This is a genomic window from Clostridium sp. AF23-6LB, from assembly GCF_003461085.1.
Lineage (GTDB): Bacteria > Bacillota > Clostridia > Lachnospirales > Lachnospiraceae > Coprococcus > Coprococcus ammoniilyticus.
Window position 1 is genome coordinate 288,357 of the sequence record NZ_QTWK01000003.1, and the last position, 57,671, is coordinate 346,027.

General features: G+C 40.9%; 49 protein-coding genes and 2 tRNA genes (2 of these 51 cut by a window edge). 7 read left to right on the forward strand and 44 right to left on the reverse strand.

The window, feature by feature from the left end; translation table 11 throughout:
- Positions 1 to 703: the 3' portion of a nucleotidyltransferase family protein gene (locus DWY07_RS08375; RefSeq protein ID WP_173783594.1), read on the forward strand. Its footprint begins 545 nt before the window's first position; the window shows 703 of its 1,248 coding nt (coding positions 546-1,248); its start codon lies beyond the left edge, outside the window; it ends in the stop codon at positions 701 to 703.
- A gap of 7 nt (positions 704 to 710) precedes the next feature.
- Here the strand turns inward: DWY07_RS08375 and eno are convergent, their stop codons facing one another.
- The 8 genes from eno to gap form a co-directional block, all read right to left on the reverse strand.
- Positions 711 to 2,000: a phosphopyruvate hydratase gene (eno, locus tag DWY07_RS08380; protein WP_021943787.1), complete on the reverse strand. Its 1,290-nt coding sequence runs from the start codon at positions 1,998 to 2,000 to the stop codon at positions 711 to 713.
- A gap of 208 nt (positions 2,001 to 2,208) precedes the next feature.
- Positions 2,209 to 2,634 carry a large conductance mechanosensitive channel protein MscL gene (gene mscL / locus DWY07_RS08385; RefSeq protein WP_021943786.1) on the reverse strand — a complete coding sequence of 142 codons (426 nt, stop codon included), beginning with the start codon at positions 2,632 to 2,634 and terminating at the stop codon, positions 2,209 to 2,211.
- Between the two features lie 18 nt (positions 2,635 to 2,652).
- Positions 2,653 to 4,197: a 2,3-bisphosphoglycerate-independent phosphoglycerate mutase gene (gene gpmI, locus DWY07_RS08390; RefSeq protein ID WP_117822679.1), complete on the reverse strand. Its 1,545-nt coding sequence runs from the start codon at positions 4,195 to 4,197 to the stop codon at positions 2,653 to 2,655.
- 17 nt (positions 4,198 to 4,214) lie between these two features.
- Entirely contained in the window at positions 4,215 to 5,048 is an 834-nt protein-coding gene (locus DWY07_RS08395) for an ABC transporter ATP-binding protein (RefSeq protein WP_117807624.1), read from the reverse strand.
- A 10-nt stretch (positions 5,049 to 5,058) separates the two neighbouring features.
- Complete coding sequence (locus tag DWY07_RS08400) at positions 5,059 to 5,832, reverse strand: ABC transporter permease (RefSeq protein WP_117807625.1); 774 nt, start codon at positions 5,830 to 5,832, stop codon at positions 5,059 to 5,061.
- A gap of 259 nt (positions 5,833 to 6,091) precedes the next feature.
- Positions 6,092 to 6,844: a triose-phosphate isomerase gene (gene tpiA, locus DWY07_RS13380; protein WP_021943782.1), complete on the reverse strand. Its 753-nt coding sequence runs from the start codon at positions 6,842 to 6,844 to the stop codon at positions 6,092 to 6,094.
- Positions 6,845 to 6,922: 78 nt separating this feature from the next.
- Positions 6,923 to 8,134 (reverse strand): phosphoglycerate kinase, encoded by a 1,212-nt coding sequence (locus tag DWY07_RS13385; protein ID WP_117807626.1) that lies wholly within the window; start codon positions 8,132 to 8,134, stop codon positions 6,923 to 6,925.
- 146 nt (positions 8,135 to 8,280) lie between these two features.
- A complete protein-coding gene (gene gap, locus DWY07_RS08415) occupies positions 8,281 to 9,318 on the reverse strand; it encodes a type I glyceraldehyde-3-phosphate dehydrogenase (protein ID WP_021943780.1) in 1,038 nt (345 codons plus the stop codon).
- Between the two features lie 416 nt (positions 9,319 to 9,734).
- Between gap and DWY07_RS08420 the strand changes: the two genes are divergently transcribed.
- Positions 9,735 to 10,550 (forward strand): histidinol-phosphatase HisJ family protein, encoded by an 816-nt coding sequence (locus tag DWY07_RS08420; protein ID WP_117822681.1) that lies wholly within the window; start codon positions 9,735 to 9,737, stop codon positions 10,548 to 10,550.
- Positions 10,551 to 10,740: 190 nt separating this feature from the next.
- Here the strand turns inward: DWY07_RS08420 and mnmA are convergent, their stop codons facing one another.
- The 17 genes from mnmA to thyA all read right to left on the reverse strand — a co-directional run bounded on the left by mnmA (position 10,741) and on the right by thyA (position 34,401).
- Positions 10,741 to 11,829, reverse strand: a complete 1,089-nt coding sequence (gene mnmA / locus DWY07_RS08425) for a tRNA 2-thiouridine(34) synthase MnmA (RefSeq protein WP_117822862.1) — start codon at positions 11,827 to 11,829, stop codon at positions 10,741 to 10,743.
- 75 nt (positions 11,830 to 11,904) lie between these two features.
- Positions 11,905 to 12,345, reverse strand: coding sequence for a Fe-S cluster assembly scaffold protein NifU (gene nifU / locus DWY07_RS08430; RefSeq protein WP_117822683.1), 441 nt, complete (start codon positions 12,343 to 12,345; stop codon positions 11,905 to 11,907).
- A gap of 99 nt (positions 12,346 to 12,444) precedes the next feature.
- Positions 12,445 to 13,632 carry a cysteine desulfurase NifS gene (nifS, locus tag DWY07_RS08435; protein ID WP_117822685.1) on the reverse strand — a complete coding sequence of 396 codons (1,188 nt, stop codon included), beginning with the start codon at positions 13,630 to 13,632 and terminating at the stop codon, positions 12,445 to 12,447.
- Between the two features lie 130 nt (positions 13,633 to 13,762).
- A complete protein-coding gene (locus DWY07_RS08440; RefSeq protein WP_117822688.1) occupies positions 13,763 to 15,286 on the reverse strand; it encodes an MATE family efflux transporter in 1,524 nt (507 codons plus the stop codon).
- Positions 15,287 to 15,531: 245 nt separating this feature from the next.
- The gene (locus DWY07_RS08445; RefSeq protein WP_117807630.1) at positions 15,532 to 16,593 is read right to left on the reverse strand and encodes an electron transfer flavoprotein subunit alpha/FixB family protein; all 1,062 of its coding nucleotides are present in this window, start codon (positions 16,591 to 16,593) and stop codon (positions 15,532 to 15,534) included.
- A 27-nt stretch (positions 16,594 to 16,620) separates the two neighbouring features.
- The gene (locus DWY07_RS08450) at positions 16,621 to 17,406 is read right to left on the reverse strand and encodes an electron transfer flavoprotein subunit beta/FixA family protein (protein WP_008400713.1); all 786 of its coding nucleotides are present in this window, start codon (positions 17,404 to 17,406) and stop codon (positions 16,621 to 16,623) included.
- A 16-nt stretch (positions 17,407 to 17,422) separates the two neighbouring features.
- Complete coding sequence (locus tag DWY07_RS08455) at positions 17,423 to 18,589, reverse strand: acyl-CoA dehydrogenase (protein WP_008400712.1); 1,167 nt, start codon at positions 18,587 to 18,589, stop codon at positions 17,423 to 17,425.
- Between the two features lie 36 nt (positions 18,590 to 18,625).
- Positions 18,626 to 19,498 (reverse strand): 3-hydroxyacyl-CoA dehydrogenase NAD-binding domain-containing protein, encoded by an 873-nt coding sequence (locus tag DWY07_RS08460; protein WP_117822690.1) that lies wholly within the window; start codon positions 19,496 to 19,498, stop codon positions 18,626 to 18,628.
- Between the two features lie 151 nt (positions 19,499 to 19,649).
- Complete coding sequence (locus DWY07_RS08465) at positions 19,650 to 20,441, reverse strand: enoyl-CoA hydratase-related protein (protein ID WP_008400710.1); 792 nt, start codon at positions 20,439 to 20,441, stop codon at positions 19,650 to 19,652.
- Positions 20,442 to 20,490: 49 nt separating this feature from the next.
- On the reverse strand, positions 20,491 to 21,675 hold the full coding sequence (locus DWY07_RS08470; protein WP_008400709.1) for an acetyl-CoA C-acetyltransferase: 1,185 nt from the start codon (positions 21,673 to 21,675) through the stop codon (positions 20,491 to 20,493).
- 217 nt (positions 21,676 to 21,892) lie between these two features.
- Positions 21,893 to 23,926, reverse strand: a complete 2,034-nt coding sequence (locus DWY07_RS08475) for a YgiQ family radical SAM protein (RefSeq protein ID WP_117807632.1) — start codon at positions 23,924 to 23,926, stop codon at positions 21,893 to 21,895.
- Between the two features lie 17 nt (positions 23,927 to 23,943).
- On the reverse strand, positions 23,944 to 24,930 hold the full coding sequence (locus DWY07_RS08480) for a rod shape-determining protein (protein ID WP_021943771.1): 987 nt from the start codon (positions 24,928 to 24,930) through the stop codon (positions 23,944 to 23,946).
- 226 nt (positions 24,931 to 25,156) lie between these two features.
- Positions 25,157 to 28,699 carry a hypothetical protein gene (locus tag DWY07_RS08485; protein ID WP_226801004.1) on the reverse strand — a complete coding sequence of 1,181 codons (3,543 nt, stop codon included), beginning with the start codon at positions 28,697 to 28,699 and terminating at the stop codon, positions 25,157 to 25,159.
- A gap of 57 nt (positions 28,700 to 28,756) precedes the next feature.
- Positions 28,757 to 31,264, reverse strand: coding sequence for a hypothetical protein (locus DWY07_RS08490; protein WP_117822692.1), 2,508 nt, complete (start codon positions 31,262 to 31,264; stop codon positions 28,757 to 28,759).
- A 40-nt stretch (positions 31,265 to 31,304) separates the two neighbouring features.
- The gene (locus DWY07_RS08495; protein WP_117807636.1) at positions 31,305 to 32,327 is read right to left on the reverse strand and encodes a rhomboid family intramembrane serine protease; all 1,023 of its coding nucleotides are present in this window, start codon (positions 32,325 to 32,327) and stop codon (positions 31,305 to 31,307) included.
- Positions 32,328 to 32,329: 2 nt separating this feature from the next.
- Positions 32,330 to 33,439: a heavy metal-binding domain-containing protein gene (locus tag DWY07_RS08500; RefSeq protein WP_117807637.1), complete on the reverse strand. Its 1,110-nt coding sequence runs from the start codon at positions 33,437 to 33,439 to the stop codon at positions 32,330 to 32,332.
- A gap of 131 nt (positions 33,440 to 33,570) precedes the next feature.
- Complete coding sequence (thyA, locus tag DWY07_RS08505; protein ID WP_117822694.1) at positions 33,571 to 34,401, reverse strand: thymidylate synthase; 831 nt, start codon at positions 34,399 to 34,401, stop codon at positions 33,571 to 33,573.
- Positions 34,402 to 34,581: 180 nt separating this feature from the next.
- Between thyA and DWY07_RS08510 the strand changes: the two genes are divergently transcribed.
- Together DWY07_RS08510 and DWY07_RS08515 are read left to right on the forward strand one after the other, a co-directional pair.
- Positions 34,582 to 34,998, forward strand: coding sequence for a helix-turn-helix transcriptional regulator (locus tag DWY07_RS08510; protein WP_117822695.1), 417 nt, complete (start codon positions 34,582 to 34,584; stop codon positions 34,996 to 34,998).
- A 1-nt stretch (position 34,999) separates the two neighbouring features.
- Positions 35,000 to 35,392, forward strand: a complete 393-nt coding sequence (locus DWY07_RS08515) for a helix-turn-helix transcriptional regulator (RefSeq protein WP_021943764.1) — start codon at positions 35,000 to 35,002, stop codon at positions 35,390 to 35,392.
- A 33-nt stretch (positions 35,393 to 35,425) separates the two neighbouring features.
- Here DWY07_RS08515 and DWY07_RS08520 read toward each other — a convergent pair whose 3' ends face one another.
- The 6 genes from DWY07_RS08520 to DWY07_RS08545 all read right to left on the reverse strand — a co-directional run bounded on the left by DWY07_RS08520 (position 35,426) and on the right by DWY07_RS08545 (position 43,931).
- Positions 35,426 to 36,304 (reverse strand): TIGR01212 family radical SAM protein, encoded by an 879-nt coding sequence (locus DWY07_RS08520; RefSeq protein WP_117822696.1) that lies wholly within the window; start codon positions 36,302 to 36,304, stop codon positions 35,426 to 35,428.
- Positions 36,305 to 36,422: 118 nt separating this feature from the next.
- Positions 36,423 to 37,070, reverse strand: coding sequence for an HAD-IIIA family hydrolase (locus DWY07_RS08525; protein ID WP_021943762.1), 648 nt, complete (start codon positions 37,068 to 37,070; stop codon positions 36,423 to 36,425).
- A 26-nt stretch (positions 37,071 to 37,096) separates the two neighbouring features.
- Positions 37,097 to 38,755: a putative manganese-dependent inorganic diphosphatase gene (locus DWY07_RS08530; protein WP_117807641.1), complete on the reverse strand. Its 1,659-nt coding sequence runs from the start codon at positions 38,753 to 38,755 to the stop codon at positions 37,097 to 37,099.
- A gap of 80 nt (positions 38,756 to 38,835) precedes the next feature.
- Positions 38,836 to 42,039 carry a carbamoyl-phosphate synthase large subunit gene (carB, locus tag DWY07_RS08535; protein ID WP_117784906.1) on the reverse strand — a complete coding sequence of 1,068 codons (3,204 nt, stop codon included), beginning with the start codon at positions 42,037 to 42,039 and terminating at the stop codon, positions 38,836 to 38,838.
- Positions 42,039 to 43,112, reverse strand: coding sequence for a carbamoyl phosphate synthase small subunit (locus tag DWY07_RS08540; protein ID WP_021943759.1), 1,074 nt, complete (start codon positions 43,110 to 43,112; stop codon positions 42,039 to 42,041). Before DWY07_RS08540 ends, carB begins: the two co-directional genes overlap by 1 nt.
- A 165-nt stretch (positions 43,113 to 43,277) precedes the next feature.
- Complete coding sequence (locus tag DWY07_RS08545) at positions 43,278 to 43,931, reverse strand: epoxyqueuosine reductase QueH (protein WP_347465383.1); 654 nt, start codon at positions 43,929 to 43,931, stop codon at positions 43,278 to 43,280.
- Between the two features lie 148 nt (positions 43,932 to 44,079).
- Between DWY07_RS08545 and DWY07_RS08550 the strand changes: the two genes are divergently transcribed.
- Positions 44,080 to 44,313, forward strand: coding sequence for a hypothetical protein (locus DWY07_RS08550; RefSeq protein WP_021943757.1), 234 nt, complete (start codon positions 44,080 to 44,082; stop codon positions 44,311 to 44,313).
- Between the two features lie 138 nt (positions 44,314 to 44,451).
- Here DWY07_RS08550 and DWY07_RS08555 read toward each other — a convergent pair whose 3' ends face one another.
- The 8 genes from DWY07_RS08555 to DWY07_RS08590 all read right to left on the reverse strand — a co-directional run bounded on the left by DWY07_RS08555 (position 44,452) and on the right by DWY07_RS08590 (position 49,112).
- Positions 44,452 to 44,868, reverse strand: a complete 417-nt coding sequence (locus DWY07_RS08555) for a hypothetical protein (RefSeq protein ID WP_021943756.1) — start codon at positions 44,866 to 44,868, stop codon at positions 44,452 to 44,454.
- Positions 44,869 to 44,933: 65 nt separating this feature from the next.
- Positions 44,934 to 45,455: a DUF6106 family protein gene (locus DWY07_RS08560; protein WP_117822697.1), complete on the reverse strand. Its 522-nt coding sequence runs from the start codon at positions 45,453 to 45,455 to the stop codon at positions 44,934 to 44,936.
- Positions 45,456 to 45,514: 59 nt separating this feature from the next.
- The gene (locus tag DWY07_RS08565; protein ID WP_117822699.1) at positions 45,515 to 46,441 is read right to left on the reverse strand and encodes a GNAT family N-acetyltransferase; all 927 of its coding nucleotides are present in this window, start codon (positions 46,439 to 46,441) and stop codon (positions 45,515 to 45,517) included.
- A 12-nt stretch (positions 46,442 to 46,453) separates the two neighbouring features.
- Entirely contained in the window at positions 46,454 to 47,002 is a 549-nt protein-coding gene (ispF, locus tag DWY07_RS08570; protein ID WP_117822701.1) for a 2-C-methyl-D-erythritol 2,4-cyclodiphosphate synthase, read from the reverse strand.
- A 145-nt stretch (positions 47,003 to 47,147) separates the two neighbouring features.
- Positions 47,148 to 47,221 (reverse strand) — tRNA-Met (locus tag DWY07_RS08575).
- A 15-nt stretch (positions 47,222 to 47,236) separates the two neighbouring features.
- Positions 47,237 to 47,309, reverse strand: a tRNA-Val gene (locus DWY07_RS08580).
- Positions 47,310 to 47,428: 119 nt separating this feature from the next.
- Complete coding sequence (locus tag DWY07_RS08585; RefSeq protein WP_117785011.1) at positions 47,429 to 47,953, reverse strand: DUF1700 domain-containing protein; 525 nt, start codon at positions 47,951 to 47,953, stop codon at positions 47,429 to 47,431.
- Positions 47,954 to 48,044: 91 nt separating this feature from the next.
- Positions 48,045 to 49,112: a transglutaminase domain-containing protein gene (locus tag DWY07_RS08590; RefSeq protein ID WP_226801002.1), complete on the reverse strand. Its 1,068-nt coding sequence runs from the start codon at positions 49,110 to 49,112 to the stop codon at positions 48,045 to 48,047.
- A gap of 199 nt (positions 49,113 to 49,311) precedes the next feature.
- On the opposite strand from DWY07_RS08590, the gene argH reads away from it, so the two are divergent.
- Together argH and DWY07_RS08600 are read left to right on the forward strand one after the other, a co-directional pair.
- The gene (gene argH / locus DWY07_RS08595) at positions 49,312 to 50,697 is read left to right on the forward strand and encodes an argininosuccinate lyase (RefSeq protein ID WP_117807647.1); all 1,386 of its coding nucleotides are present in this window, start codon (positions 49,312 to 49,314) and stop codon (positions 50,695 to 50,697) included.
- Positions 50,698 to 50,712: 15 nt separating this feature from the next.
- Entirely contained in the window at positions 50,713 to 50,940 is a 228-nt protein-coding gene (locus DWY07_RS08600; protein WP_117822703.1) for a hypothetical protein, read from the forward strand.
- A 292-nt stretch (positions 50,941 to 51,232) separates the two neighbouring features.
- On the opposite strand, the gene sigG is transcribed toward DWY07_RS08600, so the two are convergent.
- The 5 genes from sigG to DWY07_RS08625 all read right to left on the reverse strand — a co-directional run.
- Positions 51,233 to 52,009, reverse strand: coding sequence for an RNA polymerase sporulation sigma factor SigG (sigG, locus tag DWY07_RS08605; protein WP_021943748.1), 777 nt, complete (start codon positions 52,007 to 52,009; stop codon positions 51,233 to 51,235).
- A 101-nt stretch (positions 52,010 to 52,110) separates the two neighbouring features.
- The gene (locus DWY07_RS08610; RefSeq protein WP_117822705.1) at positions 52,111 to 53,709 is read right to left on the reverse strand and encodes a peptide chain release factor 3; all 1,599 of its coding nucleotides are present in this window, start codon (positions 53,707 to 53,709) and stop codon (positions 52,111 to 52,113) included.
- Positions 53,710 to 53,711: 2 nt separating this feature from the next.
- Positions 53,712 to 54,215, reverse strand: a complete 504-nt coding sequence (locus DWY07_RS08615; protein WP_117822707.1) for a helix-turn-helix transcriptional regulator — start codon at positions 54,213 to 54,215, stop codon at positions 53,712 to 53,714.
- 51 nt (positions 54,216 to 54,266) lie between these two features.
- A complete protein-coding gene (locus DWY07_RS08620) occupies positions 54,267 to 54,971 on the reverse strand; it encodes a 4'-phosphopantetheinyl transferase superfamily protein (protein WP_117822709.1) in 705 nt (234 codons plus the stop codon).
- Positions 54,972 to 55,124: 153 nt separating this feature from the next.
- On the reverse strand, positions 55,125 to 57,671 hold the 3' portion of the coding sequence (locus DWY07_RS08625) for a tubulin-like doman-containing protein (protein ID WP_117822711.1). The gene runs 27 nt beyond the window's last position; only the last 2,547 of its 2,574 coding nucleotides appear in the window; its start codon lies beyond the right edge, outside the window; the stop codon is at positions 55,125 to 55,127.

The following is a 57,671-nucleotide window of genomic DNA, read 5'->3' on the forward strand; positions in this document are numbered from 1 at the left end:
ATATGTTATAAAAAGAATCTCTACAGGATATAACAGTAATGATATCACCGGATCAATCTGCTCTGCTTCTGCGATCCGCCATTTATTACAGGAAACCTGTCCAACCCATATCACAGAATCGGATGCATTATTTAAAACCTTTTACCAGGTTCTTCCAACCGCCTCTGCCGACCTGTTAAAGACAGACTATCTGCATACCTATCCGATTTTTGAAGATCACTTAACATCTATTCTGCAGTACTGTCTGATCATGCAGAACGATGCTCCCGATACCGTCGATATGACAGAAGAACTCTATAACAAACTGAAGAAAACAAAACTTCTGCAGTCATATGCTGCAATTGCTGAATCCTTAAAATCCAAAGATCTTACCCAGACAAGGATCAACCGTGCATTGCTCCATTTTATTCTGGACATCCGGAAGAATACTATGTCCATGTATAAAGAAAGCGGCTGGAATCACTATGGACATATCCTTGCGTTGAACCAATCCGGATCCGATGTGATCCGTCAGATTAAGAGAAACAGTGACCTTCCTGTCTTTACAAAGCCGGCAGATGGCATCCGTTTCCTTTCCGATACCGGCCGTTTACTATTTGAACAGGATATCAAAGCAACGCGCTTATATAACGCTGCTGTCTATGCCGTCTATAAAACAGAATTACCGGACGATTTTACCGCCCGGCTTCCTGTTCGTTCTTAATTGGTGATCATTCCATTCCGTATATGGAATTTTTGCCAAGCTCCTCTTCAATCCGGAGAAGCTGGTTGTATTTCGCTGTACGTTCGCTTCTGGCTGGTGCTCCGGTCTTGATCTGTCCGCAATTCATAGCCACAGCCAGATCCGCAATAAATGTATCCTCTGTTTCCCCGGACCGATGGGAAATCACCGACGAATATCCGGCTTTATGAGCCGTTTCCACAGCATCCATTGCCTCTGTCAGAGTTCCGATCTGGTTCACCTTTACCAGGATTGAATTTGCAATTCCATCTTCAATTCCATTTTTCAGCCGTTTTTTATTTGTAACAAAGAGATCATCTCCAACTAACTGGATACGATTTCCAAGCCGGTATGTCAGAACCTTCCAGCCATTCATATCATTCTCATCCAGTCCGTCTTCGATCGAATAGATCGGATATCTTGTCACCAGATCCTCATAGAACTGGACCATCTCCTCTGAATTCCTCCGGATCTCCTTTCCGGTCATCCTGGATTCTCCCGGAAAGATATACCGGTCAGAAGCTACGTCATATAATTCCGATGCTGCCGCATCCATTGCGATCTGTACATCGACTCCCGGATTATACCCGGCTTTTGCGATTGCCTCCACTAACAGATCCAGCACTTCATATGTGGTTGCAAGATTCGGTGCAAATCCACCTTCATCTCCAACTCCTGTGCTCAGATTTCTGACATTCAATTCAATCTTCAGCGTATGATAAATCTCACAGGCGATCTCCATTGCCTCCTTAAAGGATTCTGCCCCTACCGGAGCAATCATAAACTCCTGAAAATCAACAGTATTATCCGCATGCTTTCCACCATTTAATATATTCATCATCGGAACCGGAAGACGCTTTGCATTCACTCCACCAAGATACCTGTAAAGCGGCATTCCAAGTGCCAGCGAAGCCGCCTTGGCACAGGCAAGGGATACACTCAGCATGGCATTTGCACCATATCGTGTCTTATTCTCAGTTCCATCTGCCTCGATCATAATACGGTCAATATCAATCTGTCTTGTTACATCCATTCCGATCAGTTTATCTGCAATTCTGTTATTTACATTATTGCAGGCTCCGTAAACCCCCTGTCCCATGTAACGTTTTTCTTCATCCCGAAGCTCATGCGCTTCGTATTGTCCGGTGGATGCACCGGACGGAACCATTGCCCTACCCTTGCATCCACATGCCAGCGTAACATCGGTCTCAACTGTAGGATTTCCTCTGGAATCAAGTATTTCTCTCGCTTTAATTTCAATAATTTCCAATCTGTTCATGTGATTCTCCATTCTGCCTTTCTATCCGTACAATTATTGGCAAATTTTATTCTTTTATAGTATTCACACTTTTTTCCAAAGTATTCATCTTATAAAAAATACCTGCCGGATAAAGCATCTGTAACTATGCTTCTCCGGCAGGTATTTTTTATTTGTTTTTATATTGTTACTCCGTTCTGTGTCCATATAACACAGAATATCATTCTTTTTATTCTTCTGCTTTTACAGTTGGCTCTACGTCAGATGTACAATACATACATTTTGTAGCCTTAACATCAATGTCACCATAACAATATGGACATTTTCTTGTTAAAGGTGCCGCAACTTCCTCTTTCTTTCCAAGAGATAACAGCTTTTTAATTCCTTTCATCAGAAGGAAAATGATAAATGCCATGATGATGAAGTTGATCACTGCTGTAATGAACGAGCCATAATCAATATACTGGTCTCCCAGCAAATGAATCTTGCCCTGTACTTCGGCACCACCGATACATCCAATGAGTGGATTGATAAAACAGTCTGTCAGTGAAGTTACCAGTCCTGAAAAAGCACCACCGATGATAACACCGATCGCCATATCCAGAACATTTCCCTTTAATGCAAATTCTTTAAACTCCTGAAAAAATTTCTTCATTTGTCTGTCCTTCTTTCATTATTTCTTGATAAGAAGTGATTTACCTGTCATTTCCTTAGGCTGTGGAAGTTCCATGATTTCAAGAAGTGTTGGAGCGATATCTGCAAGACATCCACCTTCTCTTAAACCATAGCCCTCATCATAATTTACAAGTACGAATGGTACCGGATTTGTTGTGTGGGCTGTATGTGGTTCACCAGTTTCATAATTGATCATCTGCTCAGCATTACCGTGGTCTGCACAGATAAATAATACACCATCTGCCTTCTTAACTGCCTCAACTGCCTTTCCTACGCAGGCATCAACAGTCTCAACTGCCTTGATCGCTGCAGGGATCACGCCTGTATGACCTACCATATCAGGATTTGCAAAGTTAATAATGATCACATCGTATTTATCAGAACCGATAGCATCTACCAGCTTCTCACATACTTCCGGAGCACTCATTTCAGGCTGGAGATCATATGTTGCAACCGCAGGGGACTTAACAAGGATTCTGTCTTCGTTCTTATTTGGTTCTTCTACGCCTCCATTAAAGAAGAACGTAACATGTGCATACTTCTCTGTCTCTGCAATACGAACCTGTGTCTTACCATTCGCTGCAAGGTACTCACCAAATGTATTGTTGATTTCTTCTTTCTTGAATGCAACGATCTTGTTTGGTATAGACTCATCATAATCTTTGAAGCATACATATACCAATGGAAATCTTCCGTCTGGTCTGTTGAATCCGTCAAAATCGTCACAGCAGAATGCTCTGGTGATCTCTCTTGCTCTGTCTGGTCTGAAGTTAAAGAAAATAACGGAATCATTTGGCTTTACAAGTGATACCGGCTTACCATTCTCTGTAATAACGGTAGGAAGGATAAACTCATCATATACTTCCTTGTCATAAGATGCCTGTACTGCAGCAACAGGATCTTCTGCCTGTACACCCTCACCTGTTACAAGTGACTTATATGCAAGTTCAACACGATCCCATCTGTTATCACGATCCATAGCATAATAACGACCGGAAAGGGATGCAACCTTACCTACACCAATCTTCTTCATCTCTGCGATCAGTTCCTCTAAGAAGCCCTTTCCTGATGCTGGAGCTGTATCTCTGCCATCGAAGAATGGATGAACATATACATTTTCAAAATTATGTTTCTTACATAACTCAAGAATTGCATACAGATGTGTATTATGGCTGTGTACACCACCACTGGATAATAGTCCCCATACATGAAGATCGGAATTGTTCTTCTTACAGTTCTCGATTGCTTCTAACATCTCTGCATTCTCAAAGAAATCGCCATCCTGAATGGACTTTGTAATTCTTGTTAATTCCTGATATATAATTCTTCCTGCACCGATATTCATATGACCAACTTCTGAGTTACCCATCTGTCCGTCCGGAAGTCCAACTGCAAGACCGGAAGCAGCACCCTTTACATAAGGATATTCAGCCTTAAGCTGATCCATAACAGGTGTATTTGCCAGTGCGATTGCATTGCCTTCTGTCTTGTCACTAATTCCATAACCATCAAGTACCATTAAAACTACAGGTTTTTTACTCATTATTTTTCTCCTTTTAATTATTTTTCTTTCTTATCAGCAGCCTTTTCCTCATCTGCCTTTTTTTCAGAAGCCTTTTTTCCAGCATCTGCTTTTTTCTTCTTTGGCTTAGCAGGAATCGCGATCATTTTCGTATATTCCTCTGATATTGTATCAATATCGCCAATGGATTTCAATGTTCCATGATCCAGGATCATTGCTTTATTACAGATCCGTCGTACCTGTTCCAGAGAATGCGAAACAAATAATACTGTTGTTCCGCCTTCCATAAGCTGCATGATCTTCGCTTCACTCTTCTTCTTAAATCTGGCATCACCCACGGATAATACTTCATCCAGAATCAGAATATCCGGATTTGCAATCGTTGCAATTGAAAATCCCAATTTTGATTTCATACCAGATGAATAATTCTTGATTGGGACATCAATAAAACGACCAAGCTCCGAAAACTCAACGATTTCATCATACTTTTCTTCCAGATAACTCTTGGAATATCCAAGCACTGTACCATACAAAAAAATATTTTCCTTTCCAGTATACTGTGCGTCAAAGCCTGCTCCTAATTCCAGCAACGGAACAACCTTTCCATGCTTGATCACATGTCCTTCTGTTGGCTTATATACACCGGAAATAACCTTTAAAAGGGTACTCTTTCCTGCACCATTTAAGCCGAGGATTCCCAGCCTGTCACCCTTGTCCAATGAAAAGCTGACATGCTTTAATGACCAGAATTCATCATAACTGATCTGTCGTTTTATTGATTTAATTATATACTCTTTAATATTATCAACCTTTTCACTGCTCAGGTTGAACTTCATGCTTACATCATCAACGATCAATGCTTCCTTGCCCATGTCTGTCTCCTTAAATATGAAGAATAAATTCGTCCTGTTTCTTATAGAATGTATATGTTCCGATCAAGATTGCAAAAACAGAGAAAACGAACGCATATAACATATAATTCCAGTTTAACGGATCACCCAGAAAACATGCTCTAAAATTATGGATGACGCAATATAACGGATTATATTTTAACAGCCAGCTAAATCCACTCTTTAATAATCTCTGTGGATAATAGAAAATCGCACATGTATACATAATGATCATCAATACAACATCCCACAAATATTCCATATCACGGAAGAATACCGTAACCGTCGCAAGTACCATGCCTACTCCAAATGTAATCATCAGAAGCAGAATAAGCGGAAGGATAACCAGTAATAATGACCAGGTTGGCTTCACATGACAAAATACCATCAATGGGATCATAACAATCAGCGAAATCAAAAATATAATATAGTTAAATAATACGGAAGACATCGGATACAGATACTTCGGAACATATACTTTCTTGATCATACCTGCATTTGACCGTATCGATTTTGCACAGGCTTTTGTTCCGCTGCTGAAAAATGAATATAACAGACGACCGCTCAAAATATAAACCGGGAAGGTTTTATTGCTGTTATCAAATAACGTTCCAAATACGATCGTCAATACGATCGTTGTCAAAATAGGCTCCAGCAAAGACCATAAGATTCCAAGATATGAACGCCTGTACTTTAACTTAATACCTTTTTTTACCAGTTCCTCAAGCAGATATCTTCTGCTCCAGAATGTCTTTAAATATTCCATAGTCAATTCCTTTTCTGCGTATTTGTTCAAAAATCGTTTGAATTATATCACAGTTATACATAATCGTCAACGAAGTATACTTTTCGTAAATGTACAAAAAAATCCCACAAATCTATTCATTTCGTATGAATAATAGAATAACAAAAAATACCGCGGACACCAGGCAGTCATATTATTGGCCACCCGATCCCTCACGGTATCTTTTTTACCAGATCATTTTCCTGATTTTACAGATTCAATATGAAATCCGGCATTAAAATTACTTATTGTAGTTTACGATCTTTCCAAAGTCAGCCTTCAGTGAAGCACCACCTACAAGTCCACCATCAATGTCAGGCTTTGCAAGAAGCTCTGCTGCATTACCAGCGTTCATAGATCCACCATACTGGATTCTTACAGCTTCTGCTGTGTCTGTATCATATACTTCAGCGATGCAGTCACGGATTGCCTTACATACTTCCTGTGCCTGATCGGATGTAGCAGTCTTGCCTGTTCCGATAGCCCAGATTGGCTCATAGGCGATTACCATGTTCTTAACCTGATCTGCTGTGATATCTTTCAGATCACTCTTGATCTGAAGACGGATGAAGTCAAGTGTGATACCCATTTCTCTCTGCTCTAATGACTCACCACAGCAAAGGATAGGTGTAAGACCTGCTTCAAATGCCTTCTTAACTTTCTTATTTAAGAGACAGTCACACTCTTTGAAGTAGTCACGACGCTCTGAATGTCCGATGATGACATACTTAACACCGGCGTCAACTAACATTTCTGCTGATATCTCACCTGTGTATGCACCCTTTTCTTCGAAGTACATGTTCTCAGCACCAACTTCTACATTTGTGCCTTTAACAGCTTCTACTACAGGTACAATATCAATTGCAGGTACGCAGTATACAACATCTACGTCATCATTTGCAACTAATGGCTTTAACTCTTCACATAATTTTACAGCCTGGCTTGGAGTCATGTTCATCTTCCAGTTACCAGCGATGATTTTCTTTCTTGACATGTCTTTTATCTCCTTGAAAATATTATTTTCATTATCTGTATATTCTTCCATCCGATCCAGATGGAGCATGTACATAATTTATTTGTCGTTTGCAGCAGCAACACCTGGAAGTTCCTTACCCTCTAAGAATTCAAGGGAAGCTCCACCACCTGTTGAGATGTGGCTCATCTTAGAACCATATCCTAACTGGTTAACAGCAGCAGCAGAATCACCACCACCGATGATAGTTGTAGCATCTGTCTCAGCAAGAGCAGCAGCTACAGCCTTTGTACCAGCAGCAAGTGTAGGATTCTCGAATACACCCATAGGTCCATTCCATACAACTGTCTTAGCTGTCTTAACAGCATCTGCATATAATTCGATTGTCTTAGGTCCGATATCACAGCCCTCTTTGTCTGCTGACATCTTGTCTGCATCAAAGATCTCTGTCTCAACCGGAGCATCGATTGGATTAGGGAAATCGTCGATCATAACGGAATCAACCGGAAGTAATAACTTCTTACCAAGTTTCTCAGCCTTTTCCATCATTTCCTTACAGTAGTCGATCTTAGATTCGTCAACTAATGACTTACCGATCTCATATCCCTTTGCCTTTAAGAATGTATACGCCATACCACCACCGATGATCAGTGTATCGCACTTCTCAAGTAAGTTAGAGATAACATTTAACTTGTCTGCAACTTTTGCTCCACCAAGGATAGCTACGAATGGTCTTACCGGATTCTCTACTGCATTTCCAAGGAAGTCGATCTCCTTCTGCATTAAGTATCCAACAACCGCTGTATCAACAAGACCTGCAACACCTACATTTGAGCAGTGAGCTCTGTGAGCTGTACCAAATGCATCATTTACAAATACATCACAGATAGAAGCAAGATCCTTAGAGAATGCTTCACCGTTCTTTGTCTCTTCCGGTCTGAAACGTGTGTTCTCAAGTAAGATAACTTCGCCATCTTTCATAGCTGCTACAGCTTCTCTTACCTTTGGTCCAACAACTTCAGGCTCAGCAACAAACTTAACTTCCTGTCCAAGAAGCTCTGAAAGTCTTACCGCAACCGGTGCAAGAGTCTTTGTCTTCTTATCTTCTTCTGTCTTAACCTTGCCAAGGTGTGAGCAAAGAATAACCTTTCCACCATCAGCAATTAATTTCTTGATTGTAGGAAGTGCTGCTACAAGACGGTTCTCGTCTGTGATCTTACCTTCCTTTAATGGTACATTAAAGTCACATCTGCAAAGGACACGCTGTCCCTTTACATTAATATCATCTACTGATTTTTTGTTTAATGACATTACTATTAAACCTCCTGATTTTTATACTTTTATCTTCATATTTGTTACAGAACGCAAATACATCTCTGTAAAAGAAATATAGGGCCCGGTCCATGAAGACCGGACCCCTTGTAAGGTCAAATTAATTACTACAATTTGTCAGTCAATTATGCTAACTCTGCGAAGTACTTAATTGTTCTAACCATCTGGCTTGTGTATGAGTTCTCATTATCATACCATGATACAACCTGAACCTCATATAAGTCATCAGCGATCTTTGATACCATTGTCTGAGTTGAATCAAATAATGAACCATATCTCATACCGATTACATCTGATGAAACGATAGGATCTGTGTTGTAACCGAATGACTCTGATGCAGCAGCCTTCATTGCAGCGTTGATTCCATCAACTGTTACGTCAGCACCCTTAACAACTGCTGTAAGGATTGTTGTTGAACCTGTTGGAACTGGAACTCTCTGAGCTGATCCGATTAACTTACCATTTAACTCTGGGATAACAAGACCGATAGCCTTAGCAGCACCTGTTGAGTTAGGAACGATATTAGCAGCACCTGCTCTTGCTCTTCTTAAGTCGCCCTTTCTGTGTGGTCCGTCAAGAATCATCTGATCGCCTGTGTAAGCGTGGATTGTTGACATGATACCTGACTGGATTGGAGCATAATCATTAAGAGCTTTAGCCATTGGTGCAAGACAGTTTGTTGTACATGAAGCAGCTGAGATGATCTGATCCTCTGCTGTTAATGTATCCTGGTTAACTGAGAATACGATAGTCTTAAGATCATTTCCTGCTGGAGCTGAGATAACAACCTTCTTAGCACCTGCATTGATATGGGCCATTGACTTTTCCTTTGAGCAGTAGAAACCAGTACACTCAAGAACTACGTCAACACCAATCTTACCCCAAGGAAGATTGTTTGCATCTGCTTCCTTGTAGATTGTAAGTGTCTTACCATCAACTGTGATTGTGTTAGCCTCATCATCAGCTGAAACTGTATGAAGGTTCTCACCAATCTTACCACAGTAACCACCCTGTGCTGTATCGTACTTGAGAAGATCTGCAAGCATTGAAGGCTTTGTTAAATCGTTGATTGCAACAACTTCATATCCTTCTGCTCCGAACATCTGTCTGAATGCGAGACGACCAATACGTCCAAAACCATTGATTGCTACTTTTACTGCCATTTTTTATTCCTCCTAAGTTTTGAATAATAAAAGTATTTATAATATACTGCAAAGCGCAGTAATTAATCGTGCTATTCACACAACAAAATCATACCTAATTTGTGTGTAAATTTCAAGTCTTTCTCAAAAAAAAATTGTCCAATTCACGCAAAAATAAACAAACACTATATTGCAAAATGTACAAAGAATCAACTTTTTATGATATTTTCATATTTATTTCAACCATTTAACCCTTTTTTCGAAATATTTCACACATGATTCTTGTGTTGCCGATATATACTTCTTTTGTAAGATTATTTCTTATCTTCTGTTTTTATTCACTATTTTTTCCGTTCCTGCAGGTGTGTTTTATTTCCTGACGTGCTATAATAATATCAATTTTCACAATGTTAACATCTAACAGGAGGTTTTTACATATGAAGCTTTGCGATCATCATTTACATTCCGAATTTTCCGATGATTCTGAAACAGAACTTACAGATATTGTTGAACAGGCACTGCACCTCGGCATGTCTGAGATCTGTATTACAGATCATCATGATATTGATTATCCAAAAGACGAGGAAGGTCATACCTTTCTGTTAGATACAGACCGGTATATTTCTGCTGTAAGAAAGTTGCAGGAACAGTACAAGGATAAACTTACGATCCGCCTCGGTGTCGAACTCGGCCTGATGTCTCATATCGCAGACAAGATCATTGCCTACACAGATAAATATCATGATTTTGACTTTATTATAGGTTCTTCTCATCTTGTATATGGCAAGGATCCCTACTATCCCGCTTACTATGAAGGACGTTCGGAAAAAGAAGCACTGCTGGAATATTTTGAATCCATTCTTGCAAATGTGCAAACCTTTGATAATTATTCCATATACGGTCATCTGGACTATGCCGTCCGTTATTGTCCATCCGGCGAAGCAGCCTTCCGCTTTTCTGATTATGCAGATGTCTTTGAAGCAATTCTGAAAACAATCATCGAACATGGGAAGGGCATCGAGATCAATACCGGAAGCCTGTATAAAAACATGACTTATGCACATCCTCATCCGTCTATTCTTAAACTCTACAAGGAGTTAGGTGGTGAGATCATCACTGTCGGAAGCGATGCACATATTCCAAAATACATCGGCTATGACTTTGAAACCTATGCCAGAGACATCCTGACCGCCACAGGCTTCCACTATTACTGCACCTTTGAACAGATGAAGCCTGTATTTCATAAATTATAAAAATGAGGTTTATATGACAAAAATGACACCGTTGTAGATTTTACTACATAGAATCACACTGTTCTGTCACATATTCACTATTATGCAGCAAGCCTCGTTCGAGGCCGGTACTTAGCAAGCTGCTATATGGCAGAACCATTAACGATTCTTTAAACAATAAAATCCACAACAGTGTCATTTTTTATAATCCCTATCGTATAATCTCTTTTATTGTACCGCCTCCGACGATATAGTCATTTTCGTAAAAAACAACCGCCTGTCCTTTGGTGGCTGCCCGAACCGGTTCGTCAAATACAACACGAACCCTGTCATCATCCAACATATAAATTCTGCATGGCACACCCTTATGTGCATACCGGATCTTTCCGATCACCTGCATCCCATCTTCCGGGTGCTCGACAGACATAAAATTGGTCTTATCTGCGATCAGTTCTTTTGAAAAAGTATCTGCATTTTCTCCGATCACCACTTCATTTGTCTCTGGGATAATATCCACAACAAATACCGGGTGTCCCATTGCAAGTCCAAGTCCCTTCCGTTGTCCGATTGTATAATGGATTATCCCTTTATGTGTACCAAGGACTTTTCCATTCATATCTACAAAATTTCCCGGTACTGCCTTTAAGCCCTCTTCCCGTTCCAGATATCCGGCATAATCACCATCCAGTACAAAACAGATATCCTGACTGTCCGGTTTATTTGCTACCTGGATACCGATATCTGCGGCAATCTGCCGGATCTGTGTCTTATTATATTCTCCAACCGGCATCAACGTCTTTGATAACTGATCCTGTGTCAGATTATAAAGTGCATAGGTCTGATCCTTCTCGATTCCTTTTGCCACGTGTAAGGTATATCTGCCATTTGGAAGCTGTTCCACTCTTGCATAGTGTCCGGTAGCAATGTAGTCTCCACCGATACTTAACGACCTCCTTAACAGCGACTCCCATTTTACATACCGATTACATGCGATACATGGATTCGGAGTTCTTCCGTTCCGGTATTCATCTACAAAATAGTCAATGACGTATTTTCGGAAATCTTCTTTAAAGTTCATTACATAATAAGGAATCTCAAGCTGTGCAGCTACTCTTCTCGCATCATCTACCGCCGACAAGCCACAGCAACCGCCATGCTCACTGATCTGATCTGCATCCTCATCCTGCCAGATCTGCATGGTCACACCGATCACGTTATATCCCTGTTCTTTTAAAAGATATGCGGCTACAGAAGAATCCACGCCTCCTGACATACCGACACATACTGTCTTTTTATCCATCTTATCTTCCTTCCTGCAATTCCTGCTTGCAGTATAGAACCGGATTTCTCCGGCTGTCAAGTATCCAAATACTGTTTAATCTTCCAGTTCTCTCACCATCCGGTCTTCAATATCCTGTACCGACCTTATAAGTCCCGGAATCTTGATTCCAAGTTTTTCTGCATAGTCCCACAACGCTGCATGCAGTGTTTCTTCTGCAAGCAAAGAACAATGTTCTTTTTCCGGCGGAAGTCCATCCAATGCTTCCATAACCGCTTTATTTGTAAGCTTCATTGCCTCGGCAACTGTTTTTCCTTTAATCATCTCCGTTGCCATGGAACTGGATGCTACTGCAGCTCCACATCCATAAGTCTTAAATTTGCAGTCTATGATCACCTGCTCCTCATTAATTTTCAGATACAACCGCATCATATCCCCGCATTTAGCATTTCCAACCGTACCGATACCGGAGGCATCCTCAATCTCTCCGACATTTCTTGGATTCTGGAAATGATCGATCACTTTATCACTGTACATATCTTTCTCCTTCACACTTGGGGCGTTTTATCTCACATATTTCACAATTGCATTCTTATATTCACTCCGACCGAATCTGATCTTTCATTTTTAACAATCTTACTGTATATGATTTTTCTTGACATAATCCTCATATAACGGTGACATATTACGTAGATTTGTAATGATCCGTTTCAGATTATCGACAACCGCATCCATTTCTTCTTTCGTATTCTCATATCCAATGGTTAGTCTCAGTGAACCATGTGCGATCTCATGCGGAAGTCCGATCGCAAGCAGCACATGAGAAGGATCAACCGAACCCGATGTGCAGGCAGAGCCACTGGATGCACAGATACCCGCCATATCTAGCATGATCAGAATGGATTCTCCCTCCACGAACTGAAAGCTGATATTGACATTATTTGGCAGTCGTTTCTTTGAATGTCCATTCAGTCTGGTATACGGGATCTCCTTCAATATCCGTTCGATCAGATAATCTCTGAGCTCCGTCTCCTTTTTCATCCGTTCTTCCATTTCTGCCATTGCAATCTCACACGCTTTTGCAATACCTACGATTCCCGGTACATTTTCTGTACCGGCTCTGCGTCCCCGCTCCTGCTGGCCACCATGAATAAAGCTCTTTAACTTTAAACCTTTTTTGATATATAAAAAACCAATTCCCTTTGGCCCGTTAAACTTATGTCCGCTCGCACTTAACATATCAATGTTCATTTCATCTACGTGAATCGGGATCTGTCCAAATGCCTGAACTGCATCCGTATGAAACAAAATACCGTGTCTGTGTGCGATCTCTCCAATCTCTTTTATTGGTTCAATCGTTCCAATCTCATTATTTGCAAACATGATCGAGATCAAAAAAGTATCCGGCCGGATGGCCGCCTCAAGTGTATTCAGATCAACCAATCCATTTTCATCTACATCCAGATAAGTTACATCATACCCTCTATTCTGCAGATACTTGCAGGTATGCAGGATAGCATGATGCTCGATTTTTGTTGTAATGATATGTCCCCCATGTACTCCATAGGCTTCTGCCGTACATTTTAATGCCCAGTTATCAGACTCAGAACCACCGGCTGTAAAATAAATCTCTTCCGACTTTGCACCAAGTGCTCCGGCTATCGTCTCTCTTGCCTCTGTCAGTTTATTTTTATTATTTGCCGCAAATCCATAAACACTGGATGGATTTCCGAATTTATCGGTAAAATATGGCAGCATTTCTTTTAAAACGTCCGGATGAACTGCCGTCGTTGCTGCATGATCGAGATAGATCAAATCACTCATTTCATTTCCTTCTTTCTGATTCTTTATGTACCATATCTATATCCCGAACCGTCGTTTTCTATTGATCCTTTATGAAACATTCTGCTATTTTATAGAATATGCCATTTTATGACAAATGTTCTGCTTATACCTATACTGTTTTCACAGAATTCTTTAAAGGATCGATAATCTTCTTTTTTGTCTGTAACGCCATAGCGATCGAAAGAATAACACTGACAACCTCCGCAATCGGGAAGGACAACCATACCAGTTCCAGATTACGCGTAAATTTTGCAAATGCATAGGCAACCGGAAGCAGAACGATCAACTGTCTGGCAAGGGATACGATCAGACTGTACACACCTTTACCAAGTGCCTGGAACATACCGGAGCATACAATACAGCTTCCTGCAAACAGGAATGAAATACTCATCGTACGAAGTGCCGGAATACCAATCGCCATCATATCCTCCTGTGCATCGAATACCTTAAGGATCAATCCCGGAATTACCTGCATCGCAGTCAGACATAACAGCATGAAACAGATTGCAGCCATCATTGTATATTTAACAGCTTTGAGCATTCGATCCGGCTGTTTTGCTCCGTAATTATATGATACTATCGGGATCATACCATTATTTAGACCAAAAACCGGCATAAATGCCATGCTCTGTACTTTATAGAAAATACCAAACACTGAAACTGCGATCGGCGTAAATGTAAATAGAATACGGTTAAATCCATATGTCATTATCGAGCCTACCGCAACCATCGCAATAGAAGGAACTGCAATGGAAAGAATCCTTCCGATCACATCACCTTCCGGACGGAAGCCTTTCAATGATAACTGGATATCCGGATTCTTTTTCAGATTATAATAGATTGCAAGTAATGCCGCAATACACTGTCCGATAACCGTTGCTATTGCCGCACCTGCAGCACCCATTGCCGGAAGTCCAAAATATCCAAAGATCATAATCGGATCAAGTATAATATTGATAATAGCTCCAAGTGCCTGTGTCTTCATTGTGTAAAGCGTCCGACCTGTCGACTGTAACATACGTTCAAATGTCATCTGTGCAAAGATACCAAAGGAACAGATACAGCAGATACGTCCATAATCTACTCCATAATCAATGATCTTTGCAACATCCGTCTGACTCTTCATAAATGCTTCGATACCAAATAAACCGATCAATAAGAAAATTGCAAATCCAATAAGTTCCAGAAAGATTCCCTGCCCGGCTGCATCATTTGCTTTTTTCTGATTTTTTTCACCAAGGGATTTGGAGATCAATGCATTAAAACCGACACCGAGACCGGAGGTCACTCCGATCATAAGATTCTGTAACGGAAATATCGTCGATACTGCCGTCAGTGCATCCTGATCAAAATGCGATACAAAAACACTGTCGACTACATTATAAAGTGCCTGTACCAACATTGAAATTACCATTGGAAGTGATACTGAAATCAACAACTTCCCCATCGGCATGGTTCCCATCTTATTTTCTCTTGCAGTATTTTCTGTTCTGTTTTCTTCACACGCATCTGTCATTTTTACATTCTTACTGTCGTCTGTCAATTTTGTGTTGTCAGCTTCTGTTTTTAACAGCTGCTCTTCCTGGCTTAATTCTTCTCGTTTCAATTCTTCCTGTTTTTCATACTTACTCATTTGTCTCTTCAACCTTATTCTTCTTTTATCTAACTGTCATTTGTCTTTTTCACAACAGTATTTATCATACAGCATTGTTTTTATTGTTTCAACAGAAAAATATGTAATAGGACACACCCTTTTGTGCGTGAAAGAACATTCTCATGTTCTTTCATGCACCATCTCGCCTGTCGGCTCATTTACACACAAACTGCCGGGTATAAAACCCGGCAGTTCGAAATGTTCATTTTCAATTATAAACTGAATTACTTGTTAGCAAGCTCAGCCTTGATTGCTTCTGTAAGAGCAGGAACGATCTTGTTCAGATCTCCAACAACACCATAATCAGCTACATCAAAGATAGGAGCATCCTCATCCTTGTTGATAGCGATGATGATATCTGACTCTTCCATACCGGCTACATGCTGGATCGCACCTGAAATACCAATTGCGAAGTATACCTGTGGACGAACTGTCTTACCAGTCTGACCAACCTGAAGCTCCTTTGGCTTCCAGCCTGAATCTACAACTGCACGTGAGCATGATACCTGTCCGCCAAGAACTTCTGCAAGATCATCAAGAAGCTTGAAGTTCTCTGCTGAACCAACACCACGACCACCTGAAACAAGGATCTTAGCGTCCATGATATCTTTGATATCTGAAACAGCCTTTGAGATTTCAAGGATCTCAACATACTTGTTGTTTGGAGTAAATCCAGGATTGTACTCGATCACTTCTGCCTTCTTGCCAGCTACTCTGTCAAGCTTCTGCATAACGCCCGGACGTACTGTTGCCATCTGAGGACGATTATCAGGACATGCGATTGTAGCGATTGTGTTACCACCGAATGCAGGACGTGTCATAAGAAGCTGATTGTGCTTCTGCTCCTGATTTGGAAGTGCAACAAGAGGGAAATCACCGATTTCAAGTAATGTACAGTCTGCTGTAAGACCTGTAGCTACTCTTGCTGATACTGTAGGACCAAGATCACGGCCAATAGCCGTAGCACCAACTAAAACGATCTCTGGCTTGTACTCATTGATAACTGAAGCAAGTGCATGTGCATATGGCTCAGTTCTGTATTCTTTTAATTCTGGATCATCAACAACGATAACTCTGTCTGCACCGTACTCTGCAAGTTCGTCTACAAGACCCTTTACGTCGGAACCGATCAGGACTGCTGTAACCTTTTCATCAAGCTTATCTGCAAGTCTCTTTCCTTCACCGATCAATTCAAATGAAATACCACTTAACTTATTATCTACCTGCTGTGCAAAGACAAATACGCCTTTGTAGTTCTTCATATCTTCTGCGTTCATTGCGCCCATTTTATTCACCACTTTTCCTTTACTATATTAGATTACATGCTTATCTTTTAACTTGCCAACAATATAGCTAACTGCTTCATCTGGAGAATCAGGTACAACCTTCTCGCCTGCACCCTTTCTTACCTTATCGGAAGCCTTTGCAATCTTTGTTGGTGAACCTTTCAGACCAAGGTTTGAATCATCAACATCTACAAGGTCTGCTCTGCCAAGTGTTGTGATCTCTGCATTAACTGCATCGAAGATTCCACCTGGAGTCATGTATCTAGGCTCATTTAACTCTGAAAGTGCTGTTACAAGGCAAGGCATCTTAGCCTTTAACATATGATATCCATCATCATACTGACGCTTAACGATTACGGAATCTCCGTCAACCTTGATCTCCTGTGCATATGAAATAACTGGAATTCCAAGATGCTCAGCGATCTGTGGTCCAACCTGAGCTGTATCTCCATCGATAGCCTGACGACCTGTAATAATAAGATCATAATCAAGCTTTCTGAGTGCTCCTGCGATTGTTGTTGATGTAGCCCATGTATCAGCTCCACCAAGAACACGATCTGTTACAAGAACGCCCTTGTCAGCGCCCATAGCGATTGCTTCCTGAAGAACATCTGCAGCCTTTGGAAGACCCATTGTAAGAACTGTAACTTCTGCTCCATACTGATCCTTTAATCTAAGTGCAGCTTCAAGACCTGCCTTATCATCAGGGTTCATGATTGTAAGCATTGCTCCTCTGTTTAATGTACCATCTGGGTTAAACTGAACGCCACCCTTTGTATCAGGTACCTGCTTTATACAAACTATAACCTTCACGTTAAGTACCTCCTAATTATTTTAATAAGTTTGCAGAAATAACCATACGCTGAACTTCTGAAGTTCCTTCGTAGATTTCTGTAATCTTAGCATCACGCATCATACGTTCTACATCATACTCTTTGATATAACCATAACCACCGTGTAACTGTACACACTTTGTTGTTACTTCCATAGCTACTTCTGCAGCATACAGCTTAGCCATAGCAGCTTCTACAGAGTATGAAGTCTTGTGATCAGCCTGATACTGCTCTTTCTTCTTAGCTGCCTTGTATACCAGTAACTTAGCTGCTTCAACCTTTGTTGCAAGATCAGCAAGTACAAACTGAGTATTCTGGAACTGAGCGATTGAACGACCAAACTGCTTTCTTTCCTTAACATAGTCGATTGTGATATCAAGAGCACCCTCAGCAATACCAAGAGCCTGAGCTGCGATACCAATACGACCACCATCAAGTGTATGCATTGCAATACCAAATCCCTTGCCCTTCTGTCCGAGAAGTGCATCCTTAGGAATACGACAATCTGTGAAGATAAGTTCATATGTGGATGAACCACAGATACCCATCTTGTTTTCTTTTGTTCCGAATGTAAATCCCGGAGTGCCTTTTTCTACGATAAATGCTGAAATCTCTTTCTGCTTTCTACCACGTTTTTCAATTGTACCTGTAACTGCAATGATAATATATACATCTGCTTCTTTACCATTTGTAATGAAACACTTAGATCCGTTAAGAACCCACTCATCACCATCAAGAACAGCCTTTGTCTGCTGACCCTGTGCATCTGTACCAGCACCCGGCTCTGTAAGACCAAATGCGCCAAGCTTTCTACCGGAAGCAAGATCTGGGAGGTACTTAGCTTTCTGATCTGGTGTACCGTATGTCTGGATTGGATCTACACACAGAGATGTATGTGCGGAAACAATAACACCAGTAGTACCACAAACCTTTGAAAGTTCCTCAACACACATAACATATGTTAAAGGATCACAACCCTGTCCACCATCTTCCTTAGAAACAGGTATTCCTAAGAAACCATACTTTGCCATCTTCTCTACTGTCTCTCTAGGGAATCTGTGATTTTCATCAATTTCCTGAGCAAGAGGCTTTACTTCATTCTGCGCAAATTCTCTGAATAAGTTCTGCGCCATTTCATACTTCTTGTCTAAAGCGAAATCCATTCTATTTCTTCCTCCATAAATATATTTATCAGTCAATTACTGAGCATCAACTGGTGTCTTTGTGCGGTCAGCATTGTATACATAGAATCCCTTACCACTCTTAACACCAAGGTTGCCGCCACGTACCATCTTACGAAGTAATGGACATGCACGATACTTGCTGTCGCCTGTCTCGTTATAGAGTACATCCATAATAGCAAGACAGATATCAAGGCCAACGAAATCACCTAATTCAAGAGGTCCCATTGGATGATTTGCACCAAGTTTCATAGCTGAATCGATACCAGCGATATCTGACACACCTTCCATCTTGATAAATGCAGCTTCATTGATCATTGGGATCAGGATTCTGTTTACAACAAATCCGGCAGCTTCATTTACCTGTACAGGTGTCTTACCGATCTCTTCTGAGATCTTAACGATCTTATCAACAGTCTCTGCCGGTGTGTTAACACCTGCGATAACTTCGATAAGCTTCATTCTGTCAGCTGGATTGAAGAAGTGCATACCGATCATAGGACGGGTAAGACCATTTCCAATCTCAGTGATGGAAAGTGAAGATGTATTTGATGCAAATACACACTCTGGCTTGCAGATCTTGTCAAGCTCAGAAAATGTTGTCTTCTTAACTTCCATATTCTCGAAAGCAGCCTCTACGATAAGGTCACAATCTGCGCATAAGTCTTCCTTAAGACCTGGAGTGATGCTGGCAAGAATACCATCAACCTTCTCCTGTGTCATCTTTCCTTTTTCAACAAGTCTGGCATAACCTTTAGCGATCTTGTCCTTACCGCCTTCAGCCCATTCCTGCTTAATGTCGCAAAGTGCTACTTCATATCCATCAACCTGAGCGAATGCCTTAGCAATTCCCTGACCCATGGTTCCTGCACCAATAACGCCAACTTTCATTTTAATATCCTCCTAAAAATTATTTTTAAGCAAACATGAGAAATTCATATACGTTTCGTTTGACATGCTCACTTTGGTATATCAAACATTTAGGATGGTTGATTTCGATTTCAAAATAACCACCCTAAACATCAATATCAAGATTGTTGATTTATTTATTCTGGAAAGGAACAACCTTTAATTTCTTTTCCTTATCTTTCTCAAGGAAGTTGCCCATTCCTGCCTTCTGATCCTCTGTCTCGAAGCAATCGCCGAATAATTTCTCTTCTACAACGATTGCCTGATCCATATCAACCTGTAATCCATCATTGATTGCTTTCTTACAGTTACGAACTGCAATCGGAGCATTTGCTGCGATGATAGAAGCCATCTTCTTAGCTGCCGGTAATAACTCCTCTAATGGATACACAGCATTTACAAGACCGATTCTGTATGCTTCATCAGCTTTGATATTTCTTGCTGTGTAGATCAGCTGCTTTGCCATTCCTGCACCTACAAGACGGGCAAGTCTCTGGGTTCCACCAAATCCAGGTGTGATTCCAAGGCCAACTTCAGGCTGACCAAATACTGCGTTCTCAGAACAGATTCTGATATCACAGCTCATGGAGATCTCACATCCACCACCAAGTGCAAATCCATTTACGGCTGCGATTACAGGGATTGGGAATGTCTCGATCATGCGGAATACGTCATTACCCTTTTTACCGAAAGCTTCGCCTTCAGCCTTTGTAAGTGTTGACATCTCTCCGATATCTGCACCTGCTACAAATGATTTCTCTCCTGCACCGGTAAGTACAAGACATCTTGTTGTATTCAGATCAACAGCTTTGAATGTTGCATCCAGTTCTTCAAGAACTGTGCTGTTTAATGCGTTTAATGCCTTTGGACGATTAATAGTGATAACACCAACAAATCCGTCCTGTTCATATGTTACAAATTCCATCGTTTATCTCCTTATATAGAAATGTAATATGGTTTTTCAGCCGACCGGATTAGTCTTCGATCTTAACAACTGTTGAGCAGCCCATACCACCGCCGATACAAAGTGTAGCAAGACCTGTCTTAGCACCCTTTGCCTGCATCTCATGAAGAAGTGTAACAAGGATACGGCATCCTGAAGCTCCTACTGGATGTCCAAGTGCGATTGCACCACCATTTGGGTTAACCTGCTTGTCAACATCAAATCCAAGATCCTTAGCTACTGCAACTGACTGAGCTGCAAATGCTTCGTTTGCTTCGATGATATCGAAATCTTCGATCTTAAGACCTGTCTTAGCCATTACCTTCTTTGTTGAAGCAACTGGTCCGATACCCATGATAGATGGATCAACACCACCAAGAGCACCTGCTACCCATGTAGCCATTGGCTTAACACCAAGTTCTTTAGCCTTTTCTTCGCTCATAACAACGATAGCTGCTGCACCATCATTGATACCTGAAGCATTACCTGCTGTTACGAAACCATTTGGATTGATAGTTCTGAGTCTTGAAAGTGTCTCAACTGTTGTACCAGGTCTTGGTCCCTCATCCTTCTTGAACTCAACCATCTCTTTTTTCTTCTTAACCATAACTGGAACGATCTCTGCGTCAAATGCACCTGACTCCTGAGCTGCTACAGCCTTCTGCTGGCTCTTTGCTGCAAACTCATCAAGTTCTTCACGAGTAAGTCCCCACTGCTCACAGATGTTATCAGCAGTCTTGATCATATGGTAATCATTGAATGCATCCCAAAGAGCATCATGTACCATTGTATCTACAAGTTTACCATCATTCATTCTGTATCCGAAACGTCCCTGCATTACAGCATATGGAGCCATTGACATGTTTTCCATACCACCTGCTACAACGATATCAGCATCTCCTGCTTCGATCATCTGAGCAGCCATATTTACACAGTTCAGACCTGAACCACAAACAACGTTAACTGTAACAGCAGTTGTCTCAATTGGAAGACCAGCTTTGATTGATGCCTGACGTGCAACATTCTGTCCAAGACCTGCCTGGATTACACAACCCATATATACATGATCTACCTGATCTGCAGGAACTCCTGCTCTGTTTAAAGCTTCCTTGATAACGATTGAACCAAGTACTGGAGCTGGTGTTGTACTTAATGATCCGCCCATAGTACCGATAGCTGTACGGCATGCGCCTGCTAATACAATTTTCTTTGCCATAATAATGAAATCCTCCGTATTTTTTTATAATGTAAGTGTTATATCATGGTACATTCATGCTGTAAATGGCACAATAATGACCATTATTGACATAACAGCACACTTTCTGGCTACATTCTAGCACAAAAGAAAGTACCACGCAACCAAAAATGAAATGCACGCATTAGAAATCATTATTTTTTCATTTCTGGTTATTTTCTTAATTTTATATAAAATATCAGTGTTTTTTCTTTCCTGTTTTCTGTTTTTGATATTTTTTATCATTTTGTCCTGCAGGTTTTCCGGTTCTGCTGTTTCTGTTATCCTGCCCGAATTTATAACTTCCTGAATTTTTACCGGATTTATCCTGTTTTCTATGATTACTGTTCTTGTTATTCTGATTCCGTGTTGCCTGTCCTGACGGATTCTTTTTATGGACATCTTTATGTCCCGAAGTATTCCTATCCATCTTTCTTGGAGTTATCAGACAATGCTTTTCGAATCCGATCAGATCTGTCCGCCCCGCCTTTATCAGAGCTTCTTTTACCAGATCATAATTCTCCGGTCTTCTGTACTGGATCAGTGCACGCTGCATTGCCTTTTCATGTGGATCTCTCGCCACATATACCGGTTCCATCGTTCGCGGGTCTACCCCTGTGTAATACATACAGGTCGAGATTGTCGATGGTGTTGGATAAAAGTCCTGTACCTGCTCCGGCATATATCCGATATCACGGATGTATTCTGCCAGCGCGACTGCATCTTTTAAAGTAGAACCCGGATGTGATGACATCAGATACGGTACTGCATATTGTTTCAACCCATACTGTTCATTGATTTTCTCATATTTTTTTATAAATGTCTCATATACCTGATTGGATGGTTTTCCCATGTACTTCAGAACATTATCTGAGATATGCTCCGGTGCAACTCTTAACTGTCCACTGACATGATACTGGCAAAGCTCCCGTAAAAAGGTATCATCATGATCTGCAAGCAGATAATCAAATCGTATACCGGATCTTACAAATACCTTCTTCACACCGGGTATCTGTCTTAATTTACGGAGCAGTTCAACATAATCTTTATGACTGGCATTCAGGTTCTGACATGGTTTTGGAAACAGACATTGTTTATTCTGACACACACCATATTTCATCTGTTTTTCACAAGACGGATGTCTGAAATTCGCTGTAGGTCCTCCAACATCATGAATATATCCTTTAAACTCCGGATCTTTCGTCATGTGCTTTGCTTCTTCAATGATTGATTCATGGCTTCTGGTCTGAACAATCCTGCCCTGATGAAAAGTTAGTGCACAGAAGCTGCATCCGCCAAAGCATCCACGGTTGCTTGCCAGACTGAACTTCACCTCTGCTATAGCCGGGATTCCCCCATCCTTTTCATACATTGGATGATAGGTGTTCATGTAATCATACCCATATACGTCATCCATCTCCATCTGCGTGAGTGGATATGCCGCAGGATTCTGAACAACATATCCCCGGTTGCCATATCCTTCCACCAGCACTTTTCCGGAATATGGATCTGTATTGATATACTGTGTATAAAAGCTTTCTGCATATTTTAAACGATCTTCCTGAAGTGCTGCATAATCAGGCAGGATCACCGGAGCTTCTACACCGGACAGATCTTTTGTCTTGTAGACTGTGCCTCTGATAAATGTGATATCCCTGACATCTATTCCGCTGTCTAACGCATCTGCAATCTCAACCATGCTGTGTTCGCCCATGCCATAGGAAATCAGATCTGCCTGTGAATCGATCAGAATTGAATGCTTTAATTTGTTCGACCAGTAATCATAGTGTGCAAGTCTTCTGAGACTTGCTTCAATCCCACCAATAATGATCGGAACATCCTTATACGTTCTACGGATCAGATTGCAATATACCACTGTTGCATAATCCGGTCTCAGCCCCATCTTTCCACCGGGAGAATAGGAATCCATACTTCTGTGTTTTTTTGAAACAGTATAATGATTGACCATAGAATCCATATTGCCACCGGAAACCAGAAAACCAAGTCTTGGTCTGCCGAATACATCTATACTCTTATCATCTTTCCAATCCGGCTGTGGAATCATACAGATCTTATATCCATGTGCTTCCAAAACTCTGCTGATAATTGCCGGACCAAAAGAAGGATGGTCCACATAAGCGTCTCCGGTAATAAACACAAAGTCCGGCTGTTCCCATCCTCTTTCTATCATATCTTTTTTATTCACCGGCAGAAAATTATGTGTATTTGTCATTTTCTTTTCTCTGCTTTCTATGCTTCTTCTTTTCTTGCTGCAATATCAACCGACATACCGGCACCAAGTGCAACTGCTTCTAACGCTTTATCCGAAACATACGTATCAATTCCCGTTTTTTCCTTGATCAGCTTATCCATTCCATACATCAGGCTGCCACCACCGGTCAGAACAATTCCATTTACCGATATATCCGCGACCAGCTCCGGCGGAGCCGTCTCAAGTACCCCATGAATTGCCGTCAAAATATGAGAAGTTGTATCTGCAAATGCTTCTATTGTCTCATTTGCGGTGATCGTGATCGCCTTTGGAAGTCCCTTGATCAGATCTCTTCCCTTTACAACATAGGTGATGTCCTCCGGCCTCTCATAGACCGATCCTACCGCTATCTTTGCTTTCTCCGCAGTCTGTTCTCCGATCAGAAGATTATACTTTCTTCTGATATAACGGATCATCGATGCATTGTAATCATCACCCGCTGCTTTGATCGACTGACTTTCAACTGCTCCACCAAGTGATATAACCGCAATATCCGTTGTACCTCCTCCGATATCTACGACCATATTTCCTTTCGCTTCTTCAATATCAACAGCAGCACCGATTGCTGCCGCAAGCGGTTCTTCCATAACATAGACACTTTTTGCACCCGTCCTGTAGACCGCATCCTCGACCGCTCTTCGTTCAACCTCCGTTACCCCACTCGGAACGCAGACACAGATTTTCGGTCTGCCAACTCCGGTCCGTTTCTCCATCGCGCTACGAATAAATACTTTTAACATTCGCTCTGTAACGGTATAATCTGAAACAACTCCCTTTACAAGCGGTCTTACGACCTCGATTGACTCCGGTGTCTTCCCGATCATCTTCTTCGCTTTATTTCCAATCGCAATAATGCGCTTTGAGTTTTTTTCATATGCTACAACAGATGGCTGGTTGATGACTACTCCACGACCTTTAACATATACCAGCACATTTGAGGTTCCCAAATCTACTCCAATATCCATACTATCTTATATCTCCTTAAAGTTAACAACTATAAGAAACAAATTTTTGTTTGTTTCTAAAGTTATCGCGGCAGTTGTCAAAATCTACTTTAAATACAAATCTTGCCTCATCACCGCACAAAAAAGTGCCAAGTTTACAATAATAAATATTATAAACATTGGCACCATTTTTTTCAACCAAAATATAAGCTGGAAAATACAATCATACGACTGCTATTTTTCTTTCTTATTTTATATCCGTCTTCATAACTTTCTTTGCTTCTGCATTTCTTGCATCTGCACGTTCGATTGCTTCATCGATAGCTGTCAATAATCTGTCAATATTACCAGATTCCATTGCCATAAGTACATTTTTAATATTGCCATCAATACCATCTTCATACTTATAACCTTTTTCAATGATATATTCTTTGGCAATGACGATCAAATCTTCTTCCTTGATCTGATCGAAATATACTCTGTTATTGAAACTTCTCGCCTGTGTCATATTATCTGCAAGCATCTTGCTGAGTGCAACTTTTTCACCGGTAAGAATAACTTTTACATCATTCTTTTCTGTGGAACAAAGATCAACCATTTCTTTGAAACGCTCCGGTGTGATCAATCCGGCACTCTCAACGATCAGGCAGCCACCCTTCAGTTTTGTAACTGCACCTGCAAGTTTACCACTGTTGATTACTTTTGCCTTTACTTTTGCCTTTGCAGGAGATGTACAGAAGCCAAGGTCATAATAGCACTCTGCAAAATCTTCTCCGATTTTGGCAGAACCAAATCCATGTAATCCAAGGATTACCAGGTTCTTTGACCTCTTTGGATCAACCTTCATAGCCTGAAGAACATTTACAATCTGTGCTCCCGCAGGATTTACACACAGATATTTATACAGATATTTTGCTTCTGCAGGTAATGCTTTCTTCATTTCCTGATTGATCTCACTCTGTTCTGCTTCTACAGCAGCTTCATCTGTTGCTTCTAATGAAACATCAATCTTTGCAGCTTCATCCAGTTTTCCGGCTTTCAAGAGTTCCGCCTGTTTTCTTGCTTCCTCTTCCTTCTTAACTGCTTTTTCAAGCACTTTTGCTGCCGCTGCAGCTCTGCTTGTAACTTCTTCTAACTGCTTCTTTGTACTGATCTCTTCTTTTAACAGAGAATCAAGATCATGTTTCTTCTTTTCTTCTGCTTTCTTAACTGCTTCTTCATCTGCAGCTTTTCTAGCTACAATACGTTCTGCCTGTTCCGTCTTAAGATCCGCAATCTTCTTCTTTAATTCTTCTTCTTTCTTCTTTGCAGCATCCAGCAACTTCTTTGCAGCTTCTTCTGCCTTCTTCCGGGAATCAGCAGCTTCTTTTTCTGCCGTCATTGCAGCAGACTGAACCTTTTCAAGTTCTGCAGCCTCTCCTGTTGCATATTTTTCTTCCTCATCTGCAAGGAATTTCTCATGCGCATCATCTCTGGCTTTCTTTTCTTTTTCCAGATTATCTTTACCATCTGCTGCAGTCTTTTCGGCATTCTGGATCTCAACTTCTTCTTCGATCTTAGCCTTTTCCAGAATCTGTTCAGCTTCTTCCTCTGCATTTTCAGCCTTTGAAAGCAGATCTTCCGCTTCAACTACCGACTTCTTTGCAGCATCCAAAGCCTGCTGTGCCTCTGCCTTTGCAGCCTTGAAGGATTCTACATTCTTCTTTGTTTCTGCAATATCTGCATTTGTAGTCTTCTTCTCTTCATTAAGCGTATCAATTTCAGACTGATGCTTCTTCTTATCAGCCTCGCCCTTGGAAATTCTGGTTTCAGCCGCTGCCTTTGCAGATCTTGCCTCCTCCAGTTTCTTTAATGCTTCTGCTTCTTTTGCTTCTGCATCCTTTAAAGCTTTCTTTGCTGTATCTATTGCTTTTGCTGCGGAATCATTATTGTTCATTGCAGTCTTTAACTTGGTCTCACTTTCAGCAAGTTTATTTTCAAGTCCTGCAAGCGCCTTCAATGACTCAGATTCCATCTCAGTTGTATTCTTAAGATTTGATGTTGCCTCTTCTTCTGCTTTCTTTGAATCTGTAAAGATAACGCCAGCGCGCTGCTTGTTCTGTTCTGCATCATCCATCAGCTTCTTAGCTTTGTCATTCTGCTTTTCTTTCTTCTTCTTAGCAGCTTCAATTGCTTTCTTCTTATCTTCCTCAAGCTTGGTTGATGATGTTTCAGCATCTTTACATGCTTTCGCATATTCAGCTTCATGCTTCTCGATATTTGCCTTCTTTGCATCTGCCAGCTTCTTGATCGCTGCATCTGCAACAGCCTGCGCATCATTGATGATCTTTGTCTTAATGGTTTCAGGATCGCATTCCTTTAATACCTTATCAGACTCATTCTGTGCCTTTTTGTTTGTATCCTCAATCTCTTTCTTGATCGAAGTTACCTTTGAATCCAGCTCTGCATCTTCTTTTGCAAGGAGTTCTTCATCTGCCTTCTTCTTTGCATCAAATTCAGCCTTTACCTTGTCATCATAAGCAGCCTTCTTCTTTGCACATTCTTCCAGTTGAAGTTTTAATTCTTTTTCTTCTTTCTCTGAATCTGCAATGGTCTTCTGAGCGGTCTCAACAACATTCTTTGCGTCCTGTGCTTTCCGTTCAGCCAGTTCGATTGCCTGCTTCTTCTTTGTTTCAGCCTCGATCTTTGCTTTTTCTACAGCAGCTTTCTTGCGGGCTTCCTCTACTTTCTTACGGTTTTCTTCTTCTGCAGCTTTACGCTTGGCTTCTTCCTCTGCTTTCTTCTTAGCTTCCTCTTCTGCCTTCTTCTTAGCTTCCTCTTCTGCTTTCTTCCTAGCTTCCTCTTCTGCCTTGATCCGTGCTGCTTCTTCTTCACTTGTCTCATCTATATTTGACAGATTCTTAATGCCGGCACCAAGGAAATCATCATCATCGTCATCATCATCTATATCATACATGGACGAAACATCAGATGCGTTTTTGTTTCTGTCAGGTAAAATACTGAACAAGTCGCCATTTTTATCATTACCCTTTGGTGTCTTTACTTCTTTTACCTCAACATTCTTTCCTGGTGTCCATTCTGCATCATCTGCAGCAACAGAAGACATATCATCCTCATCAAAACGTACAGAATCATCTGTAAGTGTCTGTTTCTCTGTTTCACCAACTTTACTAGGTGAAAGGGAATCATCCACCTTACCTTTAATATTTAATGAAGCACCAAGGCCACTGCCTGCGTCCTCTGTTTTTCCGGACAATCCGCCTTCTGAAGGTGCACTGCCAAGTCCGCCACCAAGTCCGCTTCCTAAACCGCTGCCAAGTCCGCCACCGAGACCTTCTCCCAGTCCGCTTCCTAAACCGCCGCCAAGGCCGCCAAGGCCTTCATCGGCAATACCACCAAGGTTAAGACTGATTTTCGGCATTTTCTGCTTGTCATTCTTATCCTCTGTCTTTGCTTCTTTTGCTTCACCCTCTGCCTCTTTATTTGTATCTGGCTTATTAGTTTCTGCTTCGTTGTTCTCTGTCTCTTCAGGCTTATCCTCATGAACAATACCCAATGCTTCTTCTCTCTTACGTCGTTTCTTCTCCTCAATACGCGCAAGTTCTTCAGCAGACAAAGTCTTATATTGGCTCTTGCTTCCACTATCTGAAGACTTCTTTTTATTACTGCTCAGATTTTTCAGTGCCTGCTCTTCTTCCAGTCTCTTCTGCTTTGCAGCTTCAGCGGCTCTTTCTTTTTCAAGCTGTGCCTTTATCGCAGCAATCATAGCTTCTGTTTGATCTACAGCCAATTTGTACGCCTCCTTCCACATTATCAAATAAAAAATAATATTTATATATTAATCTAATTATTTGTCATTCCTCTTAAGCTTGTATTTCTTCTCCTGTTTTTTATCTAGGTGCTCAAGCTGTTCTTTTCTGTTATCTTCTTGTTCCGATATCCCCTTCTCATCAGATGACAGATCCGCGTTTTCGACGTCTGTTTCATCTTCAATCAGGTTAACAAAACTATCACTATGCATATTGAAGTAGTCTGTATTTGATGCATATTTGGTTCCAAGCTCTATACCAAGTCTTGCCAGTAATTCATCTGCCTGATTAATAAGCTGTTCTTCTTTTTCCAGATTATCTGACATTTTTCTGTCATATTCAGCCTTCATATCAACCGTTTCTTTCATCAACTCTACAACTGGAGGTTTGTCGCTGTTATAATCCGGAAACAGACTTGAACGAAATATCGGGAAGTCCCGTCTATGTGCCGTTTTCTCCGATTCAATCCCGTATTCTGGTTCTTGTTCCGTTTCAGATTCCGGATTGACCTCGGCCTCTAAATTCATTTCAACCACAGCTTCAGAATCAATTTCAACATCCTTCTCAGCTTCCGTCTTACTCTCAGATTCTTTCTCAGAATCAGCCTCAGCTTCGACTTCTAATTCTGATCCAGGATCGGAATCAGCCCTAACCTCCACTTCCGGCTCGATTTCTACTTCCTCTTCAGCTTCATTCTCTGTTTCGACTTCCACTTTTGTGTCAGATCCGGTTGCTGCTTCGATCTCCACAATATCATCATCCTCATATGCCTGTTCAAATGAATCATCTTCCCAGGTATCTGCGTCAAATGTATATTCATCAAGCGACTGAATCGCTATATCTATATCAAACGGATCATCAGAAGTTGTTTTCTCCATTGTATCCGTTGATTCTAACTCCAGTTCCTGATTTTCCTCCAGCATCTCTGCCTTTTCAGCATCTTCTGCAGGCTCAGCGGTTTCTGCTGTTTCTTCAAGCTCAGATTTCTCAGTTTCTTCTACTTCCTCTATAACAACAGAATCATCATCTTCCCCGGCCGGCCCTGGCGTCTCAGCACTATCGGCATCTTCTTCATTCGATTCTGATGTCTCAGGTTCTTTAGCATCTTTTGTCTCCGCCTCAGTAATCTCATGATCTTCAACAGATTCCGTATATTCTGATTTCTTCTCAATCTGTTGCTCATCGGTTTCAGATTTTTCAGGTTCTTCCGATTCAACATTCTCAGGTTTCTCAACATCTGAAGCGTCAGTTATATCTTCGGATATAATCTCTTCCGGAGCTTCTTCGAGAATCTCTTCTGTATGTTCATTCGATGGTTCCGGCATGATTGCATCATCCACATCTACCATCAATACAGAATCATATTCTTCGTTATCAAAATCAAAATCGTCAACGCCATCTTCAAATGAATCCTCTGATAATTCATCCAGACTTCTCGGCTTCTTCTCATCCCCTGTAGGATCAGCAACCGGTTCTGCTTCAGCTTCCATGCCATTCTCAGCGACAGTTTCATCAGATTCCGGATTTACAATCTCGCCAAGAAGCTGATCACGGTCTACTTCTGAGTTCTCCTGCTCCGCAAATGCTTCCTCAATTGCCTCTTCTTCTTTCTTTGACATCCGGTTCTTAAGGAACCACTTTTTCTTTCCGGTATTCTCTTCCTGATCAGAATTCTCCGGAGTATCCAATACTTCCTGATCTGTCTGTTCTTTCTGCTGTTCTGCTTTTTTTTCCTGTTTCTGTAACTTCTTGGATTCTTTCTTTTCTTTCGACTTCAGAAGCATCTGTTTAAACTTCATAGAATTCGTAACTGGTTCCCGATCCTCAACCATCAATGTGATCTTTGGATCTTTCGGATGGATTCTCAAATCATCTGCTTCTAATACTTTCTCTTCCATCAGACGGACATCCTGCTGCGCGATATCGTCATCCATTGCTTCCGTTTCAGGATAACAATAGATGGCTTTATCAACATCATATAATTTCTCTCTTAACTGATTCACCTTGTCAATATAAGATGAACCTTTATAAGTTGCACAGAACATCTCGGCTTCCGACTGGAATTTTTCTTCATTTCCCATTGCTTTATACAATAAAAGCATCTCAAAATCCCAGATATCACTTGTTTCTTTTTCATTTGCCGATATCAGAATACCATACAATTCCTTGTACGGTTTTCTTTCTGCTTTCGCAAGCATATATTCGATCCTGTATGTACCCGCATCTTTTTCATTCTGATTAAATTTATATATTTCATAATAGGTATTTGCCAGTGAATAAAAGCCCATGGATAAATATACCCGGATCAGAGAATATATGATCTTATTCCCTACAGGTGCCATGGAATGTGCTTTTACAAGAGCAGCACGGGCTTCCTGATACCGCCCGTTTTCATAATAAACTTCACCACAGATCTTAATAAACTGTGGCGAAAGGGACTTGGTCAAATCCTGATGTTCAAGTATATCCAAAGCAAGACTATAGTCTCTGCTTTCAGCCAGTTCTTTAATTTTATTCACACTTGACATACTTATTCCAGTACCCATCAAACCATACTCCTAACAATTTTTTCATCTCTTAATTTTATCACATAGGTTTATCTTTTACAACAGCCTTATGGATCAGGATCGCAATTATACCAACTAAAAGTCCAGCGATAAGGCCGCCTACATGCGCTGCATTATCAATTCCATCTGAAACATATCCATTTAATATTGTGAGCACGGATAAAAACAAAAGATCTTTTAACGAAATTCCTGAAATATGTCCTTTATTAAAAAATGCAAATACGATCAGCACTCCCATCAATCCACAGATTGCCCCGGATGCGCCACCTGCATATGTATAATAATTTCCCAGATAACAGCTGATCAACGAACATATTGAAGCGGTGATCCCGCAAAACAAATATGAAATCAGAAAGCCAATCCGTCCCATCAGATTCTCAACTCTCGCTCCCAGCGCAACCAGAACAACCATGTTGCTGAATAGATGAATCAGAGAAAAATGATAAAATATGGATGTTATGATTCGATAATATTGCTTTTCTACGATTACGTCATACAAATTATCCGCAAGCAATTCCTCCAGCCAAGAATTTCCCGCTGCATCTCTTGTATATACAGATATCACAAAAATAATAATATTGATTAATATCAATATCGGTGTTATTACACCAAACGTTTTACGGATCCTTGAAAGATTCCTGCCCTTTTCCTGCAGGATCTGTTTGTCAAGCACCGGCTGCAAGCCATCAAAATCCATTGGCTGATTTTCAAACACATACAGTTTGCCATAGTCTTCACTGAACAGCCAGACATTGCTCATCTTTGAAACAATCTCATTTACAGAATCATCAAACAATCCATTCGGTGTCAGTAATATATTAAGCAGTTCGATTCTTTTATCACTGTCTGCAGACAAGTCATGTATGATCTGTCTGTTAAACTTCTGTAAGCTTTCTGCCCTCAGATCTCTGCTGCTTCCAAGCACAACAACATATATGGCATCTGTTCCCAGTCTGCCATATACGTTATTGCTTTCAGGATTCAGTTTTTTATATCCCATTTCTTCCAGATGCTCAATTATCTGTAGAACATATTGCTGCATTTTTATAATCCAAGGAACAGATTCTCTACCTTTTCAATAACCGTATCCTTCATATTGCCACGGGTCTTCTCATACTGAAGACCGGACTCCATGATTTCCAACAACTGCATACGAAGGCCGGAATCAATGTCCTTAATGTGCTTCATAAGAACATCCTTGATCTCCATAACATATTCTTTCTGACGCATTTCCTCAATCATAGGCTCATAATTAAAGGAAACCGTGTTCTTCATCTCATCCTGTTTTCTGGAACAGATCACACATTCTTCTGCTCCGCCCTCATTTACATGACCACAGTTACAGGTCCATACCAGTCCGTCTGACTTATAGTTACATACCGCATCCAGACCTTTTTTCATCTTAAGGGCTTTGAACTTTAATGGACTGAGATCTACATCGATCGGATCATCTCCGCAGGAATATACTCCACGGGAAGTTACATACTTCTGGATATATACCTTTGAGCTTGAAATGATCTTTATGTACTTATCCGGAAGCTTACATTCAATATAATCAGACTTCAGAAGCGACTGACCTGTTTTATCAAATACGAAATCAACTCCGGTCAATGTGATCTCATCACCATAAATATTTGTAAATTTAATATCTGCCTTGATTGCTTTGATATCTTCCATATTGTAATTATTAAACCATGCTGATATTCTGGTTCCTTTTCCTTCTGAAGCAAGAACGATCTTTACAGCTCTTGGAACAAGCTTGTCATAATAGTTATTAACATATAACTCTTTTCTGACAAATACACTCTTCTCAAATTCGGACTGATATTCTTTCTTGATAGAAACCAATGTACCCGCAGCAACAACAGATGTAATATTAGATGAGTAATCTACTACATTTGTATGGAAACCTACAACTGCATTGTACTTGGTCTTGCCGGCCATCTCCTTGAATGACTTGATTGCTTCATTCATTGCTCCATCCAGCTTCTCCTGATATATGCTGCTTCGATCTGTAGCAATATCTGCAATTGATGAACCAATCTCCTTCAGAAAGTTTGAACTTAAAATTGTCTGCACAAATCTATATGGACCATATTCTGAGATCTCATATCCTTCAAAACTTGTGCCAGATGTAATCATAATATCTTCCATGTGTAACGCACCTCCAAAAATATATGAAAATTGTACCACAAATTTTTAGAATAGACAAATACTTTTTGTGAATTTTATCTTAAAATACAATCTTTTTTTAGTAATTTTATTCAAATAACTACAAATATCCGTTAAATCGCGATTGGAATATTTTTCACCTGAGGTCCGGTCTTATAATCTTCGATCGTAAAATCATCTACTGTGAACTCATAAAAATCCTTTACATCCGGATTCATTTTAAATTTCGGTGCAGGATAGGTTTCTCTCTCGATCAGTTCCTTCACGATCGGAATATGGCGGTCATAAATATGTGCGTCTGCGATCACATGAACCAGTTCACCCGGTTTGAAGCCTGTCACCTGCGCGATCATATGAACCAGCACTGCATACTGGACCACATTCCAGTTATTTGCTGCAAGTACGTCCTGTGAACGCTGATTCAATATTGCATTCAGGCGGTCTCCGGTCACATTAAAGGTCATACTGTATGCACATGGATACAGATTCATTTCGTGAAGATCCTGATGCACATACATATTGGTTATCATACGTCTGCTGTATGGATTATGTTTCAGGTCATAGATCAGACGATCCACCTGATCCATCATACCCTCTTTATACTGATGTTTTACTCCCATCTGATAACCATATGCTTTTCCGATCGTGCCATCTTCATCTGCCCAGCTATCCCAGATATGGCTCTTCAGATCATGGATATTATTTGATTTTTTCTGCCAGATCCAGAGCAGTTCATCAATAGCAGATTTCACATATGTCTTGCGAAGTGTGATCGCCGGAAATTCTTTTGAAAGATCATACCGGTTCACAACACCAAACTGTTTGATCGTATAGGCACTGGTTCCATCCTCCCATTTTGGACGAACCTTTTCCCCTTCTGTACTGTATCCGTTCTCTATGATCGAACGGCACATTGAAATAAATATATCATCTGCACGGCTCATTTTTATACCTCCATTTTTATCTTCTGAACTTTTGTAATTGTACCGTATCAATATTAAAAACGCAACTTTTTATCCCGAAACATGCAAGTTATTACATCAAACCATACAAGTTATTACATCAACGCTCCTGCAGCCACCTTTTCTGTTATGATTGAAAAAAACAAATGAAAGGAATCCAATATGAAAAAAGAAAACAATCCACTTCCTGACTTATTAAAGTATTTCCGCAAGAAGAAACATCTGACTCAGGAACAGGTCGCAAAACAGTTGTCTGTATCCCGTGCCAGCTATGCCAGTTACGAAACCGGAAGGATCATCCCCGGCATGCAGCATATCATGGAATTGTCCCGGATATTAGAGCACGACTTTCTGTTTGCCTATACTCTGGCTGTCCAGAATGCTCCGGCCGGTGCAATGCCGGAAGCAGTTTATGAAGAAAATCCATACCTTGCCGTTCCGGCTCTGCCCACAGATGCACAGAGCAATGAACGATCTGCAAAAATCGCCTGTCTGCCATCCATCGATCAAAAGCTGATCGACACTTATATAGATCTGCGTATTTCAGACAGTAAAACTACAAATGAAAGGAACTTCTAATATGACAACGAAAACAAATATAGGAAGTGCTCTTACCGCACTCAGAACCGGAAACCATCTTACCATTCAGGAAGCAGCAAAGCATCTGAAACTCACACCCTCCTCCTATTCCAATTATGAACATGGCCGCAGTTATCCGGATATCCGGCTGATCTTCCGCACAGCCGTATACTATCATATCAATATTGAATTTCTGATCTTTCTCGTCTGCATTGATCTTGCTTCTTTCGAAAATCTAAAAAACGAAGAATTGTTCCGTCTGTTTACCTACGGACACACCTTTTCCTGGGACTTTTTTGAATTGTTTGAACGATATAACTCCCTTTCCGATGTCTACAAACATGCTGCTTCTACTTTTTTAGAAGCAGCATCTATCTGCAATCAGCAGATATAGAAACAACAAAAATGCAGCAATCAGTTTCCCGGGCTATGCCTGCCTGACTGCTGCATTTATCGTATTCATTACTTTTTTCTTATCTGAGCTCCAAAGCGGTGCGATCAATAGTTTCTTTGGCCCATCTCCGGTCAGACGGTGGATCACCATATCCGGCGGCAGTACCTTCAGACACAAAACAACACATTCTGTATAATCTTCCAACGATAAAACAGAACATTCTCCATTCTGATACAATTCAGCAAGGTTGGTTCCTTTAAGGACATGAAGTAGCTGCAGCTTTATGCCCTGTGCACCGCTCTTTCCTATATACTCTGCTGTTTCGATCATATCTCTCTGCGTCTCTCCCGGAAGTCCCAGTATCATATGTACGATCACATGTACACCAAGATCCCTGAGTTTTTTTACCGCCTCGTCATATACCGAAATGGGATATCCGCGATTGATAAACTTTGCCGTTTCCTCATGTATCGTCTGAAGTCCGAGTTCTACCCACACCGGCTTGATCCTCTGTATATCACGCAGCATATCGATCACCTGATTTCCCAAGCAATCCGGTCTGGTTGCAATTGAAATAACCGCAATGTCTGACCGCATCGCTGCCTTTCTATAAATATCCCGCAAACGGTCGATATCACCATATGTATTCGTAAATGACTGAAAATATGCAATATAATGTTTACCTTTGAACTTCGAAGCAACCAGCTGTTTTGCCTGTTCAATCTGTCGATCTATGTCCATATCCGCTTTTGGACTGAAATCACCCGATCCTAGACTACTGCAAAAAATACAACCGCCAATTCCTGCCGTTCCATCCCGGTTCGGGCAGGTGGTTCCGGCATTTAATGACAGCTTGTATAATTTCTCCCCGAAGGTATCCTTTATATATTGATTCGCTGTATATATATTCATCTTACATATTCCTTATACATTGATCCGCCATGTACATCTGCATAGTGCATATCTTTCATATCAAACCGATTCATAAGCCCATCCAACTTCCTTATCAGTCAGGCAGCAGCTCTACCGTTTAAAAGAATTCGAGCAGCTCCTCCGGCTTATGGATGATCTGGGTAGCACCATGTTCTAACAGGAATTCTTCATCACGAAAGCCCCAGGTAACAGAGATACATTCCAGTCCGCTGTTCTTCGCGGTCATGATATCCACATCTGAATCTCCAACATAGACTGTACCTTCCCGTCCGATCTGCATTTCCTTCATTGCTTCGATGCAGGTATCCGGTGCCGGTTTCTTTGCTACATTTGCAGACTCCCCAATCGCAGTATAAATATACTCTCCAAAAAACTGATCCCGCAGTCCCTTTACTGCAGCATCAAATTTGTTCGATACGATCCCTGCCGGTATTCCTTTTTCTTTTAACACCTTAAGCACATCGATAACTCCCTCGTAAGAACCTGTCTTATTCAACATATTCTTTGAATAATGTTTCTTGAATATCGCAAGTGCTTTTAATGTATCATCTTCTGAAGTTCCCGTCGGAACTGCACGCTCCATCAGCTTTTCTACACCATTTCCTACAAAACGGCGGACCTCATCGATTGTCCGTTCCGGGTAATTCATCTGACGAAGTGCATAATTTGTACTGTCCGCCAGATCCTCTAATGTATTTAAAAGTGTTCCATCCAAATCAAATATAACTGCCTGATATTTCTTCATTGTACATCTGCCTTTCTGCCTTTATTCTATTCCGGCTGATCGAGTTCCTGTACAGCCCGAACCAGTGCCGGAACAATCTGTTTCTTTCTGGAAACCACGCCCTCCAGATATGCATAATGATCTACAAATTTCGTCTGGAACGCACGGGAACAGATCTCCTCTGCCTCATCTCCAAATGCCAGCATTCCGGAACTATCGTCTAAAATGCTTGTCATTACAAACAAAAATACATCACAGCCGTTTTCTGTATAATCGGTCAGATACTCGTACATACTCTTCTGTATCTGTTCAATCTCTCTGGTATTGATCGATGTGATCTGTCCGATCGCAAAGGTACGTCCGTCAATCTCAAATTTCTTATAATCCTGATGCAGAATCTCATCAATCGTCTTTCCCTTCAGATTACTTCCGGCATCGAACATTTCCATTGCAAAATCATTCACATTTATCTCTGCAAGCTGTGCAAGTGCATATGCTGCATTCTTATCCTCGCAGGTGCAGGTCGGCGATTTAAACAGCAGCGTATCTGATAAAATAGCCGCACACATCAATCCCGCAATCTTCTTATCCGGTATAATATTCTGTTCTCTGTACATCTGATATATGATCGTAGATGTACAGCCGACCGGCTGATTTCTGAAATAAACCGGTGCAAGTGTTTCTACATTTGCAATTCTGTGATGATCGATGATCTCCCGGATCTCTGCCTTGTCGATATTATCAACCGACTGGGTACGTTCATTATGATCGACCAGGATCACCTGTTTTTTTCTGGCATTGATGTAGTTACGTCTGGAAACCAATCCCAGATAATTCCCGCTCTTGTCTACGACAGGGAAATAACGGACTCTCGTCTTCGACATTACGCTTTTGATCGTTTCAACCGAATCATCCTCATTAAATGTCATGATATTATCACGAACCATAAAGAATCTTACCGGTATACTTTGACCGATCAGTCTGGCCACCTTATAGGTATCATTCTGTGATATGATGATCGAACAGCCCTTAAATGCTGCAAGTTTTACTACATCATCATCTACCTTATCCACCAGACAAAGGATCAGCATACCTGCTCCCTTTTCAATTGCCATCAGCTGGGATTCCTTCCGGTCACTTAAGATAACTAGGTCACCCGGTTTTATAAAATGCTCCATCAACTCCACATGAGCCGCTCCAATGATAACTTTTCCATTTGTGATATAGCTGTGTGGATTTCCACAAACCATCTCACCATCGATCGTTTCAATAATATGACGGCATCTGGTTCTCGCTTTATACAGAATGTCGTCCTCCGAATTCAACATATAAGCTTCTGCAATATCTCCGACAGTTAATATTCCACGAATCTTTCCATTCTCCACAACCGGCAACGTCGTTGCATCATTCTTCTGCATGATCTCAAATGCTTTCTTCATTGTTGTATCACCCGGTACACCGGAAACGAGTCGGTAAGAAATATCACTCAATTGGGTGTCCACGTTTTTGATCAACTCCGGCACTTCCACATCAAAATAATTTAATACAAATTCTGTTTCTTTATTGATATTACCCGCTCTTTTGGGAATATATTTATTTTCTGACTGATTCTTAAGATCTGCATACGCGATCGCTGAACAAATTGAATCCGTATCCGGATTCTTATGTCCGATCACAAATACCTCATCTCTTGGAATGTTATGCATATTCCACCTCCTATTAAGAACGCAAAACAGCCTGCTGCAAAATGCAGCAGCCTGTTTTGTCAGGTTGTATCATATTATACTTATAATTCGCTGATGTCAACCAGTGATAATCGTCTGTTTGCGGATGACTCCAAACTTGTAAGCAGCGCATTCGCTGTATCAAGACTTGTAAGACAGGTAACGCCGGTTTCAACTGCATGACGTCTGATCACGAAACCATCCTTGCTTCGTTCAATACCCTGTGACGGAGTATCGATGATCAGATCGATCTCATGACTTAAGATCAGATCCAACAGATTTGGTGATGGTTCCTCTACTTTGTTGATCAGTTCAGCAGGTACTCCATTCTCATTCAGGATTCTACATGTGCTCTTTGTAGAGAAGATCTCATAACCAAGAGCCGCAAAACGTCTGCCGATTTCTACTGCATCCATCTTGTCTGCGTCCTTAACTGTAAGAATCATCTTCTTTGTCTTTGGAAGATTTACACCTGCACCAAGGAACGCCTTGTAAAGGGCTTCGTTGTAGTCCTTGGAGATACCAAGACATTCACCTGTTGATTTCATTTCCGGTCCCAGACTGATTTCAGCTCCACGGATCTTCTCAAATGAGAATACAGGCATCTTGATCGCAAAGTATTCTGCTTCCGGCTGAAGTCCCGGCTTATATCCCATATCCTTGATCTTCTCACCTGTGATAACACGGGTTGCAAGATCTACGATCGGAATACCGGTAACCTTGCTGATATATGGAACAGTACGGCTGGAACGAGGATTTACCTCAATTACATATACTTCATCATTGTATGCGATAAACTGTATATTGATCAGACCGATTACATGAAGGCTGTTTGCAAGCTTTCTTGTATAATCTTCAATTACACGTTTGATCTTTGGTGAAAGTGTCTGTGCAGGATATACAGAGATACTGTCACCGGAATGGATTCCGGCTCTCTCTACATGCTCCATGATACCAGGGATCAGGATGTCTTCTCCATCACATACGGCATCTACTTCTACTTCCTTACCCATGATATATTTATCAACCAGAACAGGATGCTCCTGAACATGTCTGTTGATGATATCCATGAATTCAATAATATCTTTATCAGAGATCGCGATCTGCATTCCCTGTCCACCTAATACATAAGAAGGTCTTACCAGAACCGGATAACCGAGTTCATTGGCTGCCTCTAAGGCTTCATCTCTGGTAAATACCGTCTTTCCGGCAGGTCTTGGGATACAACACTTCTCAAGGATCTCATCGAATAATTCTCTGTCCTCAGCGGCATCTACATTCTCTGCACTTGTACCAAGGATCGGAACACCCATCTCCATCAGTGCTTCCGTCAGCTTGATCGCTGTCTGTCCGCCGAACTGAACAACCGCACCATCCGGTCTTTCCAGATCTACAATTGCTTCTACATCCTCTGCTGTCAGCGGCTCGAAATACAGCTTATTTGCAATATCAAAATCTGTACTGACTGTCTCAGGATTATTATTTACGATAATGGTCTGGTATCCCTTTCTCTCAAATGCCCATGTACTGTGTACGGAGCAGTAATCGAATTCGATACCCTGTCCGATACGAATAGGACCGGAACCAAGAACCATAACCTTCTTTACGGAATGATCTTCCTCTACTTCACTCTCACCGTCGAAGCAGGAATAATAGTATGGTGTAGATGCTTCAAACTCTGCAGCACAGGTATCAACCATCTTGAAAGATGCACGGATACCATAGCCATACCGCAGCTCTTTGATCTCTTTTGTTGTCTTTCCTGTAAGCTGTGCGATTACCTTATCCGGGAATTCTACACGCTTGATCTCCTTCATCAGTTCCTTGGAGATATCTCCCTTGGAATCACGGATCTCCTGTTCATAGTCAACCAGATTGTTGATCTTATCAATGAACCAAAGATCAATCTTTGTGATATCGTGAATTGCTTCCTGTGTAATGCCACGGCGAAGCGCCTCAGCAATAACAAAGATACGTCTGTCATCTACATGATGCAGAAGCTTTAAGATATCACTGTCAGACATATTCTTATATCTGCTGGAATGAAGACCATCTACATGCTGTTCCAGAGAACGGATTGCTTTCATCAATGCGCCCTCAAAGTTTGTGCAGATACTCATAACCTCACCGGTTGCCTTCATCTGTGTTGTCAGATCATGATCTGCCTTGATGAACTTATCAAACGGAAGTCTAGGAATCTTAACAACAACATAGTCCAGTGCAGGCTCAAAGCTTGCAAATGTCTTCTTGGTAATTGCATTCTTGATCTCATCCAGATTATAACCAAGTGCGATCTTTGCAGAAACCTTGGCGATCGGATAACCGGTTGCCTTGGATGCAAGTGCCGACGAACGGCTTACACGAGGATTTACTTCGATTACACAATATTCAAATGTAGTTGGATGTAATGCAAACTGTACGTTACAGCCACCACGGATATTTAATTCAGAAATAATATTTAATGCAGATGTACGAAGCATCTGATACTCTTTATCACCCAATGTCTGGGATGGTGCTACTACGATAGAGTCACCGGTATGGACACCGACCGGATCCAGATTCTCCATATTACAAACTGTAATACAGGTACCATTTGCATCACGCATTACTTCGTATTCGATCTCTTTCCAGCCTGCGATACAACGCTCTACCAGAACCTGACCGACACGGCTGAGTCTCAGACCATTCATCAGAATCTCGACAAACTCTTCTTCATTCTCAGCGATACCACCGCCGCTTCCGCCGAGGGTGTATGCCGGACGGAGTACAACCGGATATCCGATCTTCTTAACAAATTCGAGACCGGCTTTTACCGTTGTAACAACCTCAGATGGTGCTACAGGCTCATGGATCTTCTCCATGGTTTTCTTGAATTCCAGTCTGTCCTCTGCTTTTTTGATTGTTGAAGAAGATGTACCGATCAACATAACATCATGTTCTCTTAAGAAACCGGATTCTTCCAGTTCCATTGCGATATTTAAAGCTGCCTGACCACCCAGTGTTGGCAGAAGGCTGTCTGGTTTTTCCTTCTCGATCACTGCTTTTACAACATCGGCTGTTAATGGCTCAATGTATACCTTATCTGCGATATCCTTATCTGTCATGATCGTAGCCGGATTGGAGTTGATCAGAACAACGCAAAGGCCTTCTTCTTTTAATGAACGACAAGCCTGTGTACCGGCATAATCAAATTCTGCAGCCTGTCCGATTACGATAGGACCGGAGCCAATTACAACAACTTTTTTAATATTCGGATTCTTTGGCATTACTTAGACACCTCCATCATATTCATAAATACATCAAACAAGAAGTCTGTATCAAGAGGACCGGCACATGCTTCCGGATGGAACTGTACGGTCTGTGCATTCTTACCAAGGTAATGAACACCTTCTACTGTACCATCATTTACATTGATAAAGCTGACCTCGGCAACCTTTCTGTCAAGGCTCTCTTCTTTTACCATATATCCATGATTCTGGGTTGAAATATAAACCTTTCCGGTCTTTAAATCTTTTACAGGATGGTTCGCACCCCTGTGACCGTATTTCATCTTTACGGTATCGCCGCCATTTGCAAGTGCAAGCAGCTGATGTCCAAGACATATTGCAAAAATAGGAATATCTGTATCGAAAAGTTTTTTCACTTCTTTGATTGTAACCTTACAATCCTTTGGATCTCCAGGTCCGTTTGTTAACATGATGCCGTCCGGTGCATCTGCGATGATCTCCTCCGCAGGTGTCTCAGCAGGATATACGGTAACCTGACAGCCTCTCTTTAATAAAGATTTGATAATATTTCTCTTAACACCGAGATCGATAACAGCTACCTTGTAGCCATCTCCCGGATAAACTTTCTTTTCTTTGCATGTAACATCAAGAACAACATGTCCCATCTCCCATGCTTTGATCCGCTTCAGACAATCTTCAAGGTCATAAGAAGAATTTGTTGTGATCATGCCCTTCATTGTACCCTGATTTCTGAGGATCTTTGTCAAGGCTCTGGTATCAACTCCCTCGATACCTGTTATATTGTTATTAATAAGGAACTGGTTAATACTCTGTTCACTTCTGAAGTTACTTGGCTTCTTCGCAATCTCTCTTACAATAAATCCTGACTGCCATGGTTTATCAGCCTCCATATCTTCCAGACATACACCATAATTACCAATCAACGGATATGTCATACAAACTGCCTGCCCGGCATAGGATGGGTCTGTCAACACCTCTAAGTAACCTGTCATAGACGTATTGAAAACAATTTCGCTTATGATCTCATCGGTTGCTCCAATACTGGTGCCTTCAAATACATGTCCATCTTCAAGTATCAAAAAAGCTTTCATAATACAATTCCTTTCTTCTTTTTTCTATTTTTGCTCAAAAAAAAAGAGTGAACAGAGAATCTGTGCACACATACAAAGATCCTCATCTGCCTCTTTTTTCTAGTTTTGTCAATTCTAACACATTTGTTATTGTTAGACAACACTTTTTCATCGAAATTCGTCAACTTATTTCTGAGCAGCTTCCTGCTTCATTTTTTCTGTTGCTTCATACGCTCTTCTGCTGAACTCACAGCCGCAGAAGTTCTGTCTATATAAATTATATTTCTTTGAAAGCTCGATTGAGCGTTTATATCCGTTTTTCTTCTTAAAATCACTATGTAAAAACATTATACCATACTGCTCACCCAGCTCTTCTCCGATTTCATTGAGCCAGTCTGCATTTTTATGTGGACTGATCGACAAGGTTGTGGTGAAATAGTCATATCCATGTTCTTTTGCAAACGCGGCACTTTTATCCAGACGAAGTTTATAACAGGCATAACACCGTATCCCGCGTTCCGGCTCTTCTTCCATTCCTTTTGCCATTTCAAGAAACCGTTCGCTCTCATGCTCTTCCAGATATGGTTCCACCCCATTCTCCTGATATACTTCATGGACAAAGCGTTTCAATTCGTTCCAGCGTTTCCCGTATTCTTCATCACTTGTGATATTCGGATTATAAAAATAAGCAGTAATATCAAAATAATTGGCCAGGACTTCCAGACAATGACTGGAACAAGGGGCACAGCAGCAATGAAGTAGAAGCTTCTTCTTACTGCCGGAATCCGATATTTTCTTTAATTCTTCTTCCATCATAGTATAATAGTTTGCATTTTTCACTATTTATCTCTCCTTTTTTATAAAAAATAACGGAAGTTTTTTCCTTTTCTTGTCTTTTTGTGCACTATTAACAGTTGACTTTGTGCTATCTATACAATATACTATATTCAAACAAACATAGGCATACTATATGATGGAGGTGTTTATCATGACAGTTGAACAGGCAATCAAAAAATATAAATTACAGCCGGTAAGTGTCAGTGTTGCTAAAGTGAAGGCCAAAGAACTGAATGTGGAGGAAGTTTTGTACATGAATGTACAGAAGAATAAATACGCCTACATTGTTAAAGATGGTGCACGGGGAATCATGCTTTACTCCGACGAAAGAAGTCTTTATACCAAACTGTATAAAGGACTTAAGATGACTCCTCTTCAGCCATAATTTCGTATTTAATTTCACACCACATAAAAGAAGCTTATCATCAGAAGTCCGGATTTCAGACCGGATCTGTTATAAGCTTTTTTTAATACTCTAAATGTCGCAGCTTCTTCAGCAACAAAAAACTCTCATTTCATTTATTTAAAATAATCTGTACTCCGGTAATTCCTCTCCAAACAGAAAATGCCTGATTCCATCATCCACAAATATTATGATCAATGAAAGAAACATCCACAGCACAGAATACGGCAGACATATCTGCCCCATTACATTATATGGCAGGTATGAATAATCCCATACTCCAACATGAAAGATCAGATTTACAATAACTCCGGTTACAAATTCAAACAAAGTTATGATTCCTGACGATAAAATCATCTGTAGCGGAATCGGCATTCTCGGGAACATCTGATTCAAACCTCCGCAGGCAATCATACACAGTCCCCCGCAGATTATCATGGAATAATGAGAATAATCTCTGGTAAATATCTCAAGAAAATAATATACCATCCCTCCGGTCAAAAACAAAGACAGATATTTAAAAAAAGTAATCTTCATCGTAAGCACCTCTTTTATAGTATCTGTCTTTCTGCTTATAAATATGTGTCCGTTCCTGACTTTCGCTATTCCCGGATTTTCCCCTTATAAAATTGTTTTACATGTTCAATCGTCTTTGCATCGAGCTCTAACAGGACTTCCTCTGTGCGGTTATTCTTATTCAGGATAAAAGAATAAACAGGATTCTCTGTGTTCTTATCCTTTGAAGTGAAATTCATCGTTTTAATACCTGAATTTGCCTGATGCTCATTATCTCTATAGATTGAATCTACAGTCGTGATCTGCTTTACTTCTCCGCCTTCAAAATGATACACCTGTTTTCTGCTGCTCTTTGCGGTGATCCTTGCAACCTCAACATCATCATTTACGAACAAATATTCAAACTCACACTCTTTTCGATTGATCGCAAGTGAAAATATAATTACACCAACAACCGCAAGCGGAAGTCCAAAGATTGCGCCTCCCGGTACAAAGAACATAAAAAATGCTCCCACCACAGTGATAATTGCTCCAAGTACGATCAATGCCATGATTCCGGCAGAAGTCTTTGTTTTCACTATATGTTCTACATATCCATCTGTTGTCATTTTATTTCTCCTTTTTGTACATACATTCTATTACTATTATACATGGTATTCATACTTTTTTAAACCACTTCATTTATGAAAATATGATCTGATTTTCTATATAATTCTGCGCACTCCGTATACGGCTCATAAAACATGATCCCATGACCTTTCTTTATCATCTTATGATTCGCATAAGTTCCAAACAGTTCGATTTCCGGAAATACCCGGATGCCACTCTCACAAACGCCATATAACAACGGATCAAGTGAACCGGTATCTGTACAATACTGAACGATCTCTGCATAATCTCCATCATACATAGTTCCATATACTGCCGCTATCTCATTCTCATCCTTTATGATATATACATCACCGAATAGAGACTGACATTCCATTCCAAGATCCTCCAGATAGGCTCTGGTTCGTGGTACAAAGAGATTATAGCATTGTGTCAGTTTTTCAGAAAAGCTCTCCAACTGTTCATCTGTTATATCTTCCAGCCCACAAAGCTCATAATTATTCTTCTCAGGTTTCAGATCTGTTATATTATAAAAGCCGCTTTCTACCACCGGAGCAAATCCCAGTCCTTTATAATAGATCTCCTTCTCCGGCATCAGATAAATATAATCGTAATTATTCTCTGCCGCATATGACAGTACATACTTCATTAACATCGACATAATTCCCTGTTTGCGAAATTCCGGGACTGTCGCAACTCCGACAACATAACCGCCCTTTTTATATGCTGTCACTCCTGCTGTCGTCTCAGCAAGAGTATATGGATTTAAATGCACCATGGAAATGATCTTAGAGCCATTCTTTGCCACAAAGATCTGATTCCTTATTGCTACACTTGAAAAATAATAATCCATATATGCATCCTGATCGTCAAATGACTGTTTCCAGAGCTTACGGATCTCGTTCATATCTTCCGCTCCGGCAATCTCTATCCTAATCGAATCAAACGATTTACGATCCATATAATCGCATCTTTCTTCATTCATACCCTAAACTACCTACTGTCTGACCGGACAGCCCTGACAGCCGGCACAGCCTCCCTGATTCGTTCCCATAACATCATAATCATAGTTTCCAACAGTCTCTAACAGACAGACAGCCTGTGAACTGATTCCAAGGCCAGCTCCGGTAAATCCCAGCTTTTCCTCTGTCGTAGCCTTCACATTCACCCTGTTCACCGGAAGCTCCAGACATTCTGCAATATTCTTTCTCATATCTTCTATATATGGGGCAAGCTTCGGCTGCTGTGCTATCACTGTCGCATCTATATTCTCTATAAAGAAAAAATTCTCGTCCAGAAGCTTCTTCACTTCCTTTAACAGCACCATGCTGTCTGCACCCTTATAACGGTCATCTGTATCCGGAAAATGCCTGCCGATATCTCCCAGTGCCGCTGCTCCAAGAAGCGCATCCATGATCGCATGTAGCAGAACATCTGCATCTGAATGCCCAAGCAGTCCTTTCTCATATGGAATCTCCACTCCGCCAAGGATCAACTTTCTGTCTTCTACCAATTTATGAACATCATAGCCCATTCCAACTCGCATATTTGATTTCTCCTTATTTCTTATTTACCCATCTCACCCGATGATAAAATGTTTATCCATTCTATAATAATTTATCCATTCATAATCAACGAACTTTTCTGCAAAGAAAAAAATCGTCATGACATTCATGACGATTAAAGGTTAGTAGCGGGAGGGGGATTTGAACCCTCGACACTGCGGGTATGAACCGCATGCTCTAGCCAACTGAGCTATCCCGCCATATTTTATTTTAAATGGGACCTACAGGGCTCGAACCTGTGACCCTCTGCTTGTAAGGCAGATGCTCTCCCAGCTGAGCTAAGATCCCATTTCGTTTGTGTTCTCTGTCGAACACCTTTGCTAGTATAAGGGATATACCGATAATTGTCAAGAACTTTTTTCAACTTTTTTTAAAACTTTTTTATCTGTTAAAAATTCTACTTTCGACTACATTCGATGATTGTCGATCAGACTGATAATCAGGTTCACAATAAACAAAATTGCAGCAACCGGAATGATCACATATACAAGAATCTTAACTCCAATCACAACAAGCAATACAATCAATGCAAGTAATAAAATAAGTCCGATTCCGATCACAACCTTCCCAAGCGTTGTAGAAAAATCAAGTTTTCCAAAGCAGACACTGGTATTTCCATTTTCATCCATTTTGACATGCCAGCCCTTTGGTGCGTCTTCTCCATCTCGGCTCACACTTCCGCGTCTGCCGCCTGTTGTCTCTGTATAAGTATAACTCTGTTCTGTCCGGTCAGCTCCTGCGGTATCAACAATCGTCTTTGCGATCAGTCGCCCGGAGCCAAGTTCCGCAACAATCTCCTCCTCAGTCTTTCCTTCTGCCAGTTTTCTCCGGAAATAAGACTCATAATATTCTATTGTTTCACAATATTTCTCATATGATACATTGCCATCCAGCCCTTCTCTGAGCTGATCCATAAATTCTTTCTTGCTCATATCTATCACACTTCACCCTCGCCTGTTCATCAGACATTGAGTTTTCCTTTCTCCCGTACTGTCGCGGGCATTTTGTTTTACAATAATAAAATCATGTATTTACATATACAATGATCACATAATATTCTCCCATATCTTCAACCAGATACTTAAGTTTTTTTATAGCCGAACTGTCATAGAGAAATGACAGATCCGGTCTGTCCGTATCCATATAATAAACAATTGCTTCGAGCACATCCGAGCGTCCGATCTGCTTCGTGATCCCTTTCTTATATGCTTCAAAATCATCAAATACTGCAAACGTCTTCACATAATAATTCATATCTGTATCTGTGCAGGTACGGTAAAACTCCCGTTCCCATGTATGATTTTCGGCAAGTGTATCATCTGTCAGATTAAAATATGTGTGTTTTACATATTCACCCATATCCGGAACCGCATCATCCCAGGTCAGATCAATATTATACCATTCCCCGTCAAGTTCTATCTGATTCCATGCATGCAGATCTCCATCCGCAGTCCCTACCACAATATCACAAGGAATATCCAAACAGGTCATCAGCATAAAAAATGCCTCTGCATAGCCATCGCAGACCGCCTTATGGGATACAAGAACACCATAAGCATCATATGCATCCTGCTGTTCCTCTGGAAAGCCATATACACAGTTCTTTATCAGATAATCATGTGCTGCTTTCTCCTTATCAAAATCGCTCATCGGTTCTTTGATGCAGGTCTTGTAAAATTCTATATATGAATCATACATGGCAAGTGCTTTCTTTTTATCCGATGGTATCTCTTCATCAAAAAGCACCTTCCGGATCACATAATAATTCTCACTCCGATCAAAAGAAAGTTGAATTGCAAGATAATCGCCGGAGGACACCAGTACTCGATAGGTATCTACACTTCCAAATGCCGAATCCACATATTTATTGATATCACTTATATCCTTTATCTTTACATTTTTTACATAAAAGATATCAGAATCATTTCCATCTTCCATCGAATGCATCACATTTGTTCGTAATGCTACCAGTCCGTCCACAACATCCTGACGATGAAATATATTAAAAAATGCCCATCTTCCTGTATAGAAAAGAACGATCAGCACAAGTGCCGTAATGATTCCTTTCAAAATAAAATGTCGTTTCTTCATCCAATCCATCCATTCTGACAATTTAGGTTATTTTATCATCTGTCCGCAACTGCTGTAAACCTGTAAATATCTATTTCATAAAAATTTGATATTTACCGTGCAAAATTCTTCTGCTAATCCCTGTTTTTGTTGATTAAGCTCTCATCCTGTTGTAAAATGAAACAGTTAAAATAAATTTAGAGAAAAGAGGAACTACATTATGGCACAGCTCTGGGGCGGTCGTTTTACAAAAGAAACAGACCAATTAGTATATAACTTTAATGCTTCGATCTCTTTTGATCAGAAGTTCTATAAACAGGATATCCGCGGAAGCATCGCACATGTTACTATGCTTGCAGCATCCGGCATTCTTACGGAAGCAGAACGTGATCAGATCATCGACGGCTTAAACAGCATCCTTACCGATGTAAAAAATGGCACACTTGAAATCACATCCAAATATGAAGATATTCACAGCTTTGTAGAAGCAAATCTGATCGACCGTATCGGTGATACCGGTAAGAAATTACATACCGGAAGAAGCCGTAATGATCAGGTAGCTCTTGATATGAAGCTCTATGTAAGAGATGAGATCGTCGAAATTAAAGCTCTTGTGCTGGAATTAATGAACACCTTACATTCCCTGATGAAGGAACATATTCACACATATATGCCTGGATTTACACATTTACAGAAGGCGCAGCCGATCACTCTCGCCCATCACTTTGGTGCATACATGGAGATGTTCAAGCGCGATTACGGCCGTCTGTGTGATATCTATGCAAGAATGAACTACTGTCCATTGGGCTCCGGTGCTTTAGCCGGCACAACTTATCCTCTGGACCGCGAATTAACTGCTTCCCTTCTTGACTTTGCAGGTCCTACCCTTAACAGTATGGATTCTGTCGCAGACCGCGATTACTGTATCGAATTATTATCTGCACTTTCAACGATCATGATGCATCTGAGCCGTTTCTCAGAGGAGATCATTATCTGGAATACAAATGAATATCAGTTTGTCGAACTGGATGACGCATACAGCACAGGAAGCTCGATCATGCCACAGAAAAAGAACCCTGATATCGCAGAGCTGGTTCGTGGTAAGACCGGACGTGTCTATGGTGCATTGACTTCTCTCCTTACCACAATGAAGGGGATTCCGCTTGCTTATAATAAGGATATGCAGGAGGATAAGGAATTTACCTTTGATGCGATCGATACCGTAAAAGGATGTATCGCATTATTTAACGGTATGATAAAAACTATGACTGTAAATAAAGACCGCATGGAAGCATCTGCAAAGAACGGATTCACAAATGCTACGGATGCTGCCGATTATCTGGTAAACCACGGTGTTCCATTCCGGGATGCGCACGGCATCGTAGGTGAACTGGTTCTCGCCTGTATCGAACGGAACATCTCACTGGATGAGCTTCCATTAGACGACTACAAGGCAATCTGCCCGGTATTTGAAGACGACATCTATCAGGCGATCAGTATGGAAGAATGTGTCAATAAACGTAATACGATTGGTGCTCCGGGACCGGAAGCCATGAATAAGATCATCGAGATCAACGAAGCTTATCTGAAGGATCTGAATAAGTAAGGAGATGAATCAGAATTGAATCGAACAACAAAAGCAAAATATGATCTGGCAGAACGAATGTTAAATGTTCACATCGAATCGGCCGAAGTTGCCATGATGAGTGATCTTCCACTTGAGGAAGTAGAAAAGCTGAAAGCAAATCTCATGAAAAACAGCGACACCGGCGGCACAACCGTTCAGGATTATATGGCAGAGCTTGCCACCGAAGCCAAGTCACAGTTAGAAGCCAAACAAAAAAATTAAATAGGTCAAAGCAAAAAAGCACAATAAATGTAAAAAACTATACTATAATATGGGAAATCACAATAACACAGATTTACCCGTAAACAGATAAAGAGGTATCTATATTTTGTTCTACTGACCCTTTTCATGTCGGTCCTTAACGCACCGCAAGGCGGTGCGTTTAGTACCGCTACGTGATAACTGAGACCTTACCAAGGCTATCAGCCGAGGTTAGTTCGAAGTTATACAGCGTAAAATAGAATGAAAATGCTCTGTAGAAATAATATATAGATACCTCTTTATCGTTCATGTCTCATCGAAGGTAGCCTTTTAGCGATTTGATTGCACTCTTTTCGATACGGCTGACCTGCGCCTGTGAAATGGCGATCTCCGATGCGACCTCGGTCTGTGTCTTTCCTTCAAAGAAACGGAGCCTTAATATATTATATTCTCTCTCATTTAATTTCTTCATTGCCTCTTTCAATGAAATATTCTCTACCCAATTTTCTTCTTTATTCTTCTTATCACTTAACTGATCTACGATATATAACGTATCTCCGCCTTCCTGATAAACAGGCTCATATAATGAAACCGGTGTCGATATGGCATCCAGTGCTGTCGTGATATCTTCCGGTGCTACATCGATCTCCTTTGCAATTTCATCCACGGTCGGTTCCCGATCCAGCTTCTTTAACAAAGCATCCTTTGTGTAGATCGCCTTATATGCAATATCTCTTAACGACCTGGATACCCTGATACTGTTATTATCCCGCAGATACCTCCGGCATTCTCCGAGTATCATCGGAACTGCATACGTCGAAAACTTCACATCCAGACTCCGGTCAAAATTATCAATTGCTTTTATCAATCCTATGCATCCAACCTGAAACAGATCGTCAGGGTTCTCATTTGAATTCGAAAATCTCTGGATCACACTCAGAACCAGTCGCAGATTGCCCTTGATAAAGGTCTCTCTGGCAGCCATATCTCCCTGCTCGATCCTGTCAAACAATTCATCCTTTTCCTTGTCTGTCAGTAACGGAAGTCTGGCTGTATTCACACCACATATCACTACCCTGTTCAGTGCCATATCATGTTCCTCCTGCTTATGTCTGCCTGTCCGTCAAACGGATTTTTTCTTAGGCCTCATAAGAAAAGGATTTACATTTTCAGGGTAGATTATTCATTTATTTAATTCTTTCTGAACTCTAACAGTTCCAGTCCTTCATTATGCTCAAGCACCTGATTGATAACCCATTCATTTGCAAATAATAACAATGGATTACCCTTCATATCCTTCACCTTCTTAACATCGCTGACACGTTTCAGCTTTGTAAGATCTGTAGATGGATCTTTTACCCAGCGGATATAGTTATAAGGGATCGGCTCTAAACGGATCTCACATCCATATTCATTCTCCAGTCTGTATTTTAATACATCAAACTGAAGAACACCTACAACACCTACGATAATCTCCGACAATCCTGCTGTAAACTCCTGAAAGATCTGAATTGCACCCTCCTGTGCAATCTGAGTAACACCCTGTACAAACTGCTTACGTTTCATCGTATTCATCTGAACAACTCGGCAGAAATGCTCCGGCGCAAATGTCGGGATTCCTTCGTACTGGTATTTCTTACCCGGAAATGTAAGGGTATCACCAATCGAGAATAAGCCTGGATCAAATACACCAATTACGTCACCCGCATATGCCTCTTCTACGATCTTACGATCCTGCGCCATAAGCTGCTGCGGCTGGGATAATTTTAATTTACGCTTGCTGGCTGCATGGTAAACCTCCATACCGGCTTCAAATTTACCTGAACAGATACGCATAAATGCGATTCTGTCACGATGCGCTTTATTCATATTTGCCTGTATCTTAAAGACAAAAGCTGAAAATGGTTCTGTAACCGGATCGATCACACCCTGATCCGACATTCTTCCAAGCGGAGGTGTCGTCATTTTCAGGAAATAATTCAGGAACATATCGATACCGAATGTATTCAGTGCAGAACCAAAGAATACGGGTGAAAGCTCTCCCTTCTGAACCTTCTCGAGATCGACTTCATCGGTTGCACCGTCAACCAATTCAATTTCTTCCTTAAACTGGTCATACAGGTACGGTCCGATCAGATCCTTAAGCTCCTGATCCTCGATATGATATTGCGTCTCCGCAGCCTTCTTCGCACCACCGGTTGAGATAGCTTCAAAGGTATCGACCATCTTGGTCTCTCTGTCATAGACACCCTTAAATTCCTTACCGGAACCGATTGGCCAATTCATCGGACAGGTACGTATTCCAAGGACATTTTCAATCTCATCTAACAATTCAAATGTATCTCTTGCATCACGATCCATCTTATTAATAAATGTAAAAATCGGGATATGACGCATTACACAGACCTTAAAAAGCTTGATCGTCTGTGCCTCTACACCCTTTGATGCATCAATAACCATAACAGCAGAATCCGCAGCCATCAGGGTTCGATATGTGTCTTCTGAGAAATCCTGATGTCCCGGTGTATCAAGAATATTGATACAGTAGCCTTCATAATTAAACTGAAGAACGGATGAGGTAACTGATATACCTCTCTCCTTCTCAATATCCATCCAATCGGACACCGCATATTTGGAATTTGCTTTTCCTTTTACCGATCCTGCCGTATTGATCGCACCACCAAACAGGAGAAACTTCTCTGTTAAAGTTGTCTTACCGGCATCCGGGTGGGATATGATCGCAAATGTTCTTCTTTTCTTAATCTCGTTTTCGATATTCTTGTCTGCCATTTCTAATTTCCTCTTTTACTCATAATTGAATCTTTATTTTTTTTAGCCCACATCATCAACGATTGAATGTTGACCGACATTTTTTCCAATTCAGACAGAACCGAATCAAACTGCTCCAGTTCTCCTTCATCTACAATTCCATCGGAAGTGATATTGATCAGTTGCTCCGTGATATTCTCCATCTTCTGAGAAGATCCAAGGAACTGAAGGATCAGTCGATCCAGGCTATCTGCATTGATCGGTTTCACTGTCTCACGACCGATTGCACACTCCCCTGAGCAATACATATTACAAAGCTCCGGTATCTCATATACATCCGCCATCCCCAGAACTTCTTCCGGATAAGGAACTGACATGCCAAGCTCGATCCGTGATAACCGCGTCCGGTCAATATTTAAAATCTCAGCCGTCTTTTCCCGGCTGGTAAGATTTGGATTATTCTTTGATGCATTATATCTTGCGATATAATACGGATTATTCAGTGCTTTCGTAGCTTTTTTACTCATATCATGTTCCTCCAAAACTTCACTTATGTATCAGTACATAAATTTTCATCATCATATTACCACACAATCTACATTCTGAGAAGAAAAAAGAACCGACTTATCAGAAAATACAGTTTCTTCTAACAAACCTTCCTTATCTGCACAGGCACAGAGATTATATTTCCGACCTGTTTTATCTGTTATTCTGAATTCCCGGAAATAGATATTTTTCTTTTTCATCTCTGAACGATCCATAATTTTTTTCTGAGTCGGTTCTGAAAAATCAAGTCCTTTTCCTGTCATCTTACCAAATGATTCCATCCGGGTCCAGACCCGTGCAAAATATAACGCAGCCGCATCCGGATCCAACTTCTTATATTGTTCCCTGTCCGCTTCTGAAAATAACCGATTCACGATCTTCTCCCGTCCACCCTGTATCAGCTCGATATCAATGCCACAGGACAAATCACACTTCGATTCTTTGTGAAAGATCAGCGCTGCAATGCATCCGCTGTGGCTGATATTAAATGCTATCTCAGGGTGATCTGCCAGATAAACCTTGCCATGCTCCATGATCTGATAGCGACAGTCTTTCTCAGACAAATGACACTCTTTTAACGCCCGGTCAAGCAAAATTCCCGCAGCAACCGACAATTTCTTATCCTTCTCATATCGAAGCCTATTCACTTTTCCCAAACGATACTCAGACAGCTCTTCCAGATACTTTTTCATCTGCTCCTCTGTCATATCCGACACATCCGCATACCAAATCAGCATGAAAATTTTCCTTTCTATCTATTCATGTAAACCTTTTTCCAGTATAACCATATTCCGGTAAAAATCAAATTTAAAAAAACCCCACATACGAAAGTTTGAAAAACACTAACGGTTTCACACACCTCCACATGCAGGATTCTTTCATATTATTTATTATAACGTGCAAAGATTTGGGAAATCTCTCATATCCCTATTTACTTCGTCAATATGCAGGCCCTTGTAAGAACTATCTACTGCATTATAGGCTTTCTGCATCTCTGCTGTACATGCCATCATAGATGCAGGCACTCCGACATACATATCACTGATCGAAATCTCGATCTCACCAGGATTCAATGTAATGGAATCCTCCTTCTCATTGTATGGTTTATCCATCAGGATTCCTTTTACTGCCCTACTGAAATACGGCATTACATTTGGCACTGATATATATTTCTTATTCAACAAAAGTTCTTTGTAGCCATTCTTGAGCACACATAACTGCTTTTCTTCCTGAATATCATTTACAAATGCAGCAGCTACCTTCTGCATAACTTCATCCCGTCGGTCATTTGTCGGTGAACCAAACATAACATTGATATCATTCTCTGCAAGTTTCTTATCTGAGAATGCAACGGATAACATCTTCTCCGGACCATATGCTCCGATACCGCTGAATAAACGACGATAAATCTTCTCCATCGCATCCTTGACTGGAACAACTCTTCCGTTATCAATATTTGCTTCATTATCTAACATCAACCGGATCAGTCCATCCTTTACCTCATTGATACGACTGTCATTTACATAATCAGTTGGAAGGAATTCATGTCTGGCCGCATTCTTTAATATATTCTTCGTTGTTACCTTACCTTCATTTGCAAGATCCTCGATTGAATTCTTCAGATCTTCTCCGAACTGGGAATAGATCTCATCCAAACGCTCTGCCCGTTGCTGCAACCAACGAAGTGTATCACCAAACAGATCCTGTGCATCAATCTCATCCATGATCCGATTTCGTTCTGAAGCAAGTGTCTCTTTGATACAGGCATCATAATATCCATTCTCTGTCTCACGCTTTGCAGACGGAAAAGTGAAGAAACGTTTTGCTACAATCTCACAGATAGATTCTATAATTCTGGAATATTCACCGGATGGTGTATATTTGCTGTGAAGCTCCTGCAGCTTCTTAACCTCTGCCATCATACCTCTGGTAGAATCTGCTACACCGGCTGTTGGTGCTCCGATAATATCAATCGCTGCATACGGACCGCATACCTTGATATATTTGGCAATTACAGCATCTAAGGAATTCCACAATTTATTCTTAATGGACTTGATCATGACCGGAAGCTCTTTATCCATATTATCAAGCTTCTCACCCATATGTTCTCTGAGTCCATCTGTATGCTTCTTGATCATCTTATAGGTTGGCTTCGTAAACTGTCCAAACTGGATTAATCCGTTCACACTGAGGTTGATCTCATCCCCCGGTTCTGCATGAAGAAAATCATCCAGCTCTTTTAACGCACCCTTGATATCCGCTTCAATCTGCGGATTGTCAAATGGTGAAACAAACAAACGCTTATATGCTTTGTTAAACAGATCACTCTCACAGATATTCTCAATCTCACGGATCGGTATCTTATAATCTGCTTCACTGACAACCTTATAATAACAATTTGCTGTCGCAATCTCAGAATCCGAATGTTCCATCTTCCAGTTTGTCACAGAATATTTCTCATTGTCAAAGAATACATCCCGAAGCAGCTTTCTGTCATCGTTTACATCATTGTTACCGATATATTTGTTACATGCAAGTTTATATAGGAAGCTTGCTGTGTCCATCAGAACTGTACCCTCCGGCAGGTATCCCTGGCTGTCCTTCTTACCGGATACCAGCATACAGGCATCGAACAGATTCTCCCGGATCACCAGCTTGTGGGTGGTGCTTTCAAATATATATGCATCATCCTTTTCTGAAAGCTTCATATAGTAATCGACTTCTTTTAACGCAGCACAGCCATTTGCCATCATCCGGAACATTAACTCCGGATCTTCCGTTACGCTCTTGTTGCCAAATATAACATCCGGCATCAACAGGCAGCCTCCGATTCGAAGATTCGCCCACTTCTTTGCTTTTCCATACGCCCGGATATTATATGTAAGATCGGATAAGATACCGCTTCCGGTTCCGCCGGAAAGACTGGATACAATGATCACATCCATCCAATTACCATTCGCCTTATCATGAATCTCTTCCAGTCTGTCAAATAACAGCATACGGATATCTTCATAAGCATTTGAAAACATGAGTCGTCCGATCTGACGATTGCCATGCGCACCGTCTTTTGTCACTGTAACATCCGGAAAGTCTGCATCCATCCAGTTTGCAAGATTCGGATGTACCGGATTTTTCTTGATTCCATCTGCAAGTATATTTTCAATATTCGGTCTGTAGATACTTAATACTTCAAGTGCATTAAAACCAACATGCTCTTTGCTGTCCTCAATTGTCTGTTCCATCTCAGGAATGTCTGAATCAATCATCAGAAAATGAATATTATCCTCCGGTATGATATCATCAACCATCATCCCCTTTAAGTTACAAACGGTTCTGCTTCCGACACCGCCAAGACCGATCACCAGCAGATTCCCATTAAACCGGTCATCGTGACTGATTCTTCCAAATACGCGGATATCCCTCAGCTTGCTAAATTC

Coding starts and splice junctions, on each gene's coding strand:
- eno (WP_021943787.1), bottom strand. CDS start 2,000: ATGAACAGATTGGAAATTATTGAAATTAAAGCGAGAGAAATACTTGAT.
- mscL (WP_021943786.1), bottom strand. CDS start 2,634: ATGAAGAAATTTTTTCAGGAGTTTAAAGAATTTGCATTAAAGGGAAAT.
- gpmI (WP_117822679.1), bottom strand. CDS start 4,197: ATGAGTAAAAAACCTGTAGTTTTAATGGTACTTGATGGTTATGGAATT.
- DWY07_RS08395 (WP_117807624.1), bottom strand. CDS start 5,048: ATGGGCAAGGAAGCATTGATCGTTGATGATGTAAGCATGAAGTTCAAC.
- DWY07_RS08400 (WP_117807625.1), bottom strand. CDS start 5,832: ATGGAATATTTAAAGACATTCTGGAGCAGAAGATATCTGCTTGAGGAA.
- tpiA (WP_021943782.1), bottom strand. CDS start 6,844: ATGTCAAGAAAGAAAATCATCGCTGGTAACTGGAAGATGAACATGACT.
- DWY07_RS13385 (WP_117807626.1), bottom strand. CDS start 8,134: ATGTCATTAAACAAAAAATCAGTAGATGATATTAATGTAAAGGGACAG.
- gap (WP_021943780.1), bottom strand. CDS start 9,318: ATGGCAGTAAAAGTAGCAATCAATGGTTTTGGACGTATTGGTCGTCTC.
- DWY07_RS08420 (WP_117822681.1), top strand. CDS start 9,735: ATGAAGCTTTGCGATCATCATTTACATTCCGAATTTTCCGATGATTCT.
- mnmA (WP_117822862.1), bottom strand. CDS start 11,829: ATGGATAAAAAGACAGTATGTGTCGGTATGTCAGGAGGCGTGGATTCT.
- nifU (WP_117822683.1), bottom strand. CDS start 12,345: ATGTACAGTGATAAAGTGATCGATCATTTCCAGAATCCAAGAAATGTC.
- nifS (WP_117822685.1), bottom strand. CDS start 13,632: ATGAGTGATTTGATCTATCTCGATCATGCAGCAACGACGGCAGTTCAT.
- DWY07_RS08440 (WP_117822688.1), bottom strand. CDS start 15,286: ATGAGTAAGTATGAAAAACAGGAAGAATTGAAACGAGAAGAATTAAGC.
- DWY07_RS08445 (WP_117807630.1), bottom strand. CDS start 16,593: ATGGGCGCAATGAACGCAGAAGATATGAAGAACTACAAAGGCGTATTT.
- DWY07_RS08455 (WP_008400712.1), bottom strand. CDS start 18,589: ATGGATTTCGCTTTAGACAAGAAGTATGAAATGGCGCAGAACTTATTC.
- DWY07_RS08460 (WP_117822690.1), bottom strand. CDS start 19,498: ATGAAAGTTGGCGTTATTGGTGCAGGAACCATGGGTCAGGGAATTGCT.
- DWY07_RS08465 (WP_008400710.1), bottom strand. CDS start 20,441: ATGGAATTTGTAACATATGAACAGGACGGATTTGTTGGTGTTATCACT.
- DWY07_RS08470 (WP_008400709.1), bottom strand. CDS start 21,675: ATGGCAAAGAAAATTGTATTAGCAGGCGCATGCCGTACAGCTATCGGT.
- DWY07_RS08475 (WP_117807632.1), bottom strand. CDS start 23,926: ATGACAAATACACATAATTTTCTGCCGGTGAATAAAAAAGATATGATA.
- DWY07_RS08480 (WP_021943771.1), bottom strand. CDS start 24,930: ATGGATATTGGAGTAGATTTGGGAACCTCAAATGTGCTGGTATATGTT.
- DWY07_RS08490 (WP_117822692.1), bottom strand. CDS start 31,264: ATGGGTACTGGAATAAGTATGTCAAGTGTGAATAAAATTAAAGAACTG.
- DWY07_RS08495 (WP_117807636.1), bottom strand. CDS start 32,327: ATGCAGCAATATGTTCTACAGATAATTGAGCATCTGGAAGAAATGGGA.
- DWY07_RS08500 (WP_117807637.1), bottom strand. CDS start 33,439: ATGGAAGATATTATGATTACATCTGGCACAAGTTTTGAAGGATATGAG.
- thyA (WP_117822694.1), bottom strand. CDS start 34,401: ATGAGCCGTGCAGATGATATATTTATTTCAATGTGCCGTTCGATCATA.
- DWY07_RS08510 (WP_117822695.1), top strand. CDS start 34,582: ATGAAAAAAGAAAACAATCCACTTCCTGACTTATTAAAGTATTTCCGC.
- DWY07_RS08515 (WP_021943764.1), top strand. CDS start 35,000: ATGACAACGAAAACAAATATAGGAAGTGCTCTTACCGCACTCAGAACC.
- DWY07_RS08520 (WP_117822696.1), bottom strand. CDS start 36,304: ATGAATATATATACAGCGAATCAATATATAAAGGATACCTTCGGGGAG.
- DWY07_RS08525 (WP_021943762.1), bottom strand. CDS start 37,070: ATGAAGAAATATCAGGCAGTTATATTTGATTTGGATGGAACACTTTTA.
- DWY07_RS08530 (WP_117807641.1), bottom strand. CDS start 38,755: ATGCATAACATTCCAAGAGATGAGGTATTTGTGATCGGACATAAGAAT.
- carB (WP_117784906.1), bottom strand. CDS start 42,039: ATGCCAAAGAATCCGAATATTAAAAAAGTTGTTGTAATTGGCTCCGGT.
- DWY07_RS08540 (WP_021943759.1), bottom strand. CDS start 43,112: ATGAAAGCTTTTTTGATACTTGAAGATGGACATGTATTTGAAGGCACC.
- DWY07_RS08550 (WP_021943757.1), top strand. CDS start 44,080: ATGACAGTTGAACAGGCAATCAAAAAATATAAATTACAGCCGGTAAGT.
- DWY07_RS08555 (WP_021943756.1), bottom strand. CDS start 44,868: ATGAAGATTACTTTTTTTAAATATCTGTCTTTGTTTTTGACCGGAGGG.
- DWY07_RS08560 (WP_117822697.1), bottom strand. CDS start 45,455: ATGACAACAGATGGATATGTAGAACATATAGTGAAAACAAAGACTTCT.
- DWY07_RS08565 (WP_117822699.1), bottom strand. CDS start 46,441: ATGAATGAAGAAAGATGCGATTATATGGATCGTAAATCGTTTGATTCG.
- ispF (WP_117822701.1), bottom strand. CDS start 47,002: ATGCGAGTTGGAATGGGCTATGATGTTCATAAATTGGTAGAAGACAGA.
- DWY07_RS08585 (WP_117785011.1), bottom strand. CDS start 47,953: ATGAGCAAGAAAGAATTTATGGATCAGCTCAGAGAAGGGCTGGATGGC.
- DWY07_RS08590 (WP_226801002.1), bottom strand. CDS start 49,112: ATGAAGAAACGACATTTTATTTTGAAAGGAATCATTACGGCACTTGTG.
- argH (WP_117807647.1), top strand. CDS start 49,312: ATGGCACAGCTCTGGGGCGGTCGTTTTACAAAAGAAACAGACCAATTA.
- sigG (WP_021943748.1), bottom strand. CDS start 52,009: ATGGCACTGAACAGGGTAGTGATATGTGGTGTGAATACAGCCAGACTT.
- DWY07_RS08610 (WP_117822705.1), bottom strand. CDS start 53,709: ATGGCAGACAAGAATATCGAAAACGAGATTAAGAAAAGAAGAACATTT.
- DWY07_RS08615 (WP_117822707.1), bottom strand. CDS start 54,215: ATGAGTAAAAAAGCTACGAAAGCACTGAATAATCCGTATTATATCGCA.
- DWY07_RS08620 (WP_117822709.1), bottom strand. CDS start 54,971: ATGCTGATTTGGTATGCGGATGTGTCGGATATGACAGAGGAGCAGATG.